We start from the raw sequence: 57,671 nt of genomic DNA, 5'->3' as shown, positions 1-57,671 counted from the left end.
GACATAGACAAGTTGCGTAGTGCATCTGGTGCTATTACTATTGATCCGGGATATAAAAACTCGGGTTCATGTACGAGTGAAATTACTTTTTTAGATGGTGAAGAAGGAATTTTACGTTACAGAGGATATTCAATAGAAGATTTAGCTGATAAAGCTGATTTTTTAGAAGTTTCTTATTTGTTGATTTTTGGAGAACTTCCAACAGCAGCACAATTAGCAAAATTCGAAAATGATATTCGTAAATATACATTAGTTAATGAGGAAATGAAAAACATCATTGATGGTTTTCCAAAAACAGCTCACCCAATGGGCGTTTTAGCTTCGTTGACTAGTGCTTTAACTGCTTTTAATCCTAAGTCTGTGAATCCTCACAACGAAAAAGAAATGTATGAAGCGGTTTGTAAAACTATGGGTAAATTCTTAGTAATTGCTACATGGACTTACAGAAAAACTATGGGTTATCCTTTAAATTATTACGATAATACAAAAGGTTACGTTGAAAATTTCATGCGTTTAATGTTTGAATTACCAACTGGACCTTACAAAGCAGATCCAAAAGTAGTAGCTGCTTTAGATAAATTATTCATCTTACACGCAGATCACGAACAAAACTGTTCTACTTCTACAGTGAGAATTGTAGGTTCTTCTCATGCAGGTTTATTTGCTTCTATTTCTGCTGGAGTTTCTGCACTTTGGGGACCACTTCACGGAGGAGCTAATCAAGCAGTTTTAGAAATGTTACAAGAAATCCATGACAATGGAGGTGACGTTGCTAAATTCGTTTTAAAAGCAAAAGATAAAGACGATCCATTCCGTTTAATGGGATTCGGACACCGTGTTTACAAAAACTTTGATCCAAGAGCAACTATCATTAAAAAAGCAGCTGATGATGTATTAAATTCATTAGGAGTTGATGATCCATTATTAGATATTGCAAAACAATTAGAAAAAGTAGCTTTAGAAGACGAATATTTCAAATCAAGAAACTTATATCCAAACGTAGATTTCTATTCAGGAATTATCTACCGAGCGATGGGAATCCCAGTTGAAATGTTTACTGTTTTATTTGCTATTGGTCGTTTACCAGGTTGGATTGCACAATGGAAAGAAATGAGAGTAAATAAAGAACCAATTGGTCGTCCAAGACAAGTTTACACAGGATATCCATTACGTCCATTTAAGGAAGTTAAAGATAGATAGTCATAAAAAAATCCCACTGAAAAGTGGGATTTTTGTTTTATAAGTTTAAAATTTATTCAGTAGGTTTTTGTACTTCCTCTTCTGTGTTTCCTGTTAAATCTTCCACTTTATCTTCTACAGTTTCGGCTGCATTTTGTAATGATTCTTTTAAGTTGTGCGCTTTTTCTTCCACCCAACCAGCTGCTTCTGCGGTTTTTTCTTTTGCTGCATCAACAAATTCGTTTACTTTTTCTGGCACGCCCATTTCTTCTAGCTTTTGAGACGCTTTTTCAGCTACATTTTCAACCGTTTCTTTTACGTCTTCGGCTACATCTGCAGCTTTTTCAGCTACGTTTTCAGCTACTTCGCTTAAGTTTTCTTTTGCTATTTCCGCTTTCTCTTTTGCTTTCCCAAAAAGAGAACTGAAAAAATTTGATAATCCCATGATAATTTGATTTTATAGTTTTCTCAAATTTAATCATTTATATCTAAAAAGAATCTTTTTGAAGCGAATTTATAACGGTTTACTAATTAATATTCTCGTTTCCTTTTTCTATATTTGCCAAAAGCCGAAAGCTATGTTACAATTAAATGTAAAAAACGAAACTTCCCGTTTAAGGGCTGTGGTGTTAGGAACTGCTACAAGTAACGGTCCAACACCTACTATCGAAGAAGCCTATGATCCTAAATCATTAGAGCATATTAAAGCTGGAACCTATCCTGTGGAAGCAGATATGGTAAAAGAAATGGAAGCTTTTAACAAAGTGTTCCAAAAATACGACGTAAAAGTCTTCAGACCTCAAATTATTGAAAATTACAACCAAATTTTCGCCAGAGACATCGGATTTGTAATCGATGACATTTTTATCAAAGCCAATATTTTACCGGACAGAGAACGCGAATTAGATGCGATTCAATACGTAATCGATCAAATTGATCCTAAGAAAGTGGTGCGTCCGCCAGAAGAAGTACATATTGAAGGTGGAGACGTAATGCCTTGGAATGAGTATATCTTTATCGGAACTTACAAAGGTTCGGATTACAAAGATTATATCACAGCAAGAACCAACATGCAAGGAGTAAATTATATTAAAGAATTGTTTCCAAATAAAATTGTGAAAGAATTTGATTTAGTAAAATCGAAAATTGAACCTCGTGATAACGCTTTACATTTAGATTGTTGTTTTCAACCTGTGGGAACCAATAAAGGAATTATCTACAAAAGTGGTTTCCGTGAAGAAGCCGATTATATGTTTTTAGTGAATTTATTCGGAAAAGAAAATCTATTCCACATCGAAAGAGAGGAAATGTATCACATGAATTCCAATGTGTTTTCCATTGCTCCTGATGTAGTAGTTTCCGAAAAAAACTTCACCAGATTAAATAATTGGTTACGCGAAAACGGATTTACAGTAGAAGAAATTCCGTATGCTGAAATTGCAAAACAAGAAGGTTTGTTGAGATGTTCAACTTTACCATTAATTAGAGATTAAAAACTTTGTTTCAAGTTGCAAACCTGAAACTTGAAACTTGAAACCTGAAACAAAAAAATAACATGAACCAAACAACTAACTCCATATTGATGATTCGTCCGGTAGCATTCCGTATGAACGAACAAACAGCGGTGAATAATTATTACCAAAAAGTATTGGATAATTTAACACCAGCTTCGGTTAACGCTAAGGCACAAGAAGAGTTTGATACTTTTGTCCAAAAACTTAAAATGATAGGTTTAAATGTGGTGGTGGTTGAAGATACGTTAAGTCCAGATACGCCAGATAGTATTTTTCCAAACAACTGGATTTCATTTCATGAAAATGGAGATGTTGTTCTATATCCAATGTTTGCAGAAAACCGTCGTTTAGAAAGAAGAGAAGATGTTTTAGATCATTTAGAAAATGAAGGTTTTGTAATCAATGAGATTATGGATTACACTTCAGCTGAAGATGACGATATTTTCTTGGAAGGAACAGGAAGTATTGTTTTAGATAGAGCTAACGGAAAAGCGTATTGTGCTTTATCGCCAAGAGCAGACGAAGAATTATTCATTGAATTTTGTGAAGATTTCGAATTTACACCTGTGATTTTTGAAGCGTTTCAAACAGTAAATGGGGAAAGAAAACATATTTATCACACGAACGTAATTATGTGCGTAGGCGAAACATTTGCGGTTATTTGTGCAGATTGTATCGACGATAAAAAAGAACGTAAAATGGTCTTAGATAGTTTAAAAGGCGATGAAAAAGAAGTAATTCTTATCACCGAAGACCAAGTAAACAATTTCGCTGGAAATATGTTAGAGGTAAAAGGAACAGATGACAGAAGATATTTAATTATGAGTGCCTCAGCTCACCAAAGTTTGACTAAAAAGCAAATTGCACAATTAGAAGAACATGTAACTATCGTAAGTTCAAGTTTAGATACAATTGAAGCTTGTGGTGGTGGAAGCGCACGTTGTATGATGGCGGAAATTTTCTTACCGAAAGAATAATTCTAACATCACTTCGAGTGATTTTAAAAAGTAAAAATCCCAAATTCCGAATCATTCGGAATTTGGGATTTTTTTTCTTCCAATTCTCAACTTACTAGATTCCTCTAATAATGGTTAAGATAGCACTAATAATATACTGAATACCAATAGCAATCGTTAAAAATCCAATGATTCTAGAGATTGCTACAATTCCTGATGAACCTAACATTTTTGCTAAAAAATGAGCACTACGAAGTACCAAATAAATCGTAGCCGCAACAACAGTAATTGAAATTGTTGAAATTATAATTTCAGAGGTTGTATTGTGTTCTTGATAATAAGCAATAAGTAATGAAATAGAACCAGGTCCGGCTAACATTGGCATGGCTAAAGGAGTAAGCGCAATATGTGTTCTGTTTTGAACTTCTTTTTGGACTTTTTTGTTGATTCCTTTGTTTTTACTGAAATTTCCATTCAATAATCCAAATCCAGAACTCGTAATAATAATTCCACCCGCAATTCGCAACGCTGTAATAGTTATCCCGAAAAAACTTAGCACATATTGACCAATAAAAAACGAAATCAACAAGATGATTAAAACATTAATACTGGTAATTAAAGAAACTTTTGCTCGTTCAGCACTCGTATAACCTTCGGTTAAAGCCACGAAAATAGGAACAGTTCCAATTGGGTTTAATACTGAGAATAGGGCGGCGAATAGGTAAATAAATAATTCCATTGTTTTTTTACAAATTTAGTACAAGGTAATTATTTTATTTACGAATCAAAAAAAAATCTAGATTACTTTTAGGTTTACTTAATGTAAGGAAGATTAATAAGCATCTAATGGAGAGTAGAAGGTGTTTTTTTCTTTTTCCAATTCAAGTTTATCAATGAATTTTTGAACGCCTTTACTGTTTTTGGAATAGTCTACTGAAATATAATGATGGTCGATATGAAAAGTAATTGAATTTCCTGGCTTGAACAATACTAATTTATAATAAGGAATCACTAAAGCATAAACATCTAATCGAGATTGAAAGCCAATTATAATGCCTTTTGGTCTTAATTCAATGTTGCAGAATTTTACCGAGTTATTAACGTGTAATAAATCGTAGATTGCCGAGCTGCATCGGGTAATAAATAATTTTGGAGAACCGATGCCTCCTTTTTTAAAATTGTCAAATATTGAGAATGGTTTTCCAACTAATTCGTTGATTTCTCTTTCGATTTTTAAGTCTTTGTATGAGATGTTATAAAGCATTTTTGTTTAAAATTACTTCAAAAATGGTTTCGAAATCAGACTTTAGCAAATTTTTATTATTTGTTTATTTATCGTAACTTTAAATTTCTAAATAAAAATAAAATGAAAACATTAGTTATAGGAGCTTCCACAAATAAAGAACGTTATTCGTATAAAGCTATCCATAGTTTAGTAGATAAAAGTCACCAAGTAGTAGCCATTGGAGCTAAAAAAGGAATGGCATTTGATATTCCAATCGAAACCGAGAAATTAGATTTTCATGCAGTAGATACGGTTACTTTGTATCTCAATCCAAAAGCACAAGTGGAGTATTATGATTATATTCTTTCGTTAAAACCAAGACGCGTTATTTTTAATCCAGGAACCGAAAATCCGGATTTTTATAAAATATTGGAAACAAATAATATTCAGTATGAAGTAGCTTGTACGTTGGTTTTGTTAGCGACCAATCAATACTAAAATTTGGTTTGACTTGTAGCAGGTTTGCTAATTAATAACAAACCAATAAAAGTAATAATTCCGTTTACGATAATTAATTCGTTATCAATTACGTAATCTCCAAAAAGTGCTGCCGAATTTTTGGCTAACAAAAAGCAAATCAATGGAGAAATAACACAAATAATTGGAACTAATTTATCGTGAACGGTTTTTGATTTCATAAACAATCCAAACGCATATAATCCTAAAAGTGGACCATAAGTGTAACTTGCTACTTTGAAAATCATTGTTACTACGGATTTATCATTCAATGAATTGAAGATGATAATAACCAAAAACATTAATAAAGAAAATCCAACATGCACTAAATGACGCGTTCTAACAGCGTTGGGTTTATTTTGGTTTTCCGCTTTATCCATTCCTAAGAAATCTACACAAAATGATGTTGTTAAAGCAGTTAAAGCAGAATCAGTTGTAGCGAAAGTTGCCGCGGTTAATCCCAATAAGAAAACGACAGCTGGAATAATATTCAAATGATTAAATGCAATTTCAGGGAAAAGCAAATCAGTACGTTTTACACCATCAACCATTGGAACCGAAATGCCATTTTTCTCAGCATATAAATAAAGTAAGGCGCCAACACTCAAAAAGAAAATATTGATAATTACAAAAATTCCAGTAAAAGTAAACATGTTTTTTTGTGCTTCGCCAATGTTGGCACAACTTAAATTTTTTTGCATTAAATCTTGGTCTAATCCAACCATAGCGATGGTTACGAAGATTCCGCCTAGAATTTGTTTCACAACATAATTTCCTTTCAAATAATCTTCATAGAAAAAGACTTTAGAATAATTACTGTTTTTAACGGTTTCAAAAGCATCAACAAATCCTAAATCTAAACTATTACAAATAAAAATAATCGTCAAAAACACTGAAGAAACTAAGAAAAACGTTTGTAAAGTATCGGTAATAATAATGGTTTTTAAACCACCACGATAGGTATAAGCAAAAATCAAGGCTAACGAAATTAAAACCGTAACCGCAAACGGAACTTCAAAATCGTCAAAAACAAAACGTTGTAACACAATCACGACTAAATACAAGCGAAATGCAGAACCAATAGTTCTGCTAATCAAGAAAATAGTCGCAGCAGTTTTGTAACTCACAACTCCTAATCGTTGCTCAATATAGCTGTAAATAGAAGTCAAATTCATTCGGTAGTATAACGGAAGTAAAACCGTTGCTATGATGATAAATCCAATCGCATTTCCTAATACAAATTGGAAATATTTGAATTGTAAGTCAGGATTTCCTACTTCACCAGGAACAGAAATAAATGTTACGCCAGAAAGTGCTGTTCCAATCATTCCAAAAGCAACCAAATACCATTTCGCATTTTTATTTGCCTTAAAAAAAGCGTCATTGCTACTGTCTTTTTTGCTAACAAAATTGGAAATTAAAATCAGAATTCCGAAGTAGATAATGATAATGGCTAAAATAGTTCCTGAAGTCATATATTGGTTTTTAGTTGTGCTAAAGTAGGAAAAAGATAGAAGTTAGAAACGATATGTTAAAAGAAAATTCATTTATAATTATTTTTAGGAAACTCCCAACTTCCAACTTCCATCTCCCAACTTTTTTTTACTTTTGCTAAATGGAATTACCATCAAAATTACTAGAAAATGCAGTTAACGAAATGTCTCAATTGCCAGGAATTGGTAAAAGAACGGCATTGCGATTGGTGTTGCATTTATTAAAACAACCTTCAGAACAAACTGAAATTTTGTCTTCGGCTCTAACGGCTATGCGAAATGATATTCAATACTGTAAAGAGTGTAATACGATTTCGGATGCGGATATTTGCGGAATTTGTTCAAATGCTTCTCGAGATAAATCGATTATTTGTGTGGTGGAAGATGTTCGCGATGTAATGGCATTAGAAAATACAGGAATGTTTAAAGGCGTTTACCATGTTTTAGGTGGGAAAATTTCTCCGATTGAAGGTGTTGGGCCTAGTCAGTTAAAAATCACTTCACTTGTTGAAAAAGTAAAAGCAGGAAATGTTTCTGAGATCATATTTGCTTTAAGTTCCACCATGGAAGGTGATACGACTAATTTTTACATTTACAAACAGATTAAAGAATTCGAAATTAAAACATCAACTATTGCCAGAGGAATTGCTGTTGGTGATGAATTAGAATATGCAGATGAAGTAACTTTAGGTAGAAGTCTATTAAATCGAATTCCATTTGAAACTTCAATAAAACCATATTAGTAAAAATTTAATCAAAATTCAATAATAACTTCGTTTTTTTAATTGTAAAAACTATATTTGTTACCTAATTTAGTGTGCTTTACATTTTTGTTTTTTTGAACCATCAGCAGCACTCAAAATAAGTATAGATTTTACATGAAAAAAATATTTTTTTTATCCATAATTGCAGTCTTTTTTACTTCTTGTATTTCTACAAAAGAATTAACTTATTTGCAACCTAATACAACATCAAAGTCAGATTCTATAAGAGTGGCTCAGGAGGTTTCTAAGCCATATAGAGTTCAAACAAATGATATCTTAAGTATTAATATAAAAGCTTTAGATCAAAAATTAGTGGAAATGTTTTCTGTTTCACAAACGAATGGACAAACACAGGCATCTCCTCAAACTTTATTCTTTAATGGATATACTGTTGATGATCATGGAAATATTCGTGTTCCTATTTTAGGCGAGGTTAATGTTTTAGGTTATACAACAGATGAGGTTCGTCAAAAAATTGAAAAACAATTATTAGAAGAGTACTTTAGAAAAGAAGCAAATATTTTTGTTACGGTTAAACTTGCGGGATTACGTTATACAATAAATGGAGAAATAGGTTCGCCAGGTACTAATGTTTTGTACCAAGACAGAGCTACAATTATGGAAGCTATTGCTAATTCTGGAGATATTCCTATTACTGGAAATCGAAAAGAAGTGCAAATTATTAGAAAATTTGCTCATGGTTTTGAAACTTATAGTATCGATTTAACAAAGGAAAGTGCTATGAATTCTCCATATTTTTACATTCAGCCAAATGATTACATCATTGTTAAGCCATTGAAACAAAAAACTTGGGGTACAGGAGTTACAGGAGTACAGTCAGTAGCAACTATTATGACTGCAATTTCTTTAATTACAACATTATTAGTGTTGTCTAAAACATTGTAATTGAAATGCTAGATACTAAAGATTTTAATTTTTTCGAATCCCAAAATACATTCGATTTCAAAGGATTTCTTTTGAAAGTTATTAGTTATTGGAAATGGTTTTTACTGTCTTTGATAATTACTTTTGTTTACGCCTACAACGTAAATATTCGTAAAGAAAAAATTTACGGAATGGAATCGCTTATAGTGGTTGAGGACCAAAACAATCCATTTTTTACATCAAATACGAGCTTAGTTTTTAACTGGGGAGGAACGTCTGATAAAGTTCAAACAATTATTACAACCTTAAAATCGCGTTCTCACAATGAAATAGTTGTAGACAGATTACAGTATTACATTAAATATCTAAGAAAAGGAGAATATTTTTTTCAGGATGTCTACGGAGAAGTTCCTTTTTATGTAGAAATCGATAAAACAAAAGGGCAACTTTTTAAGCAATTAATCAAAATTAAATTTTTATCTCCAACTCAATATGAATTAAGTGTTGATTTTGGCGAAGCAACTTCTGCAAAAACAATGCAGTATAGTGATTTAGTTTCTCAGCCAGTTAATGTTTCTGGCGGTGTGTTTAAAAAGAATTACAAAATTAATGAAGAAGTAGCATTGCCTTTTCTTAATTTAAAAGTTATAATTAAACCAGAAGCTTACGAATACACAAATCAAGAGTATTATGTGCGTTTTGATGACTTCAACTCAACGGTTGCAACATATAAAGGAATAGATGTTAGTGCTGATGCTAAGGCGCTTTCTGTTGTTAGATTGCAAATGGAAGGTTCTAATAAATACAGACTAGTAGAATACTTAAATACAACTGTTGATGTATTAAGAAAAATTCAATTAGAAAGTAAAAATCAGTTTGCAAATAATACAATTGGATTCATAGACAGTACTTTGAGAGAAATGGAAGGTCAAATCAAAGAAGCTGAGAACGAATTAAAAGAATTTAGAAGGGGTAAAAATATTTTTGAATTAGATGAAGAAGGTGGTAGCGGACTTTTAAGTTCAAAATTGTCTGCTTATGATGTAGAAAAAGATGGTATAAATAGAAAAATTGCCTACTATAATCTACTTAAAAATTATTTAGAGAAAACAACCGATTATTCTAAACTTCCAGCGCCAACAGTTGCCGGTATTGATGATCCAAACATCATTGGAAACGTAGCCAAATTAATTCAATTATCTGCTGAGAGAGCAAATATGTCTTATTCGGTTAAAAACAAAAAATTGTTCTCTGATTTTGATGTTGAAATGGAATCGGTAAAAAAAGTATTATTAGAAAATATTTCAAGTGCTAAAAGTGCTTTAAATTTAGATTTGTCTCTTATTAATAAAAATATTGCAAGAGCTGAAGGCGAAGCTAGTTTATTGCCAGAGAACAAACAAGAGCACATCAAAATTACTAGAAAGTACAATCTAAAAGATAAAATTTATAGTACCTTTTTAGAGAAAAGAAGTGAGGCTGAAATTGTAAAAGCTGCCAATATATCCGATATTAATTTTCTAGATCCAGCTAAAGATGTTGGTGGTGGTTTGAGAGGACCTAAAACGAGCATAAATTACATTTTAGCAGCAATGTTAGGTTTCTTGATTCCTTTATTAGTTGTGTTTGTAATTACACTTTTAGATAATAGTATCAATACAACAGATGATATTCAAAAATTAACTCGAATTCCATTAATTGGAGTTGTTGGAAAGAAAAACACTGAAAATAATTTATCTGTTTTTGAGAAGCCTAAATCTCCTTTGGCAGAATCATTCAGAGCAATTCGTTCTTCGTTGCAGTTCATGTATAAGAAACAGCAAAAAGAAGGAGCAAAAATCTTGATGCTTACATCTTCTGTAAGTGGTGAAGGAAAAACATTTTGTTCTATAAATTTAGCAACAGTATTTGCTCTAAGCGATAAAAAAACGGTAATTGTAGGTTTAGATTTAAGAAAACCAAGAATTTTTGGTGATTTTAATATTGATAATATCACGGGTGTTGTAAATTATCTAATCGGTCAAAAAACTATTGATGAGGTAATTCAAAAAACACATATTCCTAATTTAGATGTAATTCCATCTGGACCAATTCCTCCAAATCCTTCCGAATTATTAATGAGTGAAGCAATGGCAGAAATGATTGAAGAATTAAAAACAAAATACGATTACATTGTATTAGATACTCCTCCAGTAGGTTTAGTTTCTGATGCTTTAGAATTAGCTCATTTTTGTGATGCAACACTTTATGTTACACGACAAGGATTTACTAAAAAAGGAATGTTAAGTGTTGTAAATGATAAGCATAAAAGAGGTGAGTTACATAATATAAGTATTGTATTTAATGGTTTCCAAAACAAAGCAAAATATGGTTATGGCTATGGATACGGTTATGGCTACGGCTACGGAGCCTATGGTGAAGCTTATCATGATGAAGTTAAACCTGTAAAAGGTTGGAGAAAAATACTAGATAAGTTCAAAAAGAACAGCTAAACTGCTTAGGCAAATTACATGACAAAGATTTCAAATAAAAGAATACTTATTACTGGAGGTGCGGGTTTTATCGGATCCAATCTTTGTGCTTATTTTCTAGAAAATAATGAAGTTATATGTTTAGATAATTTCTCAACGGGTTATCGTCATAACATTGAAAATTTTCTTTCAAATCCTAAATTTACATTAATAGAAGGTGATGTCAGAGATTTTAAAACTTGCGAAGCTGCTGTTGCCGGAATTGATTTTGTATTGCATCAAGCTGCCTTAGGAAGTGTTCCTCGTTCAATTAATGATCCAATTACTTCAAATGAAGTAAACGTTGCTGGATTTTTAAATATGTTAACGGCTTCAAGAAACGCTAATATAAAGCGCTTTATTTATGCAGCAAGCTCTTCTACTTATGGAGATTCTGAAGCTTTGCCAAAAGTAGAACATATTATTGGAAAACCATTATCGCCTTATGCAGTAACCAAATATGTTAACGAATTGTATGCTGATGTATTCAGTAAAACTTACGGAATTGAAACTATTGGTTTGCGCTATTTTAATGTTTTTGGAAGAAATCAAGATCCAAATGGTGCTTATGCAGCAGTAATTCCTAAATTTGTAGCCCAATTTTTAAATCACGAGAGCCCTATAATAAATGGTGATGGAGAATTTTCTCGCGATTTTACTTACATTGATAATGTAATTCAAATGAACGAATTGGCAATGTTAACCGAAAATCCGGAGGCAATAAACACAGTTTATAATACTGCTTTTGGTGAAAGAACTACTTTAAATGAATTAGTTAATGCATTGAAAGAATTCTTATCAGAATATGATTATGAAATTGCTAATGTTCCTATTATTCACGGAGAAAATAGAGTGGGAGATATTCCACATTCACTAGCAAGTATAGAAAAAGCAAGTAAACTACTAAATTACCAACCAAAATTTTCTATGAGAGAGGGTTTAAAAGAGGCGGTAAAATGGTATTGGAATAATTTAAAAAAATAAAAGATAATACAATGATTAAAAATATCTGTTGTATCGGTGCAGGATATGTTGGCGGACCAACAATGGCGGTGATTGCTCAAAAGTGTCCGCATATTAAAGTTACGGTTGTTGACTTAAATGAAAAAAGAATTGCAGCTTGGAACGATAAATACGTAAATAATATTCCTATTTATGAGCCAGGATTAAGCGATGTTGTGGCAGAAGCTCGTGGTAGAAATTTATTCTTTTCAACCGAAGTAGATAAAGCAATCGATGAAGCAGATATGATTTTTATATCGGTAAATACGCCAACTAAAACGTATGGTGTTGGTAAAGGTATGGCTGCCGATTTAAAATATATAGAATTATGTGCTCGTCAAATTGCGCGTGTTGCTAAAAACGATAAAATTGTAGTTGAAAAATCAACTTTACCTGTAAGAACAGCAAGCGCTATTAAAGATATTTTAGATAATACTGGAAATGGTGTTCAATTTCAAATTTTGTCTAATCCAGAATTTTTAGCAGAAGGAACAGCAGTTGAAGATTTATTTGCGCCAGACCGAGTTTTAATTGGTGGAGACACAACTCCAGAAGGTCAAAAGGCAATTCAACAATTGGTTGATATTTATGCTAATTGGGTTCCAAATGACAAAATTTTAACGACAAATGTTTGGTCTTCTGAATTATCAAAATTAACAGCTAATGCATTTTTAGCACAGCGTGTTTCTTCAATTAATGCCTTGAGTGAATTGTGTGAAAAAACAGGTGCAGATGTTAATGAAGTAGCAAAAGCAATTGGTTTAGATAGTAGAATTGGACCTAAATTCTTAAAAGCTTCTGTAGGTTTTGGAGGTTCATGTTTTCAAAAAGACATTTTAAATTTGGTTTACATCGCTAAATCATATGGTTTAAATGAAGTAGCCGATTATTGGGAACAAGTGGTTATTATGAATGATCATCAAAAACGTCGCTTTGCAAAAAATATAATTAAAACATTATACAATACGGTTTCTGGTAAAAAAATTGCATTCTTGGGTTGGGCTTTCAAAAAAGACACCAACGATACCAGAGAATCTGCGGCTATCTTTGTGGCTGATGATTTGTTAAGCGAACAAGCAACAGTTACAGTTTATGATCCTAAAGTAGATTCAGCTCAAATTCAATTTGATTTGAATTACTTAGAAACCCGTTCAGAAGAAGCTAATAATAAAGGAGTTCAAACGGTTGATAATCCGTATGAAGCTTGTAAAGATGCTCACGCTATTGCTGTATTAACAGAATGGGACGAGTTTAAAACATACGATTGGCAAAAAATATATGACAATATGTTAAAACCAGCTTTTGTTTTCGACGGAAGAAATATATTGAATAAAGAAGAGTTAGAAAAAATAGGATTTATTTACCAAGGAATTGGATCAAGATAATGAGCGAAAAAATTGCAATTATAGGATTAGGATATGTTGGCTTGCCATTGGCACGACTTTTTGCTACCAAATTTTCAGTAGTAGGATTTGATATTAATCAGCAACGTATATCCGAATTAAATCAAGGAATTGATGTAACGTTAGAAGTAGAAGAAGATTTACTAAAATCCGTTTTAGTATCTCAATCTACTTCTGAAAAAGGGTTGTATTGTTCTAATAAATTGGAGGATATTTCCGATTGCAATTATTTTATTGTTACGGTTCCAACACCTGTTGATAAACATAACAAACCTGATTTAACACCACTTTACAAAGCAAGTGAAACTGTTGGAAAAGTACTTAAGAAAGGTGATGTTGTAATTTATGAATCTACCGTTTATCCTGGAGTTACAGAAGAAGAATGTGTACCTGTTTTAGAGAAAATATCTGGATTAAAATTTAATGTAGATTTTTTTGCAGGATATTCGCCAGAACGAATTAATCCAGGTGATAAAGAACATACAGTTGAAAAAATATTAAAAGTTACTGCTGGTTCTACTCCTGAAATTGGTAAAAAAGTAGATGCTTTATATAACAGTGTTATTACAGCAGGAACGCATTTAGCACCAACCATTAAAGTAGCGGAAGCAGCAAAAGTTATCGAAAATTCGCAACGTGATATTAATATTGCTTTTGTGAATGAATTAGCTAAAATTTTTAATTTATTAGGAATTAATACGCACGATGTTTTAACTGCGGCTGGAACTAAATGGAACTTTTTACCCTTCAAACCTGGTTTGGTTGGAGGACATTGTATAGGTGTTGATCCTTATTATTTAGCTCAAAAAGCTTTAGAAGTAGGTTATCATCCTGAAATTATTTTGGCAGGTCGTCGAATGAATGACAGTATGGGCGAATATGTGGCTTCGCAAGTAGTGAAGACTTTAATTCGTAAAAACATCAAAGTAAATGGAGCAACTATTTTAATGCTAGGATTCACTTTTAAAGAAAACTGTCCTGATGTTCGCAATACCAAAATTGTAGATGTTGTAAAATCGTTAGAAGAATATAGTACAAAAGTTACGATTCATGATCCTTGGGCAAATTCCGATGAGGTGCAACATGAATATGGTTTAACTTGCCATACAACACTTGATGCTACAACAAAATATGATGCGGTTGTTTTAGGTGTGGCTCATAAAGAGTTTTTATCTTTAGATATTGCTAAACTACTTAATCCAAATGGTGTAGTTTATGATGTAAAAGGTATTTTACAAAACGCTGTTGACGGAAGATTGTAAAAATCTAATTTTGGAAACCAAATCAAATAGTTTATTAAAAAACACACTGTTATACTCCATTGGGAATTTAGCCTCAAAAGGGCTTAGCTTCATTTTGGTTTTTTTTACTACATTTTATCTTTCAAGAGAAGATGTAGGTGTTTTTGATTTGTTTTTAACAACCATTAGTTTATTAACTCCTATAGTAACACTTCAATTAACTGATGCTGTTTTAAGATGGTTAATAGAAAATAATCAGTTTGAAAATAAAGCAAGGGTATTAACAACTTCGAGTTTTATTTTGCTAGTTTCCATTTTTATAGCAATTGTTGGAGTTTTAATTTTCCAAAACTTCTATCCTTTTTTATTTTATAAAGAGCTTTTATTTTTATTAGGATTTCAGTCTTTTTTCTTACTATTTCAACAATTTCAAAGGGCTATTGCAGACAATAAAGGATATGTTTTGTCTAGTGTTTTTTACACTTTTTTATATGTATTTCTTGCCATTCTTTTTTTGGTTTTTTATGATAAAAAAATAGAAGGATTACTTTATTCTAATATTATTGCAGCTTTTTTTTCAACTGTATTTATTGTGTTTAGAAATAAAGTGTTTGGCTATATTCACGGTAAATATTATAGTTTTCAAGTAGCAAAAGAATTACTCTTTTATTCTATACCGTTAGTGCCAAATAGTTTGTCTTGGTGGGCAATATCTTCAGCAAATCGCTATTTGATTGTTCTTTTTTTAGGAGTGGCTTCAAATGGTATTTTTGCTATTGCATTTAAGTTTCCTACAATTGTTTTGCTACTTGTAAATGTGTTTTATTTGGCTTGGCAAGAAAAAGCAATTGAAAATTATAATAGGGAAGATAAAGATGATTATTACAGTGCCATTTTTAAAAAGTATGTAAAATATTTGTTTATAATTTCTATTAATTTATTGTGTATTAATCAGCTGTTTTTAACTTATTTTGTTGATATAACGTTTTATGATTCATGGCGTTATACCTCTGTTTTATTGTTGGCTATCTTATTTAACGCATTAAGTGGTTTTTATGGAACTATTTATTTAGGTGCAAAAAAAACAAAAAGTATTTTTTTAAGCAGCTTAATAAGTGGGATAATTGTATTATTACTTTCGTATTTTCTTATCCCAGTTTTAGAATTGTTAGGAGCAGCAATAGCAATATTTTTTGGTTATTTTTTCTTATTTCTTTTCCGATTTTTTGAAACCAAAAAGTATATTAAAATAGTATTTCCATTTGCTACATTTTTTGTTTTATTTGGTGTTTTTATGGTTTTATCTGTAATAATGTTTTTGGAATTACCTTACGGAATTTTTTGGCTACCTTTAGTAGCACTAGTCATAAGTTGTTTTTTGTTACAATCAGAATTGCAAATAGTTTACAATAAGTATTTGAAGAAATGGATGCGTTAAAAAAAATATTATTTATTCATCCCGACTTAAAAGGTGGAGGAGCCGAACGTGTTTTGGTTCATCTCGTTAATGCTTTGCCTAAAGATAAGTATCAGGTAACTTTATTCACTATTTTTAAAGAAGGAATTAATAAAAAACTATTACATCCAGTAATCAAACATTTTTATTGGTTCTCAAAAGTGTTTAGAGGTTATTCTGTTTTGCAAAAAATAATTCCGGCTTCGTTTTTGGCAAATAGATTAAAAGTTAATGATTATGATATTGTAGTTGCTTATTTAGAACATGTTCCTACTCGAATTTTATCTGGAATCACCAATCCAAAAGTTAAAAAAATAGCTTGGTTACATACGAAAGCAACTCCCGAATTACTATCCCGAACTTTTAGAACTTTTGAAGAAACTAAAAATGCGTATCAGTCATTTAATAATATTGTTTGCGTTTCTCAAGAGGTTAAAAATTCTTTGTTACATATTTTTCCTCAATTAGAAAATAAAACACTTGTTATTGAAAATACGATTGACTTTAGTTTTATTGAGCAAAAATCGCAAGAAGTGAGTTTTGATATTGAATTTGATAGTAAAACTCTAAATATTGTCTCTATTGGTCGACTTATTGAAGTGAAAGGTTACGAGCGATTGATTCAAATTGTAAAACGAATAGCTTCTTCAACAGATATTAAATTCAAATTATATCTAATTGGTGATGGGGAATTAGCTTCAAAATTAAATGCAATCATTAAAAAAGATAAGCTAGAAAATTATGTGCAATTGTTAGGGTTTAAAGAAAATCCGTATCCTTATTTGGCTATAGCAGATTTGTACGTTTGCTCTTCTTTTACCGAAGGATACAACTCTGCTATAATTGAAGCATTAGCTTTAGAAATTCCAGTTTTAACAACCGATTGCCCAGGAATGAACGAAATTTTAGACAAAGGAAAGTTTGGTAAAATAGTTCCAAATACAACAGAAGATTTATATAAAGGATTGGTAGAATTAATAACCAAATCAGAGGAATTAAATCTATTAAAACTAAAGGCAAAAGAGAGGGCTGTATATTTAAAAGCTCAAAATTCAACACATTCTGTTGAACATTTATTTGATACTATTTAATCATGAACACGAAACTAATTTCCATTATTATGCCCGTTTACAATGTAGAAAATTACATTGAAAAGGCGGTTTTGAGTGTTCTTCAGCAAACCTATGCAAATTTCGAATTGTTAATTATTAATGATGGAACAAAAGACAACAGTATTCAAAAAATTGAAAAATACGCTTCAGATTCCAGATTGAAAATTTTTCATAAGGAAAATGGAGGTTTGTCTGATGCTCGTAATTTTGGATTAGAAAGAGCGCAAGGCGATTATGTGTATTTTATGGATAGCGATGATTTCATTGAATCAGATTTATTGACTTTATGTATTGATAAAATTGAGAAAGAAAATGTACCTGTTGTTGTTTTTGGCTATTTTTTAGATACAGAAGATAAAAGTGGAAATCTTATTTCTTCCGAATCAATTGTTCATGAATATGAAGTAATAAATATTGAAAATAAAAATACAACTGTAACCAATAATACTATTGGATTATTAGGTTATGCTTGGAATAAATTTTACGCTATCGATTTTTTAAAGCAACATAATTTTAAATTTGAAAAAGGGGTTTCTCTTGTTGAAGATATTTTGTTTAATGCTCCCGTTTTTTCTTCAGTAAATAGCATTCATTTTATAAATAAACCGCTGTATCATTACGCAAATCGACCTACCACAACATTGATAAAAACATTTCATGCGAATTCATTTGACTTGTATTTGAAAAAGAATGAATGTTTAAAAAAGTTCTTTAATAAGTGGGAAATTAATCATTCTAATGAATTACTGGCGAATAGTTTGCTTTTAGGAATTCGATATTGTGCTAATAATTTGTTTGCATTTAAAAATAATTTAACTGAAAATCAAAAGTACAATCATTTAAAAACCATGATTGTACATCCCGAAACACAAAGATTAATACCGTTTTACAAGCCAAATAGTAAATTGGATTCTGTTTATAAAACTATTATTTCACAAAAAAGAGCTTTACTTTTGTACCTGATTTTAAAAATCATCAAATAAATGTTTTTAAAGAAATACATTCCTTACTATTTAAAAATTAGAATACTTCTTTTTTTACAAAAGTTTAAAAGTGCGACCATTTTCTCGACTCAAAACTTAAAAAAAGAAGATTCAAAAGTTTTTATTTTTTTAGCGGCAAATTATAGTAATCTTGGCGATGTAGCCATCACTTATGCACAAGAAAAATTTATTCAAAACACATTACCCAATCATAAAGTAGTTCTTATTTCAATAAATAAAACTATTGAAGGAATTGTCTTTGCAAAATCTATTTTGAATCCGTCAGATTGCATTACAACTGTTGGTGGTGGAAATTTTGGAGATTTGTATGATCAAATAGAAACTTTACGTCAGTTAGTTATTGCGTCTTTTCCAAACAATAAAATTATTTCGTTTCCACAAACTTTTGATTTTTCAAATTCTCCTAAAGGGAAAAAAAGTCTAGCAAAAGCAATTTCTGTCTACAGTAAACATTCTAACTTGAGTTTTTTTGTTAGAGAACAGCAATCTTTTGAATTAATGCAACGTCATTTTCCAAAAGTGAAAGTGTTTTTAACACCAGATATTGTATTGAGTTTAGATAAATCGCAACCTCAAATCACACGCAATGGCGTTACATTAAGTTTAAGAGCAGATGACGAAAAATTATTAACTTCTGAACAGAATGAATCGTTAATTAATTGGGCAAAAGAAACTTTTTCTAATGTTTCATTTTATGATACTCATATTAATAAAGGGAATTTATCTGAGCAACAATTAGATGAAGAATTAAACAAAATTTGGAATCAATACAAATCTTCAGAACTTGTAATTACAGATAGATTACATGGAATGATTTTTTCTTACATAACAAATACACCTTGTTTAGTTTTCTTAAATAACAACCATAAAATTAGTGCTTCATACGAATGGATTAAAGAGCAAGCACCGGTAATTTTAATTAAGAATTTCGATTTAGAAAGTATTAACGAAGCTTTTGAAAGCTTAAATTCATCAAATACAACTGCATATAAAAATTTGATGGAAAAATATTTACCTTTGAAACAGCAGCTATTATCTTAAATGTTTGATTTCATACCAATAGAACACTATACTTTTTTTTACTATCAAATTTTATTGGTTTTTTTGATAGGCATTTTGCTACACGCTGTTATTTTAGAAATCGATGATGCAAGAAATACACGATTTTTAAAAATTTTTGGTTATTTGTCTTTGGTTTTTGTTCTGCTTTACATGGGTTTTAGACCTATTCATAGTGTTTTCGTAGATATGACCATGTATGCCTATTCCTTTGAGCGATATTTAGATGGAAATCCCTTAGAAGTAACCGAAGATTATGGTTTTTATTGGTTTTTAGAATTTTGCACTAAAGTAATGTCTGTTGAGGCTTTCTTTTTTACTTGTGCTTTAATTTATATCATTCCACTTTATATTCTCTCTATTAAATGGTTTAAAGAGTATTGGTTTTATGCATTTTTTGCTTTAGTTGTGTCCTTTTCTTTTTGGGCTTATGGTACAAATGGAATCAGAAACGGATTAGCAACGTCTCTTTTTTTATTAGCATTAGCTTTTAAAGACAAGAAAATAGTTCTGTATGCCTTGTTACTAGTTGCAATTTCTTTCCATAAAACTATGGTTTTACCCGTTTTTGCATTTATAGTTTCAAGTTTTTATACCAAATCGCAAACCTATATTTTTATTTGGTTAACTACCATTTTAGTTTCACTAGCAGTAGGTAACTTTTTTGTGGAATATATAGAATCGTTAGGAATAAACGATAGAAGATTTGAACAGTATTTTACAGATGAAATAGATGAAGCCATAACAAAAACAGGATTTCGTTGGGATTTCTTAATTTATAGTGCCACTGGAGTTTTCGCGGGTTGGTATTACCTATTCAAAAAGAACTTTTCAGATAAGTTGTATGAGCAACTTTTTAATATGTATTTGATAACTAATGCGTTTTGGGTTTTGGTTATTAGAGCTAATTTTACCAATAGATTTGCATATTTGTCATGGTTCATGCTAGCTATTATCATTTTTTATCCAATTCTAAAAGAACAACTTTTTAAACAACATCATCGAATGGTTGGTGCCGTATTATTGCTGTATTTCATGTTTACTTATATTTTTAACGTAATTCTAGTTAAGTAAAATGAAATTAAGTGTCATTATCCCGGTTTATAATGTTGAAAAATATGTAATTCGTTGCATTAATTCTGTCATTCAAAATGATTTGGAAGCTTCTGCTTATGAAATTATTATTGTTGATGATGAATCACCCGATGATAGTGTGAAAACCATAAAGTCGCACTTTCAAGATGTTGCTAATTTAAAAGTTATATCCCAAAAAAATAAAGGACTTGGCGGTGCCAGAAATACAGGAATCTTAAATGCAAAAGGAACTTTTTTACTTTTCTTAGATGCAGATGATTATTTGGTTCCTAATACATTAAGTCAAATTGTAAATCAAGCAATTGCATCTCAAGTTGAGGTTTTGGAATTTGGAGCTCAAGGTGTTTTAGAAAATGGAGCCGTTTGTTATACCCTTTCTAATTCTTCAAATGCTTTGGTTTTGGATGGAATAGGCTATTATCAAAAGGTTCGTTATGCTAATTCGGCTTGTAATAAATTATATAGCACAGATTTTTTACGAAACAATCAACTTTTTTTTGAAGAACAGCTTTATATCGAAGATTTTGAATTCAACACCCGTGTTTTTCTTCAAGCGAAACGAATGTTAGCAGTTGAAACCATTGTTGGGCAATTTTTGCAAACACCCAATTCGATTACTCGAAATAGTAGTCTTGCTAAAAAAGAAAAAATGCAAAATGATATTGAACGCGTTATGGTGATCACCAATCAATTGTATTTAAAATCTGCGAATCAAGATGCTTTTTTTAAAGAGCGTTTGGGTTTTTTAACAGCTACTTTAGTTGTTCAAATGATTAAGAACCAATCAGATTATAAAACTATTCTTTTAAAAATAGAATATTTAAAAGCTAAAAAGTTGTTTTTTGTAAACCACAAACTGTTTGATCGTTCTAAAAATCTATTTCGAATCTTATTCTTAAAGCATTCTTTACTTTTAAAATTAGCTTTACCTTTGTACCGATTTTTGAATAGAAAAAGTTAATGAAGAAAAAAATCTGTTTTGTAGTTTCGGCACCCATTACTGCCAAAGTATTTTTAATTAAACATTTTGAATACCTTTCAAAAGAGTTTGATATTACTTTAGTAGCTAATTTTGAAACACAAGCTGATTTTGAAGTTCCGTTTGTAAAAAACACCAAACATATTGCAATTCACAGAAGCATCAATCCTTTAAAAGATTTCTTAGCTTTAATTCAGTTGTATTTTTTCTTTAAAAAAGAATCGTTTCATGTGGTTCATTCCGTTACGCCAAAAGCAGGTTTGTTAGCAATGATGAGTTCTTGGCTCTCTAGAATTCCAACCCGAATTCATATTTTTACTGGACAAGTTTGGCACACACAATCAGGTTTTAAAAAACAATTTTTAAAGTTTTTAGACCGACTGTTGGTTTGGTTTACCACTCATATTTTGGTCGATGGTCAGTCGCAACGTCAATTTTTAATTGCTAATAAAATTATAACCGATAAAAATTCTAAGGTTTTAGGAAAAGGTTCCATTAGTGGAGTAGATGTGCAAAAGTTCAATCCTTCTTCAGAAATTAGAAATTTGTATCGCGAACAACTGAACTTTCAAAATAATGATGTTGTATTTGCTTTTCTAGGTAGAATGAATACCGATAAGGGCATTTTAGATTTAGCAAAAGCATTTCAAAAGCTACATGCAGATTTTCCGAATGTGAAATTGCTTTTAATTGGATTTGATGAAGAAAATATGCAAGAGAAAATTCGTCAAATTCAAACCGAAAATATTATTTATTTTGGTCCTACTCCAAAGCCACAAGAAGTTTTACAAGCTGCAGATGTGTTTTGTTTACCAAGTTATAGAGAAGGTTTTGGGACAAGTGTTATAGAAGCTTCGTTGTTAGAATTACCAATAATTTGTAGCGATACCTATGGTTTAGCAGAAACTATTATCGAAAATAAAACTGGGTTACGTCATGAAGTTAAAAATGTAGATCAACTTTATAATCAAATGAAATTGTTGGTTCAAAACGAAGAGACAAGGACAGTTTTAGGTAAAAACGGAAGACAGTATGTATTAGAACATTTCTCAGCAGATGAAATTTCGTTGCAATGGCTTACCTTTTATAAAGATATTTTAAAATAATGTATAAAAACATAGTAAAACCCATATTAGATTTTATTCTGGCATTGGTTGGATTTATCCTGCTTCTGCCCGTGTTTTTATGCATTACCATTTTGTTGTTTTTTGCCAATCAGGGCAAACCTTTTTTTATTCAAAGACGACCAGGATTTAATGGTGCCATTTTTAGCATCATTAAGTTTAAAACCATGAATGATAGAAAAGATAAAAAAGGGAATTTGTTATCCGATGCAGAACGATTAACTGCCGTTGGACGTTTTGTTAGAAAAACATCATTGGACGAAATTCCGCAGTTGCTCAATGTTCTAAAAGGCGATATGAGTTTGGTGGGTCCAAGACCTTTATTAACGCAGTATATGCATTTGTATTCGCCTTATCAAAATCGTCGTCATGAAGTAAAACCGGGGATTACAGGTTGGGCACAAATCAATGGGCGAAATGCAATTGATTGGGAAACCAAATTTGAATTGGATGTGTTTTATGTAGAACATATTTCTTTCGGATTGGATTTGAAAATTCTTTTGAAAACGGTAAAAAAGATTTTAATCAAAGAAGGCATAAATGCTCAAAATTCGGCAACGATAGAACCTTTTAGTGGCACTACTTCGGTTTATGTTTTTGGAGCTGGAGGTCACGGAAAAGTGGTTTTAGACGTACTTTTGTCGGAAAATAAATATGTTATCAAAGGAATTTTAGATGATGCACCCCAATCGGATTCGTTGTTTGACATTCCTATCAAGAAGAATTTTAATAGAAAAAAATTACAGGCTCGAAATTGTATTGTTGCCATTGGCGATAATGCCATTCGAAAAAGAATAGTTACCACATTAGATACCAATTTTATTATGACCATTCATCCCAATGCTATTGTGTCCAAATTTGCCAAGATTGGACCTGGAACTCAAATTATGGCAGCTGCAGTTGTAAATCCAGATGCTATAATTGGAAATCATTGTATCATCAATACAGGAGCAATTGTAGAGCATGATTGTAAATTAGAAGATTATGTTCATGTAGCGCCAAATGCTTGTTTGGGTGGAAATGTTACAGTGGGAGAAAAAACATTAGTAGGTATTGGAGCCACTGTTATACCTAATGTTAAAATTGGAAAAAATGTAAGTGTTGGAGCAGGAACATTAGTTTTGCAAGATGTGCCTGACAATGCTGTCGTAGTTGGTGTTCCAGCACGAATTATTAAATATCAAGAGAATTAAAATGGAAGAGAAAATTTGGCTTTCTTCTCCTCACATGGGAGGAACGGAACAAAAATATGTGCAAGAGGCTTTTGATAGCAATTGGGTAGCGCCTTTAGGACCCAATGTAACTGGTTTTGAAAATGATTTGGTTCATTTCTTGGGCAACAATGTTCAAGTTGCCGCTTTGAGTTCAGGAACTGCTGCTTTGCATTTAGGTCTTATTTTGTTAGGAGTAAAAGCAGGTGATGAGGTGATTTGTCAATCGATGACTTTTTCTGCTTCTGCCAATCCAATAGTTTATCTGGGTGCTACTCCTATTTTTGTAGATAGCGAATTGGATACTTGGAATATATGTCCAATTGCATTAGAAGAAGCTATTCAAGATAGAATCGCAAAAGGGAAGAAGCCAAAAGCAATTATTCCTGTTCATTTGTATGGAATGCCAGCCAAAATGGATGAAATACTAGCCATTGCGAATCGCTATGAAATTCCTGTTTTAGAAGATAGTGCCGAAGCGTTAGGTAGTTCATACAAAGGACAAAAGTGTGGCACGTTTGGTACGATGGCAGCTTTATCGTTTAATGGAAATAAAATTATAACTACTTCTGGAGGCGGTGCTTTGGTAACAAAGTCGAGTGCTTTAAAAGATAAGACCATATTTTTAGCCACTCAAGCAAGAGATGCAGCTCCACATTATCAACATAGTGAAATTGGTTATAACTATCGATTAAGTAATATTGCTGCCGGAATTGGTCGTGGTCAAATGGAAGTTCTGGAACATCATGTGGCTTTGAGAAGAAAATGGAATCAACGTTATCAAGATTTTTTTAAAGCAATTTCAAGTGTAATTGTTTTTAAAGAACCAACTGCTGATTTTATTTCTAATCATTGGTTAACGGCTATTCTGTTAAATTCTTTTGAAGAAAGAGAAGCCTTACGATTAAAGTTTGAATCTCAAAATATAGAAACACGCCCTTTATGGAAGCCTATGCATTTACAACCTGTTTTTGCATCTTATCCATATTATGGTCGTTCGGTTGCAGCCGATTTATTTGAGAAAGGATTGTGCTTGCCTTCAGGGTCTAACTTGTCTGATAATCAATGGAAAAGAATAATTTTGGTTCTTGAAGATTTTTTTAAAAAGCAAAAAGAAAATGCATAAACGATTCTAACTTTAATAAGTTGTTGTATTTTTGTAGCTCCCCAATCTGTTAAACAATTTTTAAGTGTCAAATAATCAGAATAATTCTTCAAAAAAATCGGTTATTCAAAACATAGCCAAAGATTTTTTTGAAAATCGATTTAGTAATTTAGCCTATTTACCAAGATGGGTTATCTTTTGTATTGATATTATTATTGTTTTATTTGCTAGCTTGGTTACCTATTTTATTGTAACTAATTTAACATATAAGTACTTTGATACTTATTCGGTTTCTATTCGTTATGTAATTACCATTTTTACTTACGCCTTTTTTTTCTTCGCTTTTAGAACCTATGCAGGAATTATAAGACATTCTAGTTTTATTGATGGTATGCGATTATTATTGGCTACTTCATTTGCTTTTTTCTCATTAGTAGTTTTAAATTATACCCATTATTTTATTCATGGTACTAAGATTTTCTTGCTGCCCGAATTATTTATTCACAGTGTAATTTCGTTTGTACTTTTATTTCTTTTCCGAATAGTGGTCAAGTTTTTATTTGAAACCTATATCGAATTAGAAAATATAGATAAAATTAAAAAAATTGTAGTTTTTGGAGTAGATGCCAATGCCTTTGCTTTAGCTAAAGCTTTACATTCTGAACAACCAAAGCGATTCAAAGTAGTTGCTTTTATCGAAAAAACATCGGCAAATAAGACCAAACAAGTTCTAGGTTTGCCAATTGTAGGTTTTAAAGGTAATGCGGCTGTTATCATTAGAAAGTTTAATGCTTCGGGAATTATTTTAAGTGATTCTTCTTTAACTAAAAGTGAGCAGTTGAAAATTGTTGATGATTGTTTAGAACACCAATATCAAGTACTATCAACTCAAACGGTAAAAAATTGGGAAGATCAAAAAAATATCACTAAAAGCATTAGGCAATTTGATATTAAAGATTTGTTAGAGCGTCAACCTATTGAGCTTCACAATCAAATTATTTCGGGGCAAATTAGCGGAAAAACCATTATGGTTACAGGTGCAGCAGGTTCTATTGGAAGTGAAATTGTACAACAAGTTTTAGATTTTAAACCATCAAAATTAGTTGTTGTTGATCAAGCAGAAACGCCTTTGCATCAATTAGGATTGTTGATTGAACCTATAATAAAAAATATTCCCTATTTGTCTTTTGTTGCTGATATAAAAGACGCTTTTATGATGGAGCAAATCATAGGAACACATCAACCTGATGTTATTTATCATGCAGCTGCTTATAAACATGTGCCGTTGATGGAATTAAATCCGTATCAGGCGGTTTTAACTAACGTTTATGGAACCAAAATCATTGCCGATTTAGCTCTAAAATACAAAGTGTCTTCTTTTGTGATGGTTTCCACTGATAAAGCCGTGAACCCAAGTAATGTAATGGGAGCTAGTAAGAGAATAGCAGAAATGTACGTGCAGTCTTTGTCGATGAATGCGCAAGCAAAGCAGTTAGAATCAACTAAGTTTATTACTACTCGTTTTGGAAATGTACTAGGTTCTAATGGTTCTGTTGTTCCGTTGTTTACTAAGCAAATTCAAGAAGGAGGTCCAATAACCATAACGCATCCGGATATTATTCGTTATTTTATGACTATCCCTGAAGCTTGTCAATTAGTGTTAGAAGCAGGTTCTATGGGTAACGGAGGTGAAATTTATATTTTTGATATGGGTGAACCTGTTCGAATAATTGATTTGGCTTATAAAATGATTCGTTTAGCCGGATTTACTCCAGAAGAAGATATTAAAATTGAAGTAGTAGGCTTACGACCAGGTGAAAAATTATATGAAGAATTGTTGAATGATGTAGCTAAAACACTACCAACTCACCACGAAAAAATTATGATAGCACAAGAAGTAAGTGTTGCTAATTTTGATGATTTTCTTAATCAATTACAACGATTAGTTCAAAGTGCTAAAGAAATGAAATCTGAGGAAACCGTTGTGCTAATGAAGAAAATTGTGCCTGAATTTAAGAGTAAAAATTCTGAATTTGAGCGTCTTGACCACTAATTTCTTTGCTTATTAGTAAAGTCCCTTATATTTGCATAAAATTTAGATTATGAAATTTGTAAAAATCACTCTTTTATCGCTGTTATTCGTTTTGTTTTTAACCACTTCTTGTGCTTCAAGAAAAGAATTGGTGTATTTACAAGGCGCTTCTAATGCAAAAGAGTTGGTTTCTTATGAGCCTGTTTTGCAACCTGATGATGTAGTAATGATTGTAGTTTCATCTGAGAATCCAGAAGTTGCAGCGCCTTATAATTTGAAAGCTATAACGGTTCAAGGTGATTCAGAGAATACAATTGGAACACAAAGAATGCAAACCTATATTTTGGATAAGGAAGGAAAAATTGAATTTCCATTATTAGGTTCTATTGCTCTTGGCGGATTAACAAAAACGCAAGCAGTAGTTAAATTAAAAGAGCTATTAAAAGATCATGTTAGTGATGCGGTAATCAATTTCAGAATTTTAAATTTTAAAGTAACGGTTTTAGGAGAAGTTCAAAAACCTGGAACTTATTCGGTTGCTAGTGAAAGAATTACATTGCTAGAAGCTATTGGAATGTCTGGAGATTTAACCATTTACGGAAATAGAACCAATGTTTTATTAATTCGTGAAAAGAATGGAACCAAAACTATGGAACGAATCGATTTAACAAAATCCGATTTTTTGAATTCTTCAGCGTATTATTTATCTCAAAACGATGTGGTTTATATTGAACCTAATAAAACTAGAATCAATTCTTCAGCTATCGGACCTAATTTAACTGTAGGAATTTCAGCCCTTTCTTTGATTGTTACCATTATAGCTTTAACCGTAAAATAAGATGCAAAAACGCGAATTAAATACTCCAACTTTATCCAGCAATTTTAACTTAAAAGAAGAAATTGAAAACTATATTTCGCATTGGAAATGGTTTGTTGTAGGTGTATTTGTTTGTTTTACAGTTGCTTATTTATATTTGCGCTACACAATTCCACAATACAAAGCTACCTCGACTATTTTAGTGAAAGATGATCGAAAAGGAAGTATGGCTTCTGAATTATCTGCTTTTTCAGATTTGGGATTGCTCTCGGGTGTAAAAAGTAATGTTGATAATGAAATTGAAGTAATCAAATCGAGAACTTTAATTGCCTCTACGATTAAAGATTTAGAACTTACTACCGCTTATTTGAATTTAGGAAGAGTAAAATCGGAAGAACTTTATAAAGGAAGTCCCATCCAAATTTTCTTTTCAAAAGCAAATGAAACTTTTTTAAATACATTTCATAATTTCCGAATTTCTTCTGCAGATGCTAACCGATTTGATTTTTATGATGCTTCTGGGGTTAAAATAGGAACCTTTTCGTATGGAACCAAGTTTAAAATTGATGCAGTTGAAGCTATCGTAATGAAATCTGGCGCTGATTTATGGAAAGAGGAGTTTAATATTGCTATTCAAGTTTATCCAATAAAATCATTAGTTGAAAGTTTTAAATCGAGATTAACAGTGAGTTCGTTTGGAAAAAATACTAGTGTTATCGAATTAACCCTTGTTGATCCTGTTCGACCTAAAGCAGAAGATTTTTTAAATACTTTGGTAAAAAACTATAACCAAGATGCTATTTCAGACAAAAAATATATTGCTGAAAACACCTCAAAATTTATAGAACAAAGACTAAGTATAATCAGTGATGAATTAAAAGGCGTTGAAGCTGATGTGGAGTCGTTTAAAAAAGATAATAAAGTAACAGATATTGTTTCAGAAGCTGGATTATTTTTAGAAAATGCTACCGAGTTTGAAAAGAAAGAAATTGAAACCGAAACGCAATTAAAAGTTGTAAGTAGTATTTTAGATTACTTAAATTCGAATACTTCTTCAGAATTGATTCCTGCTAATGTTTTACCAGCAGAGGAAGGTGCAAGTGCTTCCATCTCGCAATACAATCAATTGGTTTTAGAGCGCAATAAATTATTGAAAACCGCTGGACCAAAAAACAGTTTGGTACTAAATTTAGAAGCTAAAATAAGCACATTGAAAAGTAGTGTTGCTTCTAGTTTACTTCAGTTGCAAAGCAATTTAAAAATTAAGAAGAAAGATATTGCACGTCAAAATGCTATTTTAGGCGGAAAAATAGCTCAAATCCCAACTCAAGAAAAGATTTTTAGAGATATCGATAGAAAGCAAAATATCAAAGAAGCTTTGTATTTATACTTGCTGCAAAAAAGAGAAGAAACTCAAATTTCTCTTGCTGTAACAGCACCCAATGCTAAAGTAATTGATGCAGCAATTGCTTCAAAAAACCCGGTTTCACCTAATCGTCAAGTTATTTATTTGGGAAGTTTGTTTTTGGGATTGTTAATTCCTTTTGCAATTCTTTACATCAGAAGATTATTAGATACAAAAGTTAAATCGCGATTGGATATTGAGCAAGCTACCACGATGCCTTTTATTGGAGATGTTCCAAAATCGGTTTCAAATGAAGCTATCATTTCAAGCAGCAGCAGAACAAGTACGGCAGAAGCACTTCGAATTGTACGAACAAATTTAGAGTTCTTACTTAATGAAGTTCCAGAAGGAGTTGCTAAGACTATTTTCTTAACATCAACATTTCCAAAAGAAGGAAAAACTTTTATTTCGGTTAACTTGGCTTCCACTATTGCCTTGTCTGATAAGAAAGTTTTGTTATTAGGATTGGATATCAGAAACCCTAAATTAGAAGAATATTTGGATGTTCCTAAAGTAGGTGTTACTAATTATTTAGCTTCTAAAGATCATAAAAACAGTGCTGATTTTTTAACAAAAGTGGAAGGTTTTTCTAACTTTTATGTTATGCCTGCAGGTGTGATTCCTCCAAATCCTGCCGAATTGCTTATGGGTAAAAAAGTAGGTGAATTGTTTGAAAAATTAAAGCAAGAGTTTGATTACATCATCGTAGATACTGCACCAGTAAGTTTAGTAACCGATACTTTATTGATATCAAAATATGCAGATGCTTTTGTATATGTTACCAGAGCAAATTACTTAGACAAACGAATGTTGACTTTGCCAGAAAAATTATATCAAGAAAAGAAACTGCCTAATATGTCAATCTTAATTAATGATACCGATTCTACAAAAGGGTACGGATATGGCTACGGATATGGATATGGCTACGGAGTTGAGGTTGAAAAAAAATCTTTTTGGAAACGTTTTTTTAAATAGTTTCGGCTTTGTAGCACAAAGTCTCACTAAGTTTTACACAGAGTTAAACCGAGTTTTTTTGAAGTAGATGCTGTTGAATAGAGCTACACCGAAGCGTTTTGCTTTTTGGAGAAGCAAAAGAGATTTTTAAAACTATTGTAAGCATTGTCTGTTCCTGGTGGTTAACAAATCTATGTCAGCTATGTCAAGTGTAACGTCCGAAGCTTCGGACTAAATCAACGCAAAGTAAAACTATTGTGTCTATGTGTTTTAGAAAAAAAATAGATGCTACTTAATAGTGTTGAACTTGCCTGATATGTTTATTTAAAAAACATATTTTTAATCATGGTTTCCTCTAAGGTTTTGTGATTTTTAATGATCACCTTATTTTGAAAAGCCGCTACGTGATTTTTATGATGAATGTCAGAACCCACAAAATCATACAAGTTTTCTTTTAAAAGATAATCGGCTGTCTCGGCAACATTTTTTCCATAATAGCCTACGGTAGCTAACAAATTTAACTGAAATAAACACCCCGCTTTTTTTAGTTTTGTAAATTCTTTTTTATTGGAATGAAAGTAATTGTAACGCTCTGGATGTGCTAAAACTAATTGGTAGCCTTTAAGTTGCAACTCAAAAAGAAAATCATATAACTGAATGGGTGCATTCAAATACGACATTTCAATTAGAATAAAATTATCTTTTAGTGTTAGCAGACTTTCTTGTTGTGCTAATTGTATTAAATTTTCATCTAAAAAATATTCTGAAGCACAATTAAGAGTTACTTTTTTAGAAAGTTCAGGTAATTCATCTTGAACTAAATAATGCACATTTTTTATAGTTTCAGTTGTATTATCCCATACGTTTTTCATAGTATGAGGCGTAGTAATCACTTTTGAAAAACCAAAATCAATCATCGATTCTAATAAAAATTTAGAGTCTTTAATTTTTTGTGCGCCATCGTCTATTCCTGGTAAAACATGAGAATGAATATCTACATATCCTGAAGGAATTAATTCGGCTAATTTAGGTTTAGATTTGAAAAGCGATAACATGATTTGGAATTTGCTGCAAAATTAAACTATTTGTATTAATATTTGATTATCAATTGGCTATTATCCATTCAATAAGTTTGTATCATAACCAAAATAGTTTAATTTTGAAACGTTAATAAAGAAAGTACATTACTACATGAATAAAACTGAATTTTCAGAAGAAGAATGGTTGTTTGAGATTGCTCCAAAGGACAAATTTTTCTCATTAAATCTTAAAGAAGTTTGGCGTTATCGAGATTTACTTATGTTGTTTGTAAAGCGCGACGTTGTAACGGTTTATAAGCAAACCATTTTAGGACCATTGTGGTATTTGATTCAGCCTTTATTTACTTCTGTTATTTTTACGATTATTTTTAATAATGTAGCCGGAATTAAAACGGGAGAAACACCTGCTTTCTTATTTAATTTAGGTGGTGTTATGGTGTGGAATTATTTTACTTCTTGTTTAAATGATACCTCTGATACTTTTAAGAAAAACGCTTCAATATTTGGAAAAGTATACTTTCCAAGACTTATTGTTCCATTATCAATTGTGATGTCTAATTTGGTGAAATTTGGTATTCAGTTTTTAATTTTTATTGCCTTTTATATCTATTACTTTATGATTGGTAAAGTAACATTCCAATTCACAACAGCAACTTTGTTTTTCCCAATATTAGTAGCTATAATGGGAATTCTTGGTTTAGGATTAGGAATGATAATTTCTTCATTGGTTACAAAATATCGCGATTTGAGTTTTTTGGTCGGATTTGGAGTTCAGCTTTTAATGTACGTGTCTGCCGTTATGTATCCAATGGTGTTGTTAAAAGAAAAGTTACCCACTTTTGGATGGTTAATAGAATACAATCCATTAGCTTATGTGATAGAAACAGCACGTTATATGTTGTTAAACGAAGGAAGTATTTCTGTTTCAGGATTACTTTATACTGTTGTGGTAACAATCGTTGTGTTTTTTGTAGGATTATTGATTTTTAATAAAACAGAAAAGAGTTTTATTGATACAGTTTAGAGTGAGGAGTGAGAGGTGAAAAGTGAGGAGTTAAATTTAGGAAATAATAAAGAATAGTAATTTGTAAATGAAAAGATGAATCACAAGGATTTAGATGTTTGGAAAAAAAGCATGGATTTGGTTGAAGCCATTTATGCTTTATCTAAGTTTTTTCCTGATGATGAAAAGTTTGGACTTACAAATCAGATTAGAAGAGCATCGGTTTCTGTTCCTTCAAATATTTCTGAAGGTGCTGCAAGCAAAAGCGATAAAGAGTTCATACAATTTCTTTATATTGCTTTAGGATCATTGTCAGAATTAGAAACACAATACTTGATAGCTGTTCGTTTAAAATACATAATTGAGAATAAAGAAATTGAAAATAAAATTAATGAAGTAAAGAAAATGATAGTTGGATTACGAAATTATTTGTTGAAAAAGTAATTTTTACAATTCACTTCTCACCATTCACTTCTCACTATTTTTAGAATGAAAGATATCATATTAAAAGCCGAAAACATTTCTAAACAATACCGTTTAGGAACTGTGGGTACAGGAACATTGAGTCATGATTTGAATCGATGGTGGCATGCTATTCGTGGAAAAGAAGATCCTTATTTGAAAGTGGGAGAAACCAATGATAGAAGTTCAAAAGGGAATAGTGACTATGTTTGGGCATTACAAGATATTAATTTTGAGGTAAATAGAGGAGAGGTTTTAGGTATCATTGGAAAAAATGGAGCTGGGAAATCAACTTTATTAAAAATCTTATCAAAAGTTACTGCACCAACAACTGGAGTAATTAAATCAAGAGGAAGAATTGCTTCTTTATTAGAAGTAGGAACCGGTTTTAATCCGGAGTTAACAGGTAGAGAAAACATCTATTTGAATGGTGCTATTTTAGGAATGACTAAAAAAGAAATCACGTCAAAATTAGATGAAATCATTGCTTTTAGCGGTTGCGAACGTTATATTGATACGCCAACAAAACGCTACAGTAGTGGAATGACCGTTCGTTTGGCTTTTGCTGTAGCGGCTTTTTTAGAACCTGAAATTTTAGTTGTCGACGAAGTGTTAGCAGTTGGTGATGCCGAATTTCAAAAGAAAGCAATTGGTAAAATGCAAGACATTTCTAAAAGCGAAGGTAGAACTGTTTTGTTTGTGAGTCATAATATGGCAGCGGTTAGAAGTTTGTGTACCAAAGGAATGTTGATTGAGAATGGAAAAACTGTTTTCTTTGGTGATATAGATGAAACTATCGATTTGTATTTGAAAAGTAGCATATTTTCATTTAATAGTAATAATTACATTGAGTTTGAAGAAAAAGAAGCTCCAATTCAAATTTCTAAGTTTGAAGTTAGTTCTTTGAATTTAAAAGGAGAGCGTTCAAATTCAAGTGGTGTTTTAATGGGAAATATTTTAGAGTTTTCCATTTTTGTGTTAGCAAAACAAATGTATAATAATCTAAAGGCAAGTATTATTATTTCTACTGCCAGTGGTACAAGAATTGCAGCTATACGATCACATGAAATAACGGATTTTGTTTTTGATTCAAAAGGAGATTTTGTTTTTAAAGCAACTGCTTCAGATTTAAAATTAATGCCGGGTGATTACGTAGTTACAATTGCTTTGGCAGAAAATAATACTACTATTGATATAAAAGAAGAATGTTTAGGTTTTACAGTAGTGCCTAATGATGTTTATGGAACAGGAAGAATTCCAAAAGGGAATTTATATGTTTATTCTGATGCAAAATGGGAATTAAATCAAAAATAAAACGTTGGTTTTCAAAAAAGTTGAAAAATGTATTGGAATACGAAAAACTTCCAGTGCTAATTCTGCCTACAAAAAATATTGAAGTTGGTAAAGAATCTTTTCACAATGGAAATTTTGAAATAAGAGGTTCAGGTAAAGTTAAAATTGGTTCATTTTGCGCATTAGGTAGGGATATAAAATTTATTACATCTAATCACGATTACAATTTTGCAGTGATGCAATATGGTTTTTACAAAAAATATTTTCAAGAAAAACCAAAAAACGCTAATCTTCAAACAAACAAACTTTCAATAGAAATAGGAAGTGATGTTTGGATTGGAGATAATGTGAGTGTTTTGCCAAATATTAAAATTGGTCATGGAGCTATAATTGGAACTGGAAGCGTAGTAACAAAAGATGTTGAACCTTACACCATTGTAGGAGGAGTTCCGGCTAAGTTTATAAAAGATAGATTCGCAGAAACTTCAAAAAAAATACTTCTAACTTCAGAATGGTGGAACTGGGATGATGAAAAAATAAGAGCAAATAAAGATTTCTTCTTTAAAAATTATAATGCTAATGAATAAAATTCATGTTTATTGGTGGGCACTCAAAGCGCAAGGAGAGATTGATAATTACGGAGATATTTTAGCTCCTTTTTTAGCAGAAAAATTATCTGGAAAAAAAGTAGTTAAGGTTTCTCATCCTATGCAACGCTGGTATAAATGGTTTATTAAGCATTATGTAACCGTAGGAAGTATTATTTGTGCTGCTAGTAAAAATTCAATTGTTTGGGGAAGCGGTATTATTAAAAAAAATGAAAATGTTAGAGCTGCTAAATTCGTAGCTGTTCGAGGACCAAGAACTAGAAAGCGTTTATTAGAATTGGGTTATCAAGTCCCAGAAGTATATGGCGATCCTGCTCTTTTATTGCCTAAATTCATCTCAAATGTAGCAGAGAAAAAGTATGCATTAGGAATTATTCCGCATTATGTTGATTATGATGCTATTGTTGCTCGATTTAAAGATGATACAACAATAAAAGTAATTAATTTAATGACTAATGATGTTGTGAAAACAACTCAAGAAATACTAGAATGTAAACAAATTATTTCTTCTTCTTTACATGGTGTAATTGTATCTCATGCTTATGAAATTCCAGCTTTATGGGTTAAGTTTTCTAATAAATTAGCGGGAGATAATGTAAAGTTTTATGATTATTTTGAGTCATTAAATATCACGTATTCTAAAGAATTTTACATCAATCCTTCTGAAAGTTCGATTGCTGATTTTGAAAAACTATTAAGTGAAAATACTTCAATATTATTACCATCAAAAGATAAGCTAATACAAACACAAGAAGCTTTATTTGCTTCGTGTCCGTTTAAGAAATGAGAAAAGGCGCAAATATTTCAAAGGATGTATTATTAAATCCGAGTGTTTCATCACATCGGGTAATAATTCCTTTGTATATTCCAAAAGAAGAAGACTATTACAAAGAAGCCTATCAAATATTTGAATATTGTTTGTTTTCGGTTATTAAAACTAGTGCAACTCAATTAAAAATATCTGTAATTAGTAATAACTCATGTGATTCGGTAAACGATAAACTTTACGAATTACAAAAAAAAGGTTTTATCGATGAGTTAATTATTGAAAAAGAAGCCGTCGGAAAAATTAATAGTATTTTAAAAGCACTTCGAACTGCTGAAGAACGCTTAATAACCATAACCGACGCCGATGTTTTGTTTTGTAATGGTTGGGAAGAAGCCGTTTCGGAAGTTTTTGAAGCTTTTCCAAAAGCCGGAGCCGTTTCTCCTGTACCCGTTTTTAGAAAGCATTTTCATTTAACTGCCAATATTTGGATTCGAAATCTTTTTTCAAAACGTCTTTTTTTTAAACCTGTAAAAAACGTTGCTGCATTAACTCGATTTGCTAATAGTATTGGTTGGCCTTGGCTTGATGATAAATGGAAAGATGCAATAGGAACACTAACCTCAAAAAACGGAACTGTTGCTGTTTTAGGTTGTCCTCATTTTGTGGCAACTTATAAAAGAGAAGTTTTTCAAGAATTGCCAAAAGAGAACAGCAAATTTAAATTAGGTGGTGATAGCGAATATTTATATACAGATGAACCTGTTTTAAAAATGGGAGGCTATCGATTATCAACATACGATAATTATGCGTATCATTTAGGAAATCAAATAGAACCTTGGATGAATGAAGTATATAATTCGGTTTTAGAGGTTCCAAAAAAAGAAAGTACTTATTCGAAATTTGCTGTTTTAAAAAGAAATCGATTAGAATATTTGTTTTCGGAATATCTATTTAAAAAAATATTGTACTTTAAACCTATAAAAAGAATGCTTTTAAAAAGCAAAGGTTTAACGTCAACACAAATAAACAATTTTACCTCTTGATTACCTTAGTTTTAACCAATAGAAATCGCGATATTCGAATCATTAAAAATTGTTTGGATTCTCTTCAAAACCAATCAGATATTGATTTTGAATGGTTTCTGGTTGATTATGGTTCAAACGAAACGTATTTGAACGAACTAAATGCATTGGTTCTTAAGTATCCTCAAATTCAATTTATTTCTTGTCCTACTTCGGGTCAGTTGTGGAGCAAATGTCGTTCAATTAATATTGCGCTTCAAAAAGCTACCCAACCTTATTTTGTGGTAGGTGATATCGATTTGATTTTTCATCCCAACTATATTCAAACTTTGAAAAGTGTTGCAAATCCTACTATCGTACATTATTTTCAATACGGATTTTTAAGTGAGACAGAATCGGTTAAAAAACAAAGTTTCGAAGATTTTAAAGTTGATTTCAAAGGCGGTAAAGATGTAACGGGAAATACGATGTTCCCAACAGCAAGTTTAAAAAGCGTCAATGGTTTTGATGAGTTTTATCAAGGTTGGGGAGCAGAAGATACCGATGCGCATATTCGAATGCAAAATTTAGGATTACAAGTTGTGTTTTATGAAGAACAAATTTTGGTAAAACATCAATGGCATCCAAAAGCGTATCGCAGTAAAAAAAGCACGCATCCTTATCATTCACAGCTAGAGCGAATCAATCATGCTTACATGATTCAAACGCAAAACAATAAACGTACGGTAGTTAATCAGTATCAAAATTGGGGACAATTAACTCATGATGCTGATTATCAAAAATTGCAATTTCCTGAAAAGAAAATAATTATTTCCTCTTCTTCACTTCAAGTGAATGCTCTATTAGCGCAATTGAAAAATTTCAAAAATGAAGTAATTCAAGTTGAAATTCATGACCTTTCTAAAGCAGAGAAAAATAAAAATCGTATTAAACGAATTCTAGGAAAAAAAGCACTTCCTTTTTATGAAATGGAAAATGTAAACAATCTGGTTTTAGAAGAAATTATAAAAAATTATCGTAATTGCCCTTATCACTATTCATTTAATAGACAAACGAATACAATTGTTTTAGTTATAAATTTTGTAGCATGAAAATTTTAATGGTTTCCATACCTACTTTGCATTTCTTTCGTTGGGCCAATCAACTACAAGATGCCGGACACGAAGTGTATTGGTTTGATATTACAGGAATGAGCCAGCCGGTTTCAAAAATTTCATGGATAAAACAAAAAGTAGATTGGAAATTAAAATGGGATTATCCAGGACGCCTATTGGTTAAAAATAAGTTTCCGAAATTATATAAATTCATTCAGCAATTTAACGAAAAAGACACAGCTAAAACTTTTGAAAATTATTTGAATGAAATTCAGCCCGATGTAGTACACAGCTTTGCTTTGTACTTGTCTTGTTCTCCAATAATTGAAGTGATGGAGAAAAATCCAACTCAAAAATGGATTTATTCTTCTTGGGGAAGCGATTTGTTTTATTTTCAAAACGAACCTGCTTACTTAAAAGATATTAAACGTGTTTTACCACGAATTAATTATTTGTTCACCGATTGCAAGCGCGATTATGAAATAGCAAAACAATACGGATTTATAGGTGAATTCTTAGGTGTATTTCCTGGTGGAGGTGGTTTTGAGTTAAACGAAATGGAAACTTACAAATTGCCTGTTTCGCAACGAAAAACCATTCTGATAAAAGGTTTTCAAGGTCGTTCTGGAAGAGCGATTCCGGTTCTAAAAGCGATAGCAACTTTAAAAGAAGAATTACTTAATTATGAAATTGTAGTTTTTGGATCTGATCCTCAAACTTTTGAATATGTAACCAATTCGGAATTAAAAAAGTGGAAGAATTTCAAGATTTTAGGAAAAATTCCACACGAAGAAGTCCTAAAATTAATGGGAAAATCCTTAATCTACATAGGAAATAGTAATTCAGACGGAATGCCAAATACCATGTTAGAAGCCATTTTTATGGGAGCTTTTCCAATTCAATCTAATCCAGGTGGCGCAACGGCTGAGTTAATTCAAAACGGAGTCAATGGCTTGTTGATTGAAGATTGTGAAGACGTAGAAAAAATAAAAGAAATTGTAATTCACGCTGTCAATAATTGTAATTTTGAAAAAGCTGAAAGTTTAAATCAAGTAGAAATTGTTCCAAAGTTACACTACCTAAAAGTTAAAAATGAAGTGATTTCTATCTATAAAAAATTAAATTAAAATGAAAAAAGTAGCCATAATTCCATTACGTAAAGGTTCTAAAGGAATTCCAGGAAAAAATAAGAAAAAAATGTTAGGTCGTCCTTTGTTTTCTTGGGTTTTAGGTGCCGCTATTTTTTCTGATTTAGACGAAGTTTATGTGTTTACAGATGATGAGGAAATTTTGACTTTTATTTCTAAAGAATATCATTGGACTTCAAAAGTAAAAGGGTTACTTCGCAATGATGAAAACGCAAATGATACCGCATCTACAGAAAGTGCAATGCTAGAGTTTGCCGAAAAAATCAATCACGATTTTGATGTTTTGTGTCTGTTGCAAGCTACGTCGCCTTTAACTACATCACAAGATATTAATAATGCTTTATATCAAATAGGTAAAGAAGGAAAAACTGCAGCATTAAGTGTTGTAAAAACACATCGTTTTACTTGGAATGCTGACGGAACATCTCAAAATTACGATGTTTTTAACCGACCAAGAAGACAAGATTTTGCAGGTTTACTTATGGAAAATGGTGCAGTTTATGCCACAACAAAAGACGCTTTCATTAAAAGTAAAAACAGGGTAAGTGAAACCATAGGTTTGGTTGAAATGCCTGAAGAAACTTTAATGGAAATTGATAGCCTTTCTGATTGGACTATCATAGAAAGTTTACTGGCAGAACGTCAAAAATCTTTTAAGAAACAAGAACGAATCAATTATTTAGTATTGGATGTCGATGGCGTTTTTACAGATGGATGTGTCTATTATGGTGCAGAAGGCGAGTTGATGAAAAAGTTTGATATGCGTGACGGTATGGGATTAGAAATTCTAAGACAAAATAACGTTGAAGTTGTAGTTATTACATCAGAAAACTCTGATTTAGTGGCAAAACGCATGCAGAAACTTCAAATCAAACATGCCTTTTTAGGAGTTAAAGATAAATATTCATTCCTTCAAAATTTTATAAACCAACAACAAACTTCATGGCCTAATTTGGCTTATGTAGGTGATGATGTAAATGATTTGGCTAATCTTTGCACAGTAGGTTGGTCATTTGCTCCAGCTAATGCTACATCAGTTGTAAAACAACAAGTAGATTTTACGTTATCTCACAATTCTGCAGATGGTGCCATCAGAGAAGTTTGTGAGTGGGTGATGAAGTATAATACAAGGTTTTAATTTAATACATAATCTCGACTTCGCTCGATTTGACAGATCGGTAGTTCTTTAGAAATTGTTATTCCACTATTGTCACCCTGAGCTGAGTCGAAGGCTGATGAAAACTATTTCGACTCCGCTCGATATGACATTGTCTCGACTGCGCTCGATTTGACAGAGCGGTAGTTCTTTAGAAAATGTATTTCCACCATTGTCACTCTGAGCGAAGTCGAAGTCTTATGGAAATTATTTGGATTCCGAAAAGACGGAATAGGCAATTGCTCGATATAATATAGGAGTAGTTTTTAAGATAATTAATTCCTACTAATTTCATTTATAGCACAATTTTGTCAAGTCGAGCGGAGTCGAGACTTTTTTGTTTAAAGAATAATTTCTATTTTTATATTTATAAATATATACGCCATGAAATTTTATTTTGTTTACATCCTCAAATGTTCTGACAATTCTTATTATGTTGGAATAACTTCAAATTTAGACCGTAGAGTTACGGAACACAATGCTGGTAAATATTCAGATGCATATACTTTTTCAAGACGACCTGTTGAGTTGGTTTGGTATCAGGAATTTTTAGAGCCTAATCAAGCTATATCTTTTGAAAAGAAAATAAAAAAATGGAGTAGAGCTAAGAAAGAAGCTGTGATTAAAGGAGAATGGGATTTGTTGCCAATTTTGGCTGAATGTAAGAATGATACTCATTTTAAGAATAAAGAATCTCGATACTTCGACTAAGCTCAGTACAGGCAAACTCGATTTGACAGATTAGTAGTTCTTAAAGAAAGTGTAATTCCACTATTGTCATTTCGAGCGCAGTCGAGAACTAATGAAAACCATCTCGACTTCGCTCGATTTGACAATGTCTCGACTCCGCTCGATATGACAGAGCGGTAGTTCATTAGAAATTGTAATTCAACTGTTGTTACCCTGAGCGCAGTCGAAGGTTGATGAAAACTATCTCGACTCCGCTCGATATGACAGTCTCGGCTGCGCTCGATTTGACAACCAGTAATCCTTTCTAAACTCAATTAACCAAATAATAATCACTTAACATTGTGATTATTCGATAAAATTATTTTTCTTTGCCTTTCTAATAGAATGAAAATGACAGAATATAAAAAACCTTACGTAATTGCCGAAATTGGTTGTAACCATAAAGGTGAAATGGAAATCGCAAAAGAATTAATCAAAATAGCTAAAATATTTTGTAATGCGGATTCGGTAAAATTTCAGAAGCGTAACAATAAAGAATTATTGACAGAAGATCAATACAATGCACCGCACCCTAATCCTGCGAACTCATACGGAGATACTTATGGTGCACACAGAGAATATTTAGAATTTGATGTAAATCAACACGCGGAATTAAAAGCATATTGTGAGGAAATCGGTATTGTGTATTCAACATCGGTTTGGGACACAACTTCAGCTAAAGAAATTGCGTCTTTAAATCCAGAATACATAAAAATTCCTTCTGCATGTAACAACAACTACGATATGTTAGGTTGGTTATGTGATAACTACAAAGGGGAAATTCACATTTCAACTGGAATGACTACTAAAGGAGAAGCGGATGATTTAGTTAATTTCTTCATTGAAAAAGGTAGAAACAAAGATTTAGTATTGTATAATTGTACTTCTGGATATCCAGTTCCATTTGAAGATGTTTGCTTATTAGATATCAATTTATTGATTGAAAAATACGGCGACAAAGTAAAACATATCGGTTTTTCTGGACATCATTTAGGAATTGCTGTTGACGTTGCTGCTTATACTTTAGGCGCAAATGTTATTGAACGTCATTATACTATCGATAGAACTTGGAAAGGTACTGATCATGCAGCCTCTTTAGAACCAGAAGGATTACGTAAATTATGTCGTGATTTAAAAGCAGTAAGTAAAGCACTTAGCTTTAAAAGTCAAGATATTTTACCAATTGAGCAAGTACAACGCGATAAATTGAAAAATAAAAAAGTATAATTTTTATGCTTAAAAATACCATCCGATTATTTTGGTGGAACGAAAAAATTATCCAAGGCAAATCCAAAGAAAATTATGGGGATGTCTTGGGTAAATTTTTAGTGGAAAAAATTTCGGGTAAAAAAGTGGTTTTTGCTTGGCCTAAAAAGTTTTCTTTTTTAGATTTTTTCTCACCCATTTATGTAACCATTGGAAGCATTTTAGCTAATGTAAATCACAAATGTATCGTTTGGGGAAGTGGTATTATCAATAAGGAAATCAAAATTAAAAATGCTAAATTTTTAGCCGTTCGTGGTCCTCAAACCCGAAAGTATTTAATAGATTTAGGTTATGAAGTGCCAGAAGTTTATGGCGATCCTGCTTTGTTATTACCTCGTTATTTTAATCCAAAAGTAGACAAGAAATATCAATATGGCATTGTTCCGCATTACAACGATTATAAAGTAGTGGAGAAGTGGTTTGAAAACAGACCTGACATCCATTTGATTGATATGATGACCAATGATATCGAATCTAAAACAATCGAATTTTTACAGTGTGAAAAGATTATTTCTTCTTCTTTACATGGTGTAATTATTGCCCATACTTATGGAATTCCGGCCGTGTGGCAAAAATTTTCAGACAAAGTTTTTGGTGATGATATCAAATATCAAGATTATATGGAATCGGTTCAAATTCCATTTTATCATCCTGAAATAAAAACAGAAGCCTACACTAATGATGAAATGAACAACTTATTTGATGAATACGTTTCATTGCCAAATCCTCAAGTGTTAGAAGATTTAAGAAATGGATTAATGCAAGTTTGTCCTTTTAAAAATTGATATGAATAGCATCAGTTCCCAAGACGAAATAAAAAAAATAATTCTTCATATTGAAGAAAAATGGCCAGTTGAAAAATGGGAAATAAATCATATCAAAATATGGCCTTATCTCCGAATTAAACTGTACATTCATCTTTTAATGATGATGAATAAAAAGTTAGAAAAAGAGGAAACAACTTCTGATGTTAAGCAACCCTCTAGTTCAAAAAAAACTATATTTTCTAAGCTATTTCTAATTTTTTCTTCTTTTTTTAAGTTGAATTTTTTCTTCTTCAGTTTAAAAAAGAAATCACATTTATTATTCGGTTCACACATTCATAGGGTAAAGCAAAATGGACTTTATTTTAACCGATTTTATGATTCTTTAGTGGATATTCATCATCTTAAAAATGAGGTTTATAATGTAGAATATCAAAAAGTTTATCCTAATACTTTTAATAAAGAAGCCGTTATTTCTTTAGAACAAGAAGTAAGAAGTTATAAAAATTTATTAAAGTTTAAAGAAAAGTTTACGCCTAAAAACGATAGTATTTCTTTAGAGAGCTATGATGATTTTTATGCTTATTTAAAGCAATTGCCTATTCGATTAGATTTGTTGCGATTCTCTGTTTCAGATTTGAAAAACTGGTCTAGAAGAGTTATTGCTTTGCAGCCTTTCTTTAGAAGATTTTATAAGAAGACTCAACCTAAAACAGTTGTTTTTTTAGGCTTCTATGGCTATGACGATTTGTATGCCGCTCTTTTAACCGCAAATCAAATGGGAATAAAAACGGTTGATTTTCAGCACGGTCCGCAGACAAATATTCACATGGTTTTTTCATCATGGACTAAGTTTCCATTAGAGGGATATGCATTATTACCTAAGGAATTTTGGAATTGGGATGAATTCTCAAAAATGAATATTAAAAAATGGTGTTTTAAAAATCATAGTATTGCAAAAGTCGTAGGACAGCCTTTCGTTAATTATTGGTTGAAAAATAATCATTTTGAAAGAAACGAGAGCAACACTATTATTTACAGTTTGCAAACGTTTCCTTTTGAAATTCAAGATATGTTGACGTCTAAAATTATTCAATTAATTAAGGATTTACCCTATCAATGGATATTGCGATTACATCCTAGAAATTACATTGAAATAGAAGAAATAAAAGCATTTTTAATTCAAAATCAAATTGAAGATAAAACAATCATTCAAAGTTCTATTAATGAAATGCCTTTGCCAAAAGCATTACTTTCCTCAATTGTACATATTACTAATTTTTCGGGTTGTTTAATTGAAGCTCATTTGTTAGGTGTTCCAACTATATTGATTAATAATATTGGCAAAGAAATGTTTTATCAGTATATTGATGATAAATTGGTTTATTATTTTAATCCGGAAGAGGAGCGATTTTTAAATGATGTTGCTTCGTGTATTCACAGTTTGGAAAATTCAAATCAAACAGAATCTATTCAAGAATATCCTAATCCATTTCTAAATACATAGTAATTAAGTTCTTAATTTCTTTTTGGAAATACTATATTTGCCCTCTATTTAATGAATTTGAAAATGAGTAAAAAAGCCTTTATTTTTTTACCTGATGGTGTTGGTTTGCGTAATTTCGCTTTAACCAATTTTAATGCTATTGGTACCGCTTTAGGATACGAAATAGTGTATTGGAATAATACGCCTTTTAAAATAAAAGAAGAATTAGGATATGATGAGGTAAACATAACAAATCATCAATTGCATCCTTGGACAACCGTATATACTCGTGCTAGAAAGCGTTGCGAGTTAAATGTTTTCGATAAAAAATTCAACGAAACCGTTTATAATACCTATAATTTTCCGCAATCTTATAAGGGAATAAAAAACATTATCAAAAGTTTAAATGTTGATTTTTTAGTAGCCACAAAATCTACTGAAAAAGGAGTAGAAAGCATTCGAACTAAAATTAAAAAGTTAGAACGAAGTACCTCCAAATACGAGTATTGTAAAAAACAATTACAAGAGCATCAACCGGATATCGTTTTTTGTACAAATCCACGACCTACTCAAGCCATTGCGCCTATTTTAGCGGCTCAAGATTTAGGAATTCCAACAGCTTCTTTTATATTTTCATGGGATAATTTACCAAAAGCTACCACACTAATTGAACCTGATTTTTATTTTGTGTGGAGCGATTATATGAAAAAAGAATTGCTTCAATATTGTCCGTATGTAAAGCCAGAACAGGTTTTAGTTACCGGAACACCACAATTTGAAAGTCATTTCGATACGAGTTTATTGCAATCAAAAGAAGATTTTTATAATTCACATCATTTAGATTTAGAAAAAAAATACATTTGTTTTTCAGGTGATGATATCGTAACCTCACCTTTAGACCAATATTATTTAGAAGATTTAGCGATTTCGGTTCGTGAATTAAATCAACAAGGTTATAACTTAAGCATTATTTACAGAAAGTGTCCAGTAGATTTTACGAATCGATACGATGCTGTCTTACAAAAATATCAAGATGTTATTGTTTCTATTGATCCACTATGGCGACCAGTAGGCACAAGTTGGAATGAGATTATGCCAACCAAAGAAGATTTTGCCTTACAAGCTAATATTTGTCATCATACTGAATTTGTTGGAAATATTGCTTCATCCATGGTCTTCGATTTTGTGGCACATGATAAATCGTGTTTGTTTTTTGATTACGAACAACCGCAATTACAAAAAGGAATTCGCGATATCGGACAAAATTACAAGTACATTCATTTTCGTTCGATGCCAAATAAAGAAGCAGCCCTATTTGTTTACGATAAAAAAGAATTAACTTCTATTGTAAAAGACATTTTAGACGGAAAACAATCCAATGTTCCTGTCGGAAAAAAATGGTTTGATGTAGTAGTTGGAACTGAACCGACAAAAGCTTCTGAGAAAATTTGGAATGGGATTAACAGTATTGTAAAAAAATAATATGTTTTTCAACTCCTTATCTTTTGCCATTTTTTTACCCATCGTATTTTTACTGTATTGGTTTGTTTTTAATAAAAATAAAACCACTCAAAATGCAGTATTAATTGTTGCCAGTTATTATTTCTATTCGTGTTGGGATTGGCGTTTTCTGTTTTTATTAGTGTTTTCTACTTTGTTGGATTACTTCAGTGCCATCATGATGGAAAACAGCACTACTGATAAAAAACGAAAAATTTGGTTGTGGTTGACTATCGGAATCAACTTAGGATTTTTAGGTGTTTTTAAATACTATGATTTCTTTGTCCAATCGTTTGCCGATTTGTTAAACGGTTTCGGATTTCAAACGAATCCCGTTTTATTAAAATTAATACTTCCAGTTGGAATTTCGTTTTATACGTTTCATGGCTTATCATATGTAATTGATATTTATTACAAACGCATCACCGCCGAACGCAATTTTATAGATTATTCGCTTTTTGTGAGTTATTTTCCGCTTTTAGTAGCTGGACCAATTGAAAGAGCTACTCATTTATTACCACAAGTAAAAATAAAACGTCATTTTAATTTTGAAAAGGCAAAAGAAGGCGTTTATCAAATCATTTGGGGGTTGGTTAAAAAAGTAGTCATTGCGGATAGTTGTGCTACTTATGCGAATGCCGTTTTTGATAATTATGAATCTATGAATTCATTATCATTGATGTTAGGAGCGGTATATTTTGCTTTCCAAATTTATGGAGATTTTTCAGGGTATTCTGATATTGCTTTAGGAACATCTAAATTATTCGGAATCGATTTATTGAAGAATTTTAATTATCCGTATTTCTCCAGAGATATTGCCGAGTTTTGGCGTCGTTGGCACATTTCGTTATCATCTTGGTTCCGCGATTATTTATATATTCCACTTGGTGGAAGTCAAGGTGGAATGTGGATGAAAGTAAGAAACACATTTATCATTTTCTTAGTGAGTGGCTTTTGGCATGGTGCTAATTGGACGTTCATTATTTGGGGATTGTTGAATGCGATTTACTTCTTGCCTTTGTTATTACGAAATAAGAATCGTTCTAATATGGGCGAAATTGAAATGGGTTGGAATTTCAATAGTGTAAAAGCCATTTTAAATATTTTAGGAACTTTTGTCCTAACCACTGTTGCTTGGATTTTCTTTAGAGCCAATTCCATTTCAGAAGCTATTGGATATATTCAAAAAATGGTGACCGATTTCCATTTTGATTCGCAGTATTTAAGTAACGAACGATACAACTTTGAATTGCTACTTTTAGTACTGGTCTTTGTATTTGTAGAATGGTTCAATCGTTCTAAAGTAGAACCTTTGTCTGGGAAAGCAAGTTGGATAAAAGTAACGTTAGCGATTATGGCTTTATTAGCTTTAGGCGTATATTCCGATTATAAAGAATTTATTTATTTCCAATTCTAATGAAACAGTTTTTAGTCTTTATAGGAAAAATAGTGTTAGTGCTTTTGCTTTCTGCTTTTGCATTGGATTTTATTTATACTACTGTTTTTGCACAATCGGAAGCTCGAAATAAAGTAGAAAATGTAATCAACTCGAAACCTCAAGATTACGACGTGATTATTTTAGGAACCTCAAGAGCTAATAATCATTTTGTTTCGGAATTATTTGAAAAAGAAGGCTTAAAAACCTTTAATTATGGTATGAGTGGAGCCCATTTATTTGAAACTTCTTTGATGCTAAAATTAATGATAGAACGCAATTGGGAAATAAAAAATATCATTGTAGAAACCGATTTAAATTTATCCAACGAAAAACGTGATGATGGAACTTTTGGACGTTTCATGCCATTTCTTCATAAATCTGAAACTATAACAAACCATTTTAAAAAAGAAGCTGATTTTACGGAATTGTATTATGTGCCTTTTTACCGATACATTCAATTTGATGAAAAAGTAGGGTTTAGAGCTTGGTATAAAACCTTGTTAAACGAGCCTACTAACACTTTGGCAAATAATGGTTATTATCCGCTTGGGCATAACCCAAAAGCTAATATGAAGAATAATATTGAAAAATTAAAACCTTTGCGTAATCGTTATTTCGAAGAAATTAAGCAAATTTGTAAAGCTAATCATATCAATTTGATAGCTGTTACCACGCCAATGTGTTCTAATGTAAAAGGAATGGAATATTTTAAAAAGGTGAAAGCTTTGTATCCTGAAATTAAGGAATACGAGCATGTAGTTGATGGAGACGAGTACTTTTCTTCTTGTGGACATTTGAATGATAAAGGAGCAAGGTTGTACACCGCTAAAATAATTGAAGATTTATTTAAAAAATAGTACATGCTTTTTAACTCGATAGAATTTTTACTTTTTCTACCCACGGTTTTTTTCTTGTATTGGTTTGTATTTAAAAACCAATTACGAGCACAAAATGTATTGTTGTTGGTAGCCAGTTATATTTTCTACGGTTGGTGGGATTGGCGTTTTTTATCTTTAATTATTGCTAGTACTTTTTTAGATTATTTTATTGCAATACAATTAGGAAAAACAGACGTTTCCAAAAAGCGGAAATTCCTTTTAGTAATTAGTTTAGCGGGAAATCTAGGAATGCTAGGTTTTTTTAAATACTACAATTTCTTTGTTTCAAGTTGGATTGAAGCTTGGTCGAGTGTTGGAATTACTATGGAAGCTAGTACGCTCAATATTATACTTCCTGTGGGAATTTCGTTTTATACGTTCCAAACTTTGAGTTACACTATTGATGTGTATCGTAAGGAAATGCAACCCACAAAAAGTTTTATTGATTTTGCGGCATTCGTAACTTTTTTTCCGCAATTAGTGGCGGGTCCTATCGAAAGAGCTTCTCATTTATTACCGCAGTTTTATAAAAACAGAACTTTTGATTATCAAAATGCAGTTGATGGTGTCAAATTGATTATTTGGGGAATGTTTAAAAAAGTGGTAGTCGCAGATAATTGTGCCTTTTTTGTGAATAAGATTTTTGAAAATCCAGAAGCGTATTCAAGTGGTGAATTGTTCGTAGGAATGGTGTTCTTCGCCTTTCAAATTTATGGTGATTTCTCAGGATATTCTGATATGGCAATAGGAATTTCTAAGCTTTTTGGATTTGATTTAATGGTGAATTTCAAGTTTCCTTATTTCTCTCGTGATATTGCTGAGTTTTGGCGTCGTTGGCACATTTCTTTATCCACGTGGTTTCGCGATTATATTTATATCCCACTTGGCGGTTCAAAAGGAACACAATGGTTTCAAATTCGAAATGTAATGATTATCTTTTTAGTCAGTGGCTTTTGGCATGGTGCTAATTGGACTTATGTGGTTTGGGGTTTATTTCACGCCTTGATGTTTTTACCCTTATTACTATTCAACGTAAACAGAAGTCATTTGATAACCAAATCTTATGGATGGCTCGATTTTGCTAAAATAGGAGTTACGTTTTTAGTAGTTTGCATTGGTTGGGTATTTTTTAGAGCGGATTCTATTGCTGATGCTTTTCAGTATTTAGCGCATCTATTTGAATTGAAAAGTTTAGGATTATCCTTATTCTATAAAACCAATGCGAATTTGATGATTTTTGCCCTAAGTGCATTGGCGGTCGGAATTCTATCTATGCAAGAATTGGTTTGGGTCATCAAAAAAAGAGACTTACCAAAAATCTCCGCTTTTGGTGCTTTACTTTTAGTATTGTTGATTTTCTTTATGGGTAGTTTTAAAAATCAAATGGACTTTATTTATTTCCAATTCTAATGAAAAAGTTTATTAACAAAATAGCGCTTTATACTTTTTTCATTCTTTTGATTGGAAACGGAATTGCTTTTCTATCCTTGTATGTTTTAGGTAAATCGCAATTGTATAAAAATCAGTTTGTAAAGAATGGAGTAAAAGAAAAACATTTTGATTATGTAGTTTTAGGTTCTAGTACCGGATTAACTACATTAGATACGAAATTGATTGATAAAACATTAAATACTTCTGGATTAAACATTAGTATGGACGACACTTCTTTGAGTTCGCATTATTTGATGTTACAGTATTTTCTTTCTTTAGGAAAAACTACAGATCAATTGATTTTATGTGTTACTCCTGGAGATTTACAAAATCCGGTAAACGAATTAAATAATAATGATTATCGTTTTTTAACGGAAGTTCAAGACACTTTGATCTATAATTATTATGATCGAATGGAACAAGGAGGATTAAAAGTGCTTGCTTATTCTAAGTTCATGCCTATTTTAGGTGTGAGCTATTACAATAACGAATTGTTTTATCCTTCGTTATATGCTTTTTTAAAACCTAATAAAAGAAATCGATTTGATGATAAAGGAAATTTCACTTATCCACAAATTAAAAATAATATAGAAAAAGGAATTGTTTCTAATATCGAAACAAGTTATCTAAATCCTTCATTTTTAAAGATTAAAAAACTATGCAAACAAAAAGGAATTGATTTAGTTGTTTATCAATCTCCTATTTATAGAAAAAATGTTGTTTTCCCAACAAATGAAGATTTTAAAATAATTAACCACTCTACAATTTTACCCGAAGAGTTATTTTACGATAATATTCACGTAAATAGTAAAGGCAGAACTTTTTGTACTTTAGCCTTTTGTAAAGAAATTAAAAATCCCTAACTCATGCACATTGCTTTTTTAACTCCAGAATATCCGCATTCGAAAATTAAACATTCGGGTGGTTTGGGTACCAGTATTAAAAACTTGGTGATGGCTTTGGTTGCAAAAGGGGTAAAGGTTACAGTTTTTGTATATGGTCAACCAAAATCGGAAGTTTTTGAAGAGAATGGAATTGCTTTTCATTTTATTTCCAATAAAAAATATCAATTAGGGAAGTGGTTTTTTTACAGAAAATACCTTCAAAATTATATCAATGCGATTATTAACAATGAGAAAATTGATTTAATTGAAGCGCCTGACTGGACAGGAGTTACCGCTTTTATGAATTTTACCGTTCCATTAGTAATTCGTTTTCACGGAAGTGACACCTATTTTTGTCATATCGAAAACCGAAAACAGAAGTTTAAAAATCGTTTTTTTGAAACTTTAGCGGTGAGAAAAGCAAAAGGGTTTATTGCCCCAACAAAATATGCAGGTGAAGTTTCGGCTGAACTTTTTGGGTTACACAAAGATCAAATAAAAACCATTCATTACGGTTTAGATTTAACTCAATTCAATAATGAACATCCAGAACGTTTCGAAAAAGGACTTGTTTTGTACATTGGAACTATCATAAGAAAAAAAGGCGTTTTTGAATTGCCGGAAATCTTCAATAAAGTAAAAAATCAATTTCCTGAAGCCAAATTGGTTTTAATTGGTGGCGATTCTGGAGATGTTGCTACTGGAAACAAATCTACATGGGAATTAGTAAAACAACAGTTTCTTGAAAAGGATTTGGAACAGGTTTCCTATTTAGGAAAAATACCTTACGCCGAAGTGCAAGATTACATTAAAAAAGCCAATGTTTGTGTATTTCCCACTTATGCAGAAACCCTTGGAATGGTCACTATCGAATCGATGGCAATGAAAAAAGCGGTCGTAAATAGCAATATTGGTTGGGCACAAGAATTAATGGAAGATGGAAAAAGTGGTTTTTTAGTGCATCCGGCTAATCATGGAGTGTTTGCGCAAAAAATATACACAATTTTAAGTGATTCGGATTCTAATACCAAAATGGGTAGCGAAGCTAGATTATATGTTGAGGAACATTTTGATATTACTAAAAAAGTAGCAGAAAATATAAATTACTATCAACATTTGATAAAGTAAAACGATGAATCTAACTTTTGTACATGATTTTAAAAAAGTTACAGCAATCTATCAAGATTTAGCTGCCGTTTCATCGTTTGATTCTTCTAAAGCTATTCAAAAGTTAATTTTCGAGTTTGCGCAACAGTTTCCTGAAGCTCAATTAATTTGGGTACATGAATCGTTAATAAATCAAGTGAATCAGAATTGGATTGAAAATAACGTTAAAAGTCAGGTGATGTATTTTTATAATCCATCAGAAACGGAATTTTTATCGGACAAAGTAGGTTATGTAGAACCTTCTCCATTTATTAAAATTAATAAAAAAGTTAGCTTTGCAAGTTGGCAAGCAAGTACTTTTATAGGAACTATCTCGGCTCAAGATTTTGTCAATTTTGGTAGTCGATTCATTAAAGATAATTTTAGTTTTGGTTATTTTTTAACCATTATTTCAAAAATTGGTCATAGAAATGGATTACGAACGTATTCCAACCCTAATTTACTTCAAGGAGAAAAGAAAGTAACTTCGCATATTGGAACCACAAAAGAACTTTTTTATTGGACGGCGCAATATTATGGATTTTCTAAATGCTTACAGTTATTTTTGCTTTTTGTGTTGTATGAAAAACAATTTCCAATTGCATCATTAATCAGTGTAATTTCGGTTAAGCGAATTGCTTTTGATAGAACTGAAACTAAACAAGAAGTTTCAAATGTAGCTTTTTCAGAAGTTACTTTAGATGTTTTGATTCCGACTATTGGTAGAAAAAAATATTTGTATGATGTGCTTTGTGATTTAAGAACTCAAACGAAAATTCCAAATCGCATCATTATTGTAGAGCAAAATCCGCTTGAAAATAGTCAGTCTGAGTTAGATTATTTGAAGAATGAAATTTGGCCTTTTGAAATAATACATCATTTTATTCATCAAACAGGTGCTTGTAATGCAAGGAATATTGCTTTGAAAGATGTAAAAAGCGATTGGGTGTTTTTTGCTGATGATGACATCAAATTAGCATCTACTTTTATCGAAGAAAGTTTAAAAAACATTTTAAAAACCACTGAAAAAGCGTTTACTTTGGCTTGCTTTAGACCTAATGAAGTTCCTGTTTTTCATCACTTAATGCATTGGGATACTTTTGGTTCTGGATGTAGTATTGTAAAACGAGAAGCATTAGAAGGTTTGCAATTTGATATGCGTTTTGAAAATGGTTTTGGAGAAGATGCCGACTTTGGTATGCAATTGCGTAATAAAGGTTTTGATGTTATCTATTTGCCACAGCCTCAGATTTTACATTTGAAAGCTCCTGTTGGAGGATTTAGAGTAAAACCTACTTTTCCTTGGCAAGACGAACAATTCCAGCCTAAACCTTCGCCAACGGTGATGTTGTTTAAAATGTTGTATCACACAAAAGAACAAATACTTGGCTATAAATTGAATTTGTTTTTAAAATATTACAACCAACAAACGATTAAAAACCCATATAAGTATTACAAAACCATGCAAAAGCAATGGGAAGTAAGCGAAAAATGGGCTGAAAAATTAAAATTGCAATCAAAATAATATGGTGTTTACTTTAATCATTTGTACGTATAAGCGTTCGCAACCTTTATTGAAACTTTTGCTTTCGGTAAAGCATCAAACGTTGTATCCAAATGAGATTTTGATTGTAGATGGTTCTCTGGATGATTTCACTAAGGAAATGCTGACTCAAAATTCGTTTCAAAATTTGAAGTATTTCAAAGTAGATGAAAACGATAGAGGCTTAACGAAACAACGCAATTATGGTATTGCAAGAGTTCAGGAAGCAAGCGAAGTAGTTTGTTTTTTAGATGATGATACGGTTTTAGAACCTACTTATTTTGAAGAAATCATCAAAACCTATTCATTATTTCCAGAAGCATTAGGTGTTGGCGGCTATATTACAAATGAAACCAATTGGACCAAAACAACTTCAGATTATCAAGCCAAAGTAAATGAATTTTATTACGATGGTTGGAAAAGAAAAGAGGGTTCTCGATTTGTTTGGCGTAAAAAGTTAGGTTTAGATAGTAATCGTCCACCAGGCTGTTTGCCTGAGTTTTCTCACGGAAGAAGTATTGGTTTTTTACCGCCCTCTGGAAAAATTTATGAAGTAGAGCAACTTATGGGAGGTGTTTCTTCTTTTCGGAAATCGGTTTTTAAGGAATTTCAATTTTCAACTTATTTTGAAGGATATGGCTTGTATGAAGATACCGATTTTACGCTGCGATTATCAAAAGTTGGGAAATTATATATCAATACCAATGCGCAATTAGGACATTATCACGATGCTTCAGGAAGACCAAATAAATATGATTATGGAAAAATGGTCGTTAGAAATGGGTATTATGTGTGGCGAGTGAAATATCCAAATCCGTCCTTTAAAGCGAAAATAAAATGGCATTTGATTACGCTTTTATTAACCGCTATACGATTTACTAATGTTGCTACCACATCAAAAAGAAAAGAAGCTTTAACGGAAACTTTAGGGCGAATTTCAGGATGGTTCACTTTATTTTTTAATCCTCCACTATAATGTTGTATTTACTTAAAAAGAAAATCAATCGAAAACTAAAGGAGTTTAGAGAAAACTACCAACATGTTCGTTTTTACAACGAAACAGAGGAAGTGTTGTTTTTAAGTTTAAAGCGAAATACAAAAGTTAGAACGTATTTGAACCTTATTTTTAGATTGCAACAACAATATCAGCAGCCTATTGTGATTGAGTTTTCTTTGTTTCGTTATTTCGTATTGGTTAAGTGGTTTAAAGAATTGGATTTTATTTATTTCTCAAAACCATTTCAAAAGCCTAAGATTTATCGTTTGTTTTCGCATCAAAAAAATTCCGATTTCCGAGTGAATTTTAATTACAAGAAGGTTTATAGTACAGATGAATATGTAAAAGAGGCCGTTCCTTATATTATGCATCCGCGTAATTATTTAATTCCAGAACCAAGTTTGCTTGAGAAAAAAGTAGGAATTGTTATGAGCGGTAACTTTGAAGCTAAAATTTACGATTCGGATGTCATTACTAAAAATTTTCAACTTCTAAATCGATGGCAGATTTACAGTGAAATTATAAAGCACAAAGCTGTAGTAACGATTACTGGAACAGAGTTTAAAGAACAATTAGAAGCTAGTGTTTACAAAGGTTCATTTGTAGTAATGAAATGGCAACAAGGCGCAATTCCTTCAGAAGAGTGGCGTCATTATTTATCATCAGCTAAATTTTTATTTTGCGCTCCAGGAATGACAATGCCTATGTGTCATAATGTAATAGAAGCGATGTCGATAGGAGTAGTGCCGATTATTAATTACCAAAATTGGTTAAATCCAAGTTTAATAGATGGAAAAAATGCGTTACTTTACAATTCAGAAGAAAGTATTCATCAAGTAATCGATAGGGCTATACAAATGAATGATTCAGAATACTTAGCACTTCAAAAGAATGTAATTTCTTATTACGAATCGTATTATAAAAATTATGATTTTGAAGCGAATAGATTTCAACCTTTAATTTTATTAAATGAAGATAGTAAAGACCTTGTCTAAAAAATATAAATATGTTCTTAAGAGGTATCAATCTTTTAAAACGAATCCTTTAACTAAGTCGAACCCATTTTGGGCTTTGATAAAGTATTTGTATATCAATTTTTTGCTTTATGTGTTAAAGAGAGAAGTTACAATCACTTATTTGAATGGTATAAAAGCCAAAGTTAAAAAAGGTGATGGTATCGTAGGAAATTATCATTCAGGGTTGCATGAAGCTGCTGATTCTCTTTTTTTGATGCATTTACTGCGAGAAGGAGATTCTTTTTTAGATATTGGAGCTAATGTTGGACACTATACTTTACTTGCTGGTTTGTATTCGAAGTGTAAAGTAACTGCAATTGAGCCTATTCCTTCAACATTTGAACGATTATCGAATAATGTTAAAAGTAACAATTGGAAGTATCAGCCAGAGTTATTAAATATTGGTTTGTCAAATGAATCGGGAGAATTAGTATTTACTAATCAGCAATTTACCACTAATAAAGTTTCTACAAGTGGACACGGAATTAAAGTTAAGGTCAAAACATTAGATGAAATATGTTCACAACAAATTCCAGATTTTATAAAAATCGATGTGGAAGGTTATGAGTGGTTTGTATTAAACGGTGGATTAAATACCTTGTCAAATCCTAATCTCAAGTTGATTCTTATTGAGTTAAACGAATCTGGAAAGAATTTTAATATTCAAGACGAACAAATTATTGAGCTATTAAAAGACAAAGGCTTTTTGCCTTATGTGTTTGATCTTGAAACGAAAACTTTTGCAGCGATTGATTTTAAAAATACGAACCAATTTAATACGTTATTTATTAAAGATTTAGATTTTGTTTCTTCTAGAATAGGAACAACTTTAGAACTTCAATTTTAAATAGTTCTCTAAAATAGCTTCTTCAATTATTCGTTTGGTAATGTACAAATCTCTAACCAAAAATTTTCGATTTTTAATATAGCTTCAAGAAATTCTTGCATATCTAAAGGTTTTTTTACATAGCTATTACAATTATTTTCGTATGCTTGATTGATATCATTTGCAAAAGCAGATGTTGTTAGCATAATTACTGGAATTTTCTTTAGGTTAGAATCTTGTTTGATTTTTTTTAATACTTCATGACCGTTATAAATAGGTAAATTTATATCTAAGAGTATTAAGTCGGGTTTTTTTGCTTCTAAAAAAGCATTTCTATTGTAAAGAAAGTCCAGCGCTTCTTGACCATTTCGTGCTACACTTATTTCTGTATTTATTTTACTTTCTTCAAAAGCATCTTGTGTGAGTAATATATCTCCTTCGTTATCTTCAACTAAGAGAATGTGTACTATTTTTTTTGATTCCATATTACTTCGTTTTTTAAATTATAACTAATTTTTTGCAATTCTTTACTAAATATTCGTTTAAATGGTTTAATCTAATTATCGTTTGTTTTAGGTATTTCAAAATAAAATGTAGAACCAATACCAACTTGAGATTCTACCCAAATTTTGCCACCTAAAAAGTCTAAATGACGTTTCACGATAGAAAGCCCTATTCCTGTGCCTTCATATTCTTCACGATTGTGTAAACGTTGAAAAATAATGAAAATTTTATTGTAGAATTTAGCATCAATTCCTATTCCATTATCTTTTACAGAGAATACCCATTTATTTTCTTCTTCTTTACAATTAATAATGATGTTAGGTGCTTCATCTTTTTTCGAATATTTAATAGCATTGTCTAAAAGAGAATGAAGCACTTGTGTTAAACCTGTTTTATAAGTTTGAATGTTAGGTATTTTTTCATGAGAAATGGTTGCTGATGTTTCAGATATTATTTTTCCTCTTAATAGTTTAAAGTCAGAAATTATTTCATTTACATCAACTGTTTCAATTAAATCTGTTGGTCTTCCAGCTCTAGAATATTCTAAAAGATCTAGGATGATTTGCTTCATTCGTCTAGAACCATTTGTGGCAAATTCGATATATTGTAAAGCTTTATCATCTAATTTATCTTCATATTTACGTTTTAGTTGATCCATAAAGCTAGAAATCATTCGTAATGGTTCTTGTAAATCGTGAGAGGTTATAAATGCAAATTGTTCTAACTCTTCATTAGAACGTTCTAATTCTTTGGCATATAACTGTAACGATTCGTTTAATGCTACAAGTTGGGCTTCATGATTTTTTTGTTCAGTAATATTTGTCATTGCTCCAATCATTCTAGTAGCTTTTCCTTTATTATCTCGTAAAATAATGCCTCTATCAACCACATAAACAATTTTACCAGATTTGTTAAAAACTCTATATTCTGCTTCCCATCTGCTTATTGAAGGGTTTTCTATAGCATCTGATAAGCTTTTTTTCGTTTTCAGAATATCTTCAGGATGAAATTTATCATTCCAGAATTGACTTTCTTTTAAATTTGAAGGTGTGCCTTCACCAAAAAACTTTTGAATATTCTGAGATCTAAAAAACGTTTTTTCTTTAATATTCCAATCCCAAATCGCATCATTAGTTGCTTGTGTTACTATTTCGAAACGTTCATTAGCTTGAAGAATCTTTGTTTCTGATTTTTTACGTTCTGTAATATCTCTAATGAAGGCACAGAAAAATAAATCTTCTCCTTGATTAATAGGTATTACTGTTAGTTCAATTGGAAATTCATCTCCGTTTCGTTTGATGGCACTCAACTCTAACAGTACGTTAAGGGCTTTTCCTTCTCCCGTTTTGAGATAGTGCTTCATACCTTCTCTATGGTATTTTCTGTAAGGTTCTGGTACAATTAGTTCTGATAGTTGTTGTCCTAATGCTTCTTTTTCCTTCCAACCAAAAATTTCTTCGGCTTGCTTGTTCCAAAAAGTAATAGCTTCTTTCGTGTCGATACAAATGATGGCATCTAAAGCGCCACTCATGATTAATTTTCTTTTTTCTTCGCTATCACTAATTTCTTTTTCTGTTTTTTTGCGTTCTGTTATATCTAGAATTACGGCTAGAAATCTTCTTTGGTT

General features: G+C 31.4%; 52 protein-coding genes and 1 pseudogene (2 of these 53 running past the window's edge). 46 read left to right on the top strand and 7 right to left on the bottom strand.

Annotated features, from left to right (window positions below):
* Window positions 1–1,200: the 3' portion of a citrate synthase gene (locus tag B0I03_RS08120; RefSeq protein ID WP_111566944.1), read on the top strand. 84 nt of this gene lie to the left of the window's left edge; 1,200 of the gene's 1,284 nt are visible here — the last part of the coding sequence; its start codon lies off the left edge, out of view; the stop codon is at window positions 1,198–1,200.
* 52 nt (window positions 1,201–1,252) lie between these two features.
* On the opposite strand, the gene B0I03_RS08115 is transcribed toward B0I03_RS08120, so the two are convergent.
* Window positions 1,253–1,624: a hypothetical protein gene (locus B0I03_RS08115; protein WP_111566943.1), complete on the bottom strand. Its 372-nt coding sequence runs from the start codon at window positions 1,622–1,624 to the stop codon at window positions 1,253–1,255.
* Window positions 1,625–1,757: 133 nt separating this feature from the next.
* Between B0I03_RS08115 and B0I03_RS08110 the strand changes: the two genes are divergently transcribed.
* Window positions 1,758–2,672 carry a dimethylarginine dimethylaminohydrolase family protein gene (locus B0I03_RS08110; protein WP_111566942.1) on the top strand — a complete coding sequence of 305 codons (915 nt, stop codon included), beginning with the start codon at window positions 1,758–1,760 and terminating at the stop codon, window positions 2,670–2,672.
* Window positions 2,673–2,734: 62 nt separating this feature from the next.
* On the top strand, window positions 2,735–3,670 hold the full coding sequence (ctlX, locus tag B0I03_RS08105) for a citrulline utilization hydrolase CtlX (protein WP_026725616.1): 936 nt from the start codon (window positions 2,735–2,737) through the stop codon (window positions 3,668–3,670).
* Between the two features lie 94 nt (window positions 3,671–3,764).
* On the opposite strand, the gene B0I03_RS08100 is transcribed toward ctlX, so the two are convergent.
* The gene (locus B0I03_RS08100) at window positions 3,765–4,388 is read right to left on the bottom strand and encodes a MarC family NAAT transporter (RefSeq protein ID WP_026725615.1); all 624 of its coding nucleotides are present in this window, start codon (window positions 4,386–4,388) and stop codon (window positions 3,765–3,767) included.
* Between the two features lie 93 nt (window positions 4,389–4,481).
* Complete coding sequence (locus B0I03_RS08095) at window positions 4,482–4,913, bottom strand: hypothetical protein (RefSeq protein ID WP_111566941.1); 432 nt, start codon at window positions 4,911–4,913, stop codon at window positions 4,482–4,484.
* A 102-nt stretch (window positions 4,914–5,015) separates the two neighbouring features.
* Between B0I03_RS08095 and B0I03_RS08090 the strand changes: the two genes are divergently transcribed.
* Window positions 5,016–5,372 (top strand): CoA-binding protein, encoded by a 357-nt coding sequence (locus B0I03_RS08090; protein ID WP_111566940.1) that lies wholly within the window; start codon window positions 5,016–5,018, stop codon window positions 5,370–5,372.
* Here the strand turns inward: B0I03_RS08090 and B0I03_RS08085 are convergent.
* The gene (locus B0I03_RS08085; protein ID WP_111566939.1) at window positions 5,369–6,865 is read right to left on the bottom strand and encodes a sodium:solute symporter; all 1,497 of its coding nucleotides are present in this window, start codon (window positions 6,863–6,865) and stop codon (window positions 5,369–5,371) included. The genes B0I03_RS08090 and B0I03_RS08085 overlap by 4 nt on opposite strands.
* 140 nt (window positions 6,866–7,005) lie before the next feature.
* Here B0I03_RS08085 and recR point away from each other — a divergent pair, with 140 nt between their 5' ends.
* From recR to B0I03_RS07995, 19 genes and pseudogenes are all read left to right on the top strand, one after another.
* The gene (gene recR / locus B0I03_RS08080) at window positions 7,006–7,626 is read left to right on the top strand and encodes a recombination mediator RecR (RefSeq protein ID WP_111566938.1); all 621 of its coding nucleotides are present in this window, start codon (window positions 7,006–7,008) and stop codon (window positions 7,624–7,626) included.
* A gap of 135 nt (window positions 7,627–7,761) precedes the next feature.
* Entirely contained in the window at window positions 7,762–8,553 is a 792-nt protein-coding gene (locus tag B0I03_RS08075) for a polysaccharide biosynthesis/export family protein (protein ID WP_111566937.1), read from the top strand.
* Window positions 8,554–8,558: 5 nt separating this feature from the next.
* Complete coding sequence (locus B0I03_RS08070; RefSeq protein ID WP_111566936.1) at window positions 8,559–11,024, top strand: polysaccharide biosynthesis tyrosine autokinase; 2,466 nt, start codon at window positions 8,559–8,561, stop codon at window positions 11,022–11,024.
* Window positions 11,025–11,042: 18 nt separating this feature from the next.
* Window positions 11,043–12,026: an SDR family oxidoreductase gene (locus B0I03_RS08065; RefSeq protein ID WP_111566935.1), complete on the top strand. Its 984-nt coding sequence runs from the start codon at window positions 11,043–11,045 to the stop codon at window positions 12,024–12,026.
* A gap of 11 nt (window positions 12,027–12,037) precedes the next feature.
* Window positions 12,038–13,429, top strand: a complete 1,392-nt coding sequence (locus tag B0I03_RS08060) for a UDP-glucose 6-dehydrogenase (protein ID WP_111566934.1) — start codon at window positions 12,038–12,040, stop codon at window positions 13,427–13,429.
* On the top strand, window positions 13,429–14,709 hold the full coding sequence (locus tag B0I03_RS08055) for a nucleotide sugar dehydrogenase (RefSeq protein ID WP_111566933.1): 1,281 nt from the start codon (window positions 13,429–13,431) through the stop codon (window positions 14,707–14,709). Before B0I03_RS08060 ends, B0I03_RS08055 begins: the two co-directional genes overlap by 1 nt.
* 10 nt (window positions 14,710–14,719) lie before the next feature.
* A complete protein-coding gene (locus tag B0I03_RS08050) occupies window positions 14,720–16,126 on the top strand; it encodes an oligosaccharide flippase family protein (RefSeq protein ID WP_146603275.1) in 1,407 nt (468 codons plus the stop codon).
* Window positions 16,114–17,235: a glycosyltransferase gene (locus B0I03_RS08045; RefSeq protein ID WP_111566931.1), complete on the top strand. Its 1,122-nt coding sequence runs from the start codon at window positions 16,114–16,116 to the stop codon at window positions 17,233–17,235. Before B0I03_RS08050 ends, B0I03_RS08045 begins: the two co-directional genes overlap by 13 nt.
* A 2-nt stretch (window positions 17,236–17,237) precedes the next feature.
* A complete protein-coding gene (locus B0I03_RS08040; RefSeq protein WP_111566930.1) occupies window positions 17,238–18,239 on the top strand; it encodes a glycosyltransferase family 2 protein in 1,002 nt (333 codons plus the stop codon).
* Window positions 18,240–19,301, top strand: a complete 1,062-nt coding sequence (locus B0I03_RS08035) for a polysaccharide pyruvyl transferase family protein (protein ID WP_111566929.1) — start codon at window positions 18,240–18,242, stop codon at window positions 19,299–19,301. It abuts the gene before it with no gap.
* Window positions 19,302–20,393 carry an EpsG family protein gene (locus tag B0I03_RS08030; protein WP_111566928.1) on the top strand — a complete coding sequence of 364 codons (1,092 nt, stop codon included), beginning with the start codon at window positions 19,302–19,304 and terminating at the stop codon, window positions 20,391–20,393.
* Between the two features lies 1 nt (window position 20,394).
* On the top strand, window positions 20,395–21,375 hold the full coding sequence (locus tag B0I03_RS08025; RefSeq protein ID WP_111566927.1) for a glycosyltransferase family 2 protein: 981 nt from the start codon (window positions 20,395–20,397) through the stop codon (window positions 21,373–21,375).
* Window positions 21,375–22,499 (top strand): glycosyltransferase family 4 protein, encoded by a 1,125-nt coding sequence (locus B0I03_RS08020; protein WP_111566926.1) that lies wholly within the window; start codon window positions 21,375–21,377, stop codon window positions 22,497–22,499. The genes B0I03_RS08025 and B0I03_RS08020 overlap by 1 nt, the downstream gene beginning before the upstream one ends.
* A pseudogene (locus B0I03_RS13245) lies at window positions 22,499–23,095 on the top strand (sugar transferase); the annotation flags it as partial. The gene B0I03_RS08020 and the pseudogene B0I03_RS13245, both read left to right, overlap by 1 nt.
* On the top strand, window positions 23,078–23,710 hold the full coding sequence (locus tag B0I03_RS13240; protein ID WP_220084604.1) for an acetyltransferase: 633 nt from the start codon (window positions 23,078–23,080) through the stop codon (window positions 23,708–23,710). The pseudogene B0I03_RS13245 and the gene B0I03_RS13240, both read left to right, overlap by 18 nt.
* Before the next feature lies 1 nt (window position 23,711).
* On the top strand, window positions 23,712–24,854 hold the full coding sequence (locus B0I03_RS08010; RefSeq protein ID WP_111567029.1) for an aminotransferase class I/II-fold pyridoxal phosphate-dependent enzyme: 1,143 nt from the start codon (window positions 23,712–23,714) through the stop codon (window positions 24,852–24,854).
* Between the two features lie 64 nt (window positions 24,855–24,918).
* Window positions 24,919–26,886 carry a polysaccharide biosynthesis protein gene (locus B0I03_RS08005; protein WP_245902973.1) on the top strand — a complete coding sequence of 656 codons (1,968 nt, stop codon included), beginning with the start codon at window positions 24,919–24,921 and terminating at the stop codon, window positions 26,884–26,886.
* A 49-nt stretch (window positions 26,887–26,935) separates the two neighbouring features.
* Window positions 26,936–27,703: a polysaccharide biosynthesis/export family protein gene (locus B0I03_RS08000; RefSeq protein WP_111566924.1), complete on the top strand. Its 768-nt coding sequence runs from the start codon at window positions 26,936–26,938 to the stop codon at window positions 27,701–27,703.
* A gap of 1 nt (window position 27,704) precedes the next feature.
* Window positions 27,705–30,062: a GumC family protein gene (locus B0I03_RS07995; RefSeq protein WP_111566923.1), complete on the top strand. Its 2,358-nt coding sequence runs from the start codon at window positions 27,705–27,707 to the stop codon at window positions 30,060–30,062.
* Window positions 30,063–30,361: 299 nt separating this feature from the next.
* Here the strand turns inward: B0I03_RS07995 and B0I03_RS07990 are convergent, their stop codons facing one another.
* The gene (locus tag B0I03_RS07990) at window positions 30,362–31,096 is read right to left on the bottom strand and encodes a tyrosine-protein phosphatase (protein WP_111566922.1); all 735 of its coding nucleotides are present in this window, start codon (window positions 31,094–31,096) and stop codon (window positions 30,362–30,364) included.
* 136 nt (window positions 31,097–31,232) lie between these two features.
* On the opposite strand from B0I03_RS07990, the gene B0I03_RS07985 reads away from it, so the two are divergent.
* From B0I03_RS07985 to B0I03_RS07875, 23 genes are all read left to right on the top strand, one after another.
* A complete protein-coding gene (locus tag B0I03_RS07985; protein WP_111566921.1) occupies window positions 31,233–32,105 on the top strand; it encodes an ABC transporter permease in 873 nt (290 codons plus the stop codon).
* A 75-nt stretch (window positions 32,106–32,180) separates the two neighbouring features.
* Complete coding sequence (locus B0I03_RS07980) at window positions 32,181–32,528, top strand: four helix bundle protein (protein WP_111566920.1); 348 nt, start codon at window positions 32,181–32,183, stop codon at window positions 32,526–32,528.
* Window positions 32,529–32,573: 45 nt separating this feature from the next.
* A complete protein-coding gene (locus B0I03_RS07975; protein WP_111566919.1) occupies window positions 32,574–33,860 on the top strand; it encodes an ABC transporter ATP-binding protein in 1,287 nt (428 codons plus the stop codon).
* Window positions 33,839–34,426, top strand: coding sequence for a CatB-related O-acetyltransferase (locus B0I03_RS07970; protein ID WP_111566918.1), 588 nt, complete (start codon window positions 33,839–33,841; stop codon window positions 34,424–34,426). Before B0I03_RS07975 ends, B0I03_RS07970 begins: the two co-directional genes overlap by 22 nt.
* Entirely contained in the window at window positions 34,419–35,234 is an 816-nt protein-coding gene (locus tag B0I03_RS07965) for a polysaccharide pyruvyl transferase family protein (protein ID WP_220084602.1), read from the top strand. The genes B0I03_RS07970 and B0I03_RS07965 overlap by 8 nt, the downstream gene beginning before the upstream one ends.
* On the top strand, window positions 35,231–36,259 hold the full coding sequence (locus tag B0I03_RS07960; protein WP_111566916.1) for a glycosyltransferase family A protein: 1,029 nt from the start codon (window positions 35,231–35,233) through the stop codon (window positions 36,257–36,259). The genes B0I03_RS07965 and B0I03_RS07960 overlap by 4 nt, the downstream gene beginning before the upstream one ends.
* On the top strand, window positions 36,256–37,329 hold the full coding sequence (locus B0I03_RS07955; RefSeq protein ID WP_111566915.1) for a glycosyltransferase family 2 protein: 1,074 nt from the start codon (window positions 36,256–36,258) through the stop codon (window positions 37,327–37,329). The genes B0I03_RS07960 and B0I03_RS07955 overlap by 4 nt, the downstream gene beginning before the upstream one ends.
* Window positions 37,326–38,459, top strand: a complete 1,134-nt coding sequence (locus B0I03_RS07950) for a glycosyltransferase (RefSeq protein WP_111566914.1) — start codon at window positions 37,326–37,328, stop codon at window positions 38,457–38,459. The genes B0I03_RS07955 and B0I03_RS07950 overlap by 4 nt, the downstream gene beginning before the upstream one ends.
* Before the next feature lies 1 nt (window position 38,460).
* The gene (locus B0I03_RS07945) at window positions 38,461–39,618 is read left to right on the top strand and encodes an acylneuraminate cytidylyltransferase (RefSeq protein ID WP_111566913.1); all 1,158 of its coding nucleotides are present in this window, start codon (window positions 38,461–38,463) and stop codon (window positions 39,616–39,618) included.
* A gap of 402 nt (window positions 39,619–40,020) precedes the next feature.
* Window positions 40,021–40,347, top strand: coding sequence for a GIY-YIG nuclease family protein (locus tag B0I03_RS07940; protein ID WP_111566912.1), 327 nt, complete (start codon window positions 40,021–40,023; stop codon window positions 40,345–40,347).
* Between the two features lie 369 nt (window positions 40,348–40,716).
* Window positions 40,717–41,592: an N-acetylneuraminate synthase family protein gene (locus B0I03_RS07935; protein WP_111566911.1), complete on the top strand. Its 876-nt coding sequence runs from the start codon at window positions 40,717–40,719 to the stop codon at window positions 41,590–41,592.
* Between the two features lie 5 nt (window positions 41,593–41,597).
* Window positions 41,598–42,416 carry a polysaccharide pyruvyl transferase family protein gene (locus tag B0I03_RS07930; RefSeq protein ID WP_111566910.1) on the top strand — a complete coding sequence of 273 codons (819 nt, stop codon included), beginning with the start codon at window positions 41,598–41,600 and terminating at the stop codon, window positions 42,414–42,416.
* Between the two features lies 1 nt (window position 42,417).
* A complete protein-coding gene (locus tag B0I03_RS07925; protein ID WP_111566909.1) occupies window positions 42,418–43,902 on the top strand; it encodes a hypothetical protein in 1,485 nt (494 codons plus the stop codon).
* 63 nt (window positions 43,903–43,965) lie between these two features.
* Entirely contained in the window at window positions 43,966–45,363 is a 1,398-nt protein-coding gene (locus tag B0I03_RS07920) for a glycosyltransferase family protein (RefSeq protein ID WP_111567027.1), read from the top strand.
* Window position 45,364: 1 nt separating this feature from the next.
* Window positions 45,365–46,798, top strand: coding sequence for an MBOAT family O-acyltransferase (locus B0I03_RS07915; protein ID WP_111566908.1), 1,434 nt, complete (start codon window positions 45,365–45,367; stop codon window positions 46,796–46,798).
* Entirely contained in the window at window positions 46,798–47,676 is an 879-nt protein-coding gene (locus B0I03_RS07910; protein ID WP_111566907.1) for a hypothetical protein, read from the top strand. The genes B0I03_RS07915 and B0I03_RS07910 overlap by 1 nt, the downstream gene beginning before the upstream one ends.
* A 3-nt stretch (window positions 47,677–47,679) precedes the next feature.
* A complete protein-coding gene (locus B0I03_RS07905) occupies window positions 47,680–49,107 on the top strand; it encodes an MBOAT family O-acyltransferase (RefSeq protein ID WP_181452371.1) in 1,428 nt (475 codons plus the stop codon).
* The gene (locus B0I03_RS07900) at window positions 49,107–49,991 is read left to right on the top strand and encodes a hypothetical protein (protein WP_111566905.1); all 885 of its coding nucleotides are present in this window, start codon (window positions 49,107–49,109) and stop codon (window positions 49,989–49,991) included. The genes B0I03_RS07905 and B0I03_RS07900 overlap by 1 nt, the downstream gene beginning before the upstream one ends.
* A gap of 3 nt (window positions 49,992–49,994) precedes the next feature.
* Window positions 49,995–51,140 carry a glycosyltransferase family 4 protein gene (locus B0I03_RS07895; protein ID WP_111566904.1) on the top strand — a complete coding sequence of 382 codons (1,146 nt, stop codon included), beginning with the start codon at window positions 49,995–49,997 and terminating at the stop codon, window positions 51,138–51,140.
* A 4-nt stretch (window positions 51,141–51,144) separates the two neighbouring features.
* Window positions 51,145–52,683 carry a glycosyltransferase family 2 protein gene (locus tag B0I03_RS07890; RefSeq protein ID WP_111566903.1) on the top strand — a complete coding sequence of 513 codons (1,539 nt, stop codon included), beginning with the start codon at window positions 51,145–51,147 and terminating at the stop codon, window positions 52,681–52,683.
* A gap of 1 nt (window position 52,684) precedes the next feature.
* Complete coding sequence (locus tag B0I03_RS07885) at window positions 52,685–53,677, top strand: glycosyltransferase family 2 protein (protein ID WP_111566902.1); 993 nt, start codon at window positions 52,685–52,687, stop codon at window positions 53,675–53,677.
* On the top strand, window positions 53,677–54,693 hold the full coding sequence (locus B0I03_RS07880; protein WP_111566901.1) for a glycosyltransferase family protein: 1,017 nt from the start codon (window positions 53,677–53,679) through the stop codon (window positions 54,691–54,693). The genes B0I03_RS07885 and B0I03_RS07880 overlap by 1 nt, the downstream gene beginning before the upstream one ends.
* A 112-nt stretch (window positions 54,694–54,805) precedes the next feature.
* Window positions 54,806–55,561 (top strand): FkbM family methyltransferase, encoded by a 756-nt coding sequence (locus B0I03_RS07875; RefSeq protein ID WP_181452370.1) that lies wholly within the window; start codon window positions 54,806–54,808, stop codon window positions 55,559–55,561.
* A 26-nt stretch (window positions 55,562–55,587) separates the two neighbouring features.
* Here the strand turns inward: B0I03_RS07875 and B0I03_RS07870 are convergent, their stop codons facing one another.
* Together B0I03_RS07870 and B0I03_RS07865 are read right to left on the bottom strand one after the other, a co-directional pair.
* Entirely contained in the window at window positions 55,588–56,025 is a 438-nt protein-coding gene (locus B0I03_RS07870) for a response regulator (RefSeq protein WP_111566899.1), read from the bottom strand.
* A gap of 71 nt (window positions 56,026–56,096) precedes the next feature.
* Window positions 56,097–57,671: the 3' end of a PAS domain S-box protein gene (locus B0I03_RS07865; protein ID WP_111566898.1), read on the bottom strand. 3,384 nt of this gene lie beyond the right edge of the window; the window shows 1,575 of its 4,959 coding nt (coding positions 3,385–4,959); its start codon lies off the right edge, out of view; the stop codon is at window positions 56,097–56,099.

The organism is Flavobacterium aquaticum, from assembly GCF_003259835.1.
Lineage (GTDB): Bacteria > Bacteroidota > Bacteroidia > Flavobacteriales > Flavobacteriaceae > Flavobacterium > Flavobacterium aquaticum.
Note: the sequence above shows the minus strand (reverse complement) of the source record. Positions and strands in the feature narration are given on the sequence as shown.

What these genes read in the sequence shown, in the direction of transcription:
- B0I03_RS08115 (WP_111566943.1), bottom strand. Translation starts at nt 1,624, where the DNA reads ATGGGATTATCAAATTTTTTCAGTTCTCTTTTTGGGAAAGCAAAAGAG.
- B0I03_RS08110 (WP_111566942.1), top strand. Translation starts at nt 1,758, where the DNA reads ATGTTACAATTAAATGTAAAAAACGAAACTTCCCGTTTAAGGGCTGTG.
- ctlX (WP_026725616.1), top strand. Translation starts at nt 2,735, where the DNA reads ATGAACCAAACAACTAACTCCATATTGATGATTCGTCCGGTAGCATTC.
- B0I03_RS08100 (WP_026725615.1), bottom strand. Translation starts at nt 4,388, where the DNA reads ATGGAATTATTTATTTACCTATTCGCCGCCCTATTCTCAGTATTAAAC.
- B0I03_RS08095 (WP_111566941.1), bottom strand. Translation starts at nt 4,913, where the DNA reads ATGCTTTATAACATCTCATACAAAGACTTAAAAATCGAAAGAGAAATC.
- B0I03_RS08090 (WP_111566940.1), top strand. Translation starts at nt 5,016, where the DNA reads ATGAAAACATTAGTTATAGGAGCTTCCACAAATAAAGAACGTTATTCG.
- B0I03_RS08085 (WP_111566939.1), bottom strand. Translation starts at nt 6,865, where the DNA reads ATGACTTCAGGAACTATTTTAGCCATTATCATTATCTACTTCGGAATT.
- recR (WP_111566938.1), top strand. Translation starts at nt 7,006, where the DNA reads ATGGAATTACCATCAAAATTACTAGAAAATGCAGTTAACGAAATGTCT.
- B0I03_RS08075 (WP_111566937.1), top strand. Translation starts at nt 7,762, where the DNA reads ATGAAAAAAATATTTTTTTTATCCATAATTGCAGTCTTTTTTACTTCT.
- B0I03_RS08070 (WP_111566936.1), top strand. Translation starts at nt 8,559, where the DNA reads ATGCTAGATACTAAAGATTTTAATTTTTTCGAATCCCAAAATACATTC.
- B0I03_RS08065 (WP_111566935.1), top strand. Translation starts at nt 11,043, where the DNA reads ATGACAAAGATTTCAAATAAAAGAATACTTATTACTGGAGGTGCGGGT.
- B0I03_RS08060 (WP_111566934.1), top strand. Translation starts at nt 12,038, where the DNA reads ATGATTAAAAATATCTGTTGTATCGGTGCAGGATATGTTGGCGGACCA.
- B0I03_RS08055 (WP_111566933.1), top strand. Translation starts at nt 13,429, where the DNA reads ATGAGCGAAAAAATTGCAATTATAGGATTAGGATATGTTGGCTTGCCA.
- B0I03_RS08045 (WP_111566931.1), top strand. Translation starts at nt 16,114, where the DNA reads ATGGATGCGTTAAAAAAAATATTATTTATTCATCCCGACTTAAAAGGT.
- B0I03_RS08040 (WP_111566930.1), top strand. Translation starts at nt 17,238, where the DNA reads ATGAACACGAAACTAATTTCCATTATTATGCCCGTTTACAATGTAGAA.
- B0I03_RS08035 (WP_111566929.1), top strand. Translation starts at nt 18,240, where the DNA reads ATGTTTTTAAAGAAATACATTCCTTACTATTTAAAAATTAGAATACTT.
- B0I03_RS08030 (WP_111566928.1), top strand. Translation starts at nt 19,302, where the DNA reads ATGTTTGATTTCATACCAATAGAACACTATACTTTTTTTTACTATCAA.
- B0I03_RS08025 (WP_111566927.1), top strand. Translation starts at nt 20,395, where the DNA reads ATGAAATTAAGTGTCATTATCCCGGTTTATAATGTTGAAAAATATGTA.
- B0I03_RS08020 (WP_111566926.1), top strand. Translation starts at nt 21,375, where the DNA reads ATGAAGAAAAAAATCTGTTTTGTAGTTTCGGCACCCATTACTGCCAAA.
- B0I03_RS08010 (WP_111567029.1), top strand. Translation starts at nt 23,712, where the DNA reads ATGGAAGAGAAAATTTGGCTTTCTTCTCCTCACATGGGAGGAACGGAA.
- B0I03_RS08000 (WP_111566924.1), top strand. Translation starts at nt 26,936, where the DNA reads ATGAAATTTGTAAAAATCACTCTTTTATCGCTGTTATTCGTTTTGTTT.
- B0I03_RS07995 (WP_111566923.1), top strand. Translation starts at nt 27,705, where the DNA reads ATGCAAAAACGCGAATTAAATACTCCAACTTTATCCAGCAATTTTAAC.
- B0I03_RS07990 (WP_111566922.1), bottom strand. Translation starts at nt 31,096, where the DNA reads ATGTTATCGCTTTTCAAATCTAAACCTAAATTAGCCGAATTAATTCCT.
- B0I03_RS07985 (WP_111566921.1), top strand. Translation starts at nt 31,233, where the DNA reads ATGAATAAAACTGAATTTTCAGAAGAAGAATGGTTGTTTGAGATTGCT.
- B0I03_RS07980 (WP_111566920.1), top strand. Translation starts at nt 32,181, where the DNA reads ATGAATCACAAGGATTTAGATGTTTGGAAAAAAAGCATGGATTTGGTT.
- B0I03_RS07975 (WP_111566919.1), top strand. Translation starts at nt 32,574, where the DNA reads ATGAAAGATATCATATTAAAAGCCGAAAACATTTCTAAACAATACCGT.
- B0I03_RS07970 (WP_111566918.1), top strand. Translation starts at nt 33,839, where the DNA reads ATGGGAATTAAATCAAAAATAAAACGTTGGTTTTCAAAAAAGTTGAAA.
- B0I03_RS07965 (WP_220084602.1), top strand. Translation starts at nt 34,419, where the DNA reads ATGAATAAAATTCATGTTTATTGGTGGGCACTCAAAGCGCAAGGAGAG.
- B0I03_RS07960 (WP_111566916.1), top strand. Translation starts at nt 35,231, where the DNA reads ATGAGAAAAGGCGCAAATATTTCAAAGGATGTATTATTAAATCCGAGT.
- B0I03_RS07950 (WP_111566914.1), top strand. Translation starts at nt 37,326, where the DNA reads ATGAAAATTTTAATGGTTTCCATACCTACTTTGCATTTCTTTCGTTGG.
- B0I03_RS07945 (WP_111566913.1), top strand. Translation starts at nt 38,461, where the DNA reads ATGAAAAAAGTAGCCATAATTCCATTACGTAAAGGTTCTAAAGGAATT.
- B0I03_RS07940 (WP_111566912.1), top strand. Translation starts at nt 40,021, where the DNA reads ATGAAATTTTATTTTGTTTACATCCTCAAATGTTCTGACAATTCTTAT.
- B0I03_RS07935 (WP_111566911.1), top strand. Translation starts at nt 40,717, where the DNA reads ATGACAGAATATAAAAAACCTTACGTAATTGCCGAAATTGGTTGTAAC.
- B0I03_RS07930 (WP_111566910.1), top strand. Translation starts at nt 41,598, where the DNA reads ATGCTTAAAAATACCATCCGATTATTTTGGTGGAACGAAAAAATTATC.
- B0I03_RS07925 (WP_111566909.1), top strand. Translation starts at nt 42,418, where the DNA reads ATGAATAGCATCAGTTCCCAAGACGAAATAAAAAAAATAATTCTTCAT.
- B0I03_RS07920 (WP_111567027.1), top strand. Translation starts at nt 43,966, where the DNA reads ATGAGTAAAAAAGCCTTTATTTTTTTACCTGATGGTGTTGGTTTGCGT.
- B0I03_RS07915 (WP_111566908.1), top strand. Translation starts at nt 45,365, where the DNA reads ATGTTTTTCAACTCCTTATCTTTTGCCATTTTTTTACCCATCGTATTT.
- B0I03_RS07910 (WP_111566907.1), top strand. Translation starts at nt 46,798, where the DNA reads ATGAAACAGTTTTTAGTCTTTATAGGAAAAATAGTGTTAGTGCTTTTG.
- B0I03_RS07905 (WP_181452371.1), top strand. Translation starts at nt 47,680, where the DNA reads ATGCTTTTTAACTCGATAGAATTTTTACTTTTTCTACCCACGGTTTTT.
- B0I03_RS07900 (WP_111566905.1), top strand. Translation starts at nt 49,107, where the DNA reads ATGAAAAAGTTTATTAACAAAATAGCGCTTTATACTTTTTTCATTCTT.
- B0I03_RS07895 (WP_111566904.1), top strand. Translation starts at nt 49,995, where the DNA reads ATGCACATTGCTTTTTTAACTCCAGAATATCCGCATTCGAAAATTAAA.
- B0I03_RS07890 (WP_111566903.1), top strand. Translation starts at nt 51,145, where the DNA reads ATGAATCTAACTTTTGTACATGATTTTAAAAAAGTTACAGCAATCTAT.
- B0I03_RS07885 (WP_111566902.1), top strand. Translation starts at nt 52,685, where the DNA reads ATGGTGTTTACTTTAATCATTTGTACGTATAAGCGTTCGCAACCTTTA.
- B0I03_RS07880 (WP_111566901.1), top strand. Translation starts at nt 53,677, where the DNA reads ATGTTGTATTTACTTAAAAAGAAAATCAATCGAAAACTAAAGGAGTTT.
- B0I03_RS07870 (WP_111566899.1), bottom strand. Translation starts at nt 56,025, where the DNA reads ATGGAATCAAAAAAAATAGTACACATTCTCTTAGTTGAAGATAACGAA.